Source organism: Streptomyces sp. O3 (assembly GCF_054788135.1).
This window is the reverse complement of record NZ_JBTVYK010000049.1, coordinates 1-51,638: the sequence shown is the minus strand read 5'-3', so window position 1 is coordinate 51,638 and position 51,638 is coordinate 1. Positions and strand designations below refer to the sequence as shown.

Genomic DNA, 51,638 nt, shown 5'->3' with positions numbered 1-51,638 from the left:
GAGCTGGGCTTCACGGAGATCGCGCTCCACTGGCCGATCCCCGACTCGGACTTCGCGGCCGACCAGACCGTCTTCGAACGGATCGCTACGGAAGCGGTCACACAGCTCGGCTGAACGCTCACGATCGACTGGCTGCTCGGGACGCCGATCACCACCCTCATTAGGGCTTGCCCCCTCCCTCCTCTCGTGAAAGCCTGCAAGGCTTTGCTCGTCGAAAAGTGTTGGGGGAGAACATGATGATGCCGTCGGCAAACCCCGGGCAGGGCGGTAGGGACGAGAAGGTAGCCAGGCTGGCGGCAGGTTCCGCCAACTTCGGCCACCTCCTTGGCCATGAGCCGCTACTCGTGACACTCGGTTGTTCCGCGGAGTCCTACGTCCACGCGGACCCGCACGCCGCCATGTTCAAGTGCCGACTCTTCGGCGAGGTCATGGCGCGGCACCTGCTCGGGCTGGTCAACGTCACGGTGTCCAGCAACAAGCAGGTCCACCGAATCAGGGCTCTCGCCGATAACGGCGTACTCGTGCCACAGGTGCACGCGTGGTTCGAGGCGATCCGGACGACGGGCAACCGCGCGGTCCACGAGTACTACGCGAACGTCCGTGCCGCGCTGCAGGCCGTAGAGGCGTGTTTCCGGCTTGGCGACTGGCTGCACCGCTCTCTCACGCCGTCTGACACCACGCACCGGGTGTTCCTGGCTCCGGCCCGGCCCTCTGCCGCTCCCGTCCCCACCACAACCGCCGACCAGCAGGAGCTGGAGCAGCTCCGCGACGAGCTTGAGGCGTACCGTCGGCGGCTGGAGGAGGCGCGGCTTCGTTACGACGGTAAGCAGGACAGGCTAGAGCGGGAGCAGACCGCCCGAGCCCAGGCCGAAACCGAACTGGCGCAAGCCGAGGCGGAGCGCGCAACGCTCCATGACCTAGTCGCCGAACTCAGCGAACAGATCGACGAACTCACCGCGACAGCTCTGGAATCCCGCACAACGGCCCAGCCGCTGGACGGGGCGTCGAAGCGGGATGAGTTCATCTCGCATGCGCAGAAGGCCGCCCGGCCGCCGATGAACGAAGCGCAGGTACGCAAGGAGCTCGACAGGACCCTTGAGTTGGCGGGCTGGACCGTCCAGGAGGACAACTCGAAGAATCTCTTCGCCGGGCGGGGGGTCGCCGTGGCGGAGGTGTCCACGGCAGTCGGCCGCGCTGACTATCTTCTGTACGTCGACCAGCGTCTCGTGGGCGTCATAGAGGCCAAGAGGGAGGGCGCCGACCTGGAGGCGGCAATGCAGCAGGCGGCCCGCTATGCCACCGGTCTCACCCGCAGCCAGCAGCTCAGCGCTTGGCGTGCAAGCCTGGCCTTCCGCTATGTGTCGGACGGCAACACCGTTCGCTTCCACAATGCCCTCGACCCGTCCCCGCGTACCCGTGAGATCTTCGCCGTGCATCGTCCGGAGACGATCGCCCGCTGGATCGACGAGGCTGAGGCGGATCCGGCCGCGCCGACCCTGCGGGCACGTCTTCGTCGACTTCCGCAGACCTTCCTCGACCCTGACCCGCTCCGCCCCGCCCAGGTGACGGCGATCACCGGGCTGGAACGCTCACTGGCCAAGGACGACCCCCGCGCACTGATCCAGATGGCTACCGGAGCCGGCAAGACGTACACGGTGGTCAGCGAGAGCTACCGGCTTCTCAAGCACGCGGGTGCCAAGCGGGTGCTGTTCCTCGTGGACCGAAACAATCTGGGCACCCAGGCAGCGACAGAGTACGAGAATTACGACACCCCGGATGACGGTCGCAAGTTCACCGAGCTGTACGTCGCGCAACGGCTCGCCGGTGACACCGTCCTCGGTTCGGCAAACGTCGTAGTCTCCACGGTGCAGCGGCTGTGGCTGGCGCTGACCGGCCGACCGGTTCCCAGCGCGGACGATAACGACGAGGAGCTCGACGGCTACGACCTCGTGAAGGAACCGGTGGAGGTCGCCTACAACCCGGATCTTCCCCCGGAGACCTTCGACCTGATTGTGGTCGACGAGTGCCACCGCTCCATCTACGGCAAGTGGCGTGCGGTGCTGGAGTACTTCGACGCGCATCTGGTCGGTCTGACGGCCACGCCGGTCGCCCAGACTTTCGGCTTCTTCTTCCAGAATCTGGTCAGCGAGTACCCCTACGAGCAGGCGGTCGCCGACAGGGTCAACGTGGACTTCGACGTCTTCCGTATCCGCACCGAGCTCGCTGAGAACGGTGGCACGATCCCCGCGGAGACGGTCGTGCCGATGCGCGAGCGCAAGACCCGCCGGGAGCGATACCAGGAACTGGAGGACGATCTTGAGTGGAAGGCGTCCCAGCTGGGCCGCCAGGTGATCAGCAAGGGGCAGCTTAAGCTCGCGCTGGAGACGTTCCGTGACCGCCTGTTCACGGACATCTTCCCGCCGGTCGGTGACGGGGACATGCAGCGGTCACGTACCCACGTTCCCAAAACACTCATCTTCGCGGTGGATGACAACCATGCCGACGAGATCGTGCAGATGGTCCGGATGATCTTCGGGGAGGACGGCACCGACGACTTCTGCCGGAAGATCACGCACGCTGCGAAGCGGCCCGCCGAACTGATCAAGGCGTTCCGCAACAGCCCTGAAATGCGTATCGCGGTGACCGTCGACATGATCGCCACCGGGACGGACATCCCGCCGCTGGAGTGCGTCTTCTTCCTCCGTGACGTGAAAAGCTGGGCCTACTTCGAGCAGATGAAGGGCCGAGGTTCCCGGACCATCGACCCGGCGGAGTTCCAGGCAGTGACTCCAGATGCCAGGGTCAAGGAGCGGTTCGTGATCGTGGACGCGGTCGGCGTCACGGACTCTCCTCGCGTGGACGCTCGCCCGCTCAACCGGTCCACGGAGCGCAAGCTCCCACTGGAACGGCTGATGGCTAAGACCGCCGGACTCGCCATGACGGAGGACGAGATCGCCACCCTGGCCGGCCGCCTGGCCCGGTTGGACCACCAGCTGACTTCCGACGAGCAGACCGAGATCGAGGAACTCGCTGGCCAGCCCCTTCAGGAGATCGTCGGCGGCCTGGTGCGCGCCGTCGACCCCGACCAGCAGGAGCGCGCCCGCCGCATCGGCGGTCAGGAGCAGATCCGGCAGGACATGATCGAAGCGCTGAAGCCGATCGCTTCCAACAGCGAGCTGCGCACTCGACTGATGTCGATGCGCCGCGCTCACGACATCGTCATCGACGAGGTGAACGCGGACACCCTGACGGAAGCGAGGGGCGTCACGGCAGAAGAACTGGCCATGCGCCGCGTCACCTCGTGGCAGCAGTACCTCAAGGACCACCAGGACGAGATCGCCGCGTTCAACATCGCGTTCAGCGAGCGACGCGACCCGAAGGAGGTCTACCGCCGCCTACGCGACCTCGCGCGGCGCATCGAGCGTCCCCCGTTCCAGTGGACCCCGACGGGTCTGTATGAGGCGTACGTACAACTCGGCAAGGCGAGCGAGCGCCCTAGGGGCAAGGCCAGTGTGGTCGACCTCATCGGGCTGATCCGGTACGAGCTGGGCGTCGACCAGGAGGTTCGTCCCTATCGGACACTGGTGGAGGAACGCTATGCGGCCTGGCGAGCCCGGCAGGAGCAGTCGGGCGCGTCCTTCACCCCGGACCAGGTGTGGTGGCTCGACCGAATCGTGGACGTGATCGCGACAGACGCCGCGATCGAGCCGGACCAGCTCCGCGACGTACCCTTCATCGAGCGCGGTGGCGTGGACGGCTTCCTGAGGGACTTCGGAGCCGAGCGCGGGGCCGAGATACTGGATGAGATGGGACAGGAGCTGGGTGCGTGAGCGAAGGCGATCTTCCTTCGGAACTGCCGGAGGGATGGGCACGCGCCCGACTGGACGAAGTCGCCGAGGTGCAAGGCGGTATCCAAAAGCAGCAAAAGCGTCACCCGATCGAAAATAAATATCCGTTCCTTCGCGTTGCAAACGTCGCCAGCGGTCGGCTCGACCTCCGAGAAGTACACGAGGTCGAACTCTTTGATGGAGAGCTGGACAGGTTTGCCCTGGCCCCCGGTGATCTACTTGTCGTCGAGGGGAACGGAAGCGTTTCGCAGCTCGGTAGAGCGGCTCGCTGGAAGGGCGAGATCAAGGACTGCGTCCACCAGAATCACTTGATTCGAGTGAGACCAGGTCCCGCGATCTTGGCTGAGTTTCTCGAACTCCTTTGGAACTCTCCCGTAATCTCCGAGCAAATCCGCCAGGTCGCGGCGTCAACTAGCGGATTGCATACGCTGAGCACGGCGAAATTGAAAAAGGTGAAGATTCCGCTACCCTCAGTGGCAGAGCAGCGGCGCATCGTCTCCACGCTCGAGGAGCAGCTTTCCCGCCTAGGCGCCGCTCTGAATATGGTTGCCAAGGCTAAGGTCGATGCCACGATGCTTCTGCAGTCTATCTGGGATGATGCTGCAAGCGGGCGGATCGCTAACGGTTGGTCGAGCGCTTCAAAGTCAATGACGGAAGATTCCCTTGCGAACGGATGGCAATGGCGCGCGCCTGCAGATTTGACTGACGGCCTAAGGGGAAGCATCGTCATCGGCCCCTTTGGGAGTAACCTCAAGGTGTCGGATTACGAAGAAGCGGGCGTACCTCTGGTTTTTGTGCGTAATATTCGGTCAGCTGACTTCACGTCGACGCGATACGTATCTGAAAAGAAGGCTAAGGAATTGGAGGCGCATTCTGTTGAGTGCGGCGATCTCCTTATTACTAAAATGGGAGAACCGCCAGGGGATGCCGCTGCCTATAAAGAGAAACAAGACGCTATCGTCACGGCTGACTGCATCCGGTTGCGCCCCGCTCGACACTGGAACCTGGACTACCTTGTGGTAGCGGTCAATTCGACATTGGTACGTAGGCAGATTGAATGCGCTACCAGGGGGGTAGCTCAGCGCAAAGTGAGTCTGGGGCGATTCCGCAGCGAGGTCAGGATTCCCACTCCACCTGTTCTGCTGCAGGACGCGGTCATGGAGGTGGTAAACGAACGGGTCTACAAGGTTCGCCGCTTGCAGGAAGCACTGGTGCGTGCCGAAAAGCGGGCGGAAGCGCTCCGCCGATCCCTCCTCACCGAAGCCTTTGCTGGCAGCCTTGTTTCCCAGGACCCCTTTGAGGAACCAGCCGACGCACTTCTCACTCGTATGCGTGCCGATCGCGCGGCTGCCGGGGCGGCCAAGCCGCAGAGGCGGAGCCCCCGCCGGGCCGCTGCTCAGCGCAAGCGGGACACCGTCGCGTTGGCGGGCGCACCACCCCCAGCCACTGGCCCTTCCGCCTCCACCTCTGCCACTCAGCCCACCCTCGACCTGGAGTTCCCCTCGTGACCACGACCGAGGCCCGTCGGCTCGTCGACAAGCTCTGGAGCTACTGCCACGTCCTTCGGGACGATGGCGTCTCCACCATCGACTACGTCGAGCAGCTGACGCTCCTCGTGTTCCTCAAAATGGCGCACGAGGCGCAGTCCCGGCCGCCGACCTTCCGGGAGCAGATCATGCCCGAGGGGTCGGTCTGGGAGAATCGGGGCTGGCCCGAGCTGCTGAACAACGACGGGGCCGCCCTCGAAGCCGCGTACACCGAACTTCTTGAGGATCTCGGCAACCAGCGGAAGGACACCACCTTCCACCTGATCTTCAACGGGGCCCGGAACCGCATCCACGACCCCGCCAAGCTCAAGCGCCTCGTCAAGGACCTGATCGACAAGGAGAACTGGTCAGGCCAGAAGACCGACATCAAGGGCGACGCGTACGAGGAACTGCTGGCCCGAGGTGCCGAGGACGTCAAGTCGGGTGCTGGCCAGTACTTCACCCCGCGCCCGCTGATCCAGGCCATCATCGACTGCGTCCGCCCGACGCCGGACGACACGATCACCGACCCTGCCTGTGGAACGGGCGGCTTCCTCCTCGCGGCAGCCGAGTACATCCTGCACGAGTACGGCAGTCGTCTCACCCCCGAGCAGCGCAAGCACCTAAGCAGCGGCGGATTCTGGGGCACCGAACTGGTAAGGAACACCGCGCGGCTCGCTGCGATGAACCTCTTCCTACATGGCATCGGCCAGCCCACCGGGCCTGCCCTCGTCCGCTCCCGCGACGCCCTCGCCGCGCCGCCCGACAAGCGAGCGAGCTTGGTCCTCGCCAACCCGCCGTTCGGCAAGAAGTCATCCATCACCGTCTACGGCGATGACGGGTCCGCCGCCCGCGAGGCCATCGCCTACGAGCGGCGCGATTTCTGGGTGACGACGACGAACAAGCAGCTCAACTTCGTCCAGCACATCGCCTCGCTGCTGGAGATCCACGGCCGAGCGGCCGTCGTCATCCCCGACAACGTGCTCTTCGAGGGGGGCGCCGGCGAGACCATCCGCCGACGGCTGCTGAACGAGTACGACGTCCACACCCTGTTGCGCCTGCCCACCGGCATCTTCTACGCGGGCGGCGTCAAGGCCAACGTGTTGTTCTTCGACCGCAAGCCGGCCCGCCCCAACCAGCCCTGGACGGAAAAGCTCTGGGTCTACGACTTCCGCACAGCCCAGCACTTCACGCTGAAGCAGACACCGCTTACCCGGTCTCACCTTGAAGACTTCGTGCAGTGCTACAAGCCCGAGGAGGACCGGGCCAAGAGGGTGGAGAGCGAGCGCTTCAAGCCCTTCACCTACGACGAGCTTATCGCCCGCGACAAGGCGAACCTCGACATCACCTGGCTTCGTGCCCCGAGCCTCGACGACGCAGACAACCTTCCTGCCCCTGAGGTGCTGGCCGCCGAGATCGTCGAGGATCTTGAGGCCGCGCTCTCGGAGTTCGCCGCCATTGCCGAGACGCTGGAGCAGGCCAAGGCTGGTCGCCAGCCGTCTGACGCAGCCGGGTTGGAGAACGAGGTGAACGGATAGCCTGAGATGAGTCGTGCTCGGCAGGATGGTGGCTGATGTGTACGAGGATCGCCAACTGTGTCCCACCATCCGGCCGTTGTCAGTGCTTCGGTTTAGCCTTCGGCCATGCGACCACCTCTTGAGAACGTTCTGCGCAATGCGCTCGTACAGAACCTGGAGCTGATTGAGCCGGGACTCCGACCGGTTCAGTTCGAGGAGTACCCGCTACCTAACGCACATGGCACCAGGGGCAGCATCGACATCCTGGCCCGTGACCGCCATCAGATGTGGGTGGTCATCGAGCTGAAGCGATCCCGGTCCAGCGCGCGGCAAGCCCTGCACGAGGTCAACAAGTACACCGAGCTTCTCTGCCGAGAGAAGAACCTCGCGCCGGACCGCATCCGTGCAGTGATCGTTGCCATGCCGGATGACTGGGAGGAACTCCTGATCGCTGTCAGTCACGCCGCGCGCGACTGGAGTCATGATCTTCGCGGATACCAACTGCTCCTGGACAGCAACGGCGCTCCCATCGGGACCGAGCGGGTGGAGCTTCTGCCCCGAGCGTTCGAACCCCGCGTCACCCCCATCCACAACCTGTTCTTCTTCACCACGGAGGAACAGCGCGAGCAGGGCTGGAGGGTCATCAGCAAGGTCGCGGACGAGCTGGGGGCGCTCGACCTGCTGGCTGCGGATCTGGACCGGGTAGCGGAGAAGCACTACATCCCTGCGCCTTTCGGCCTGTACCTGGCGGTCGGCCGGGTGAACGCGGAACTCGCCGCAGCGGATCTCCTGGGTGGTTACGACGGGCCTGAGCCGTTCGCTGACGAGCACCAGGCGGAGTACCTGGCCCTCTGCGAGATCTGCAACCGTCTTGCGCGTAGCAAGCTGCGCGGAATGAACATGGAGTCGGCACGACCAGGGCTGTTGAAGAATCTCCGTGATGATCCCAACTGGGCCATCCAAGGCTTCCGAGGCACCGGCGCCTACGACGACACAGCTGCCTTCGAGCAGCAGGACCTGTTCCGCTTTCTTACCGGGGACGAACGAGGAGACAGCCAAATCCTCTACACGGGCACCGCCAGCCCGCAGGTAGCCAGCCGTTGGAGGGCATTCCGACAGGAGACTCGGCAAAGCCTGGCCGGCAACCACGAGTGGGAGGCCCTCGTGGACGGCTGGCTCGACGAAGTGGGCCCGAAGGTCGGTGAGGGAGACGTCGGATTGCACATCTACAACCCCTGTGACCTCCTGCAAGCAATCATCCATGGGTGGCCGAACCGCATGGAGAATCTCCTGCCCATGATCTTGGGCGAAGCAGTACCCCGCCAAGGGCTACGGCACTCGGTACGTGGCGCCCTGTGCTGGAACGGCCGGGGCATGTCGTTGCCCGATGCGGTACGGCTCGTGTACCGAGACCCGCTGTTCCTGGTGAGCAACATGTACGCGGGGACCGTGTGGGAACGTGACCGAGAACTCTTGGATCTCCTGGGGCTGCACTACGTGCTCCTGGAGAAGATCGGCCCCGTTGGGGCCGAGGCTACTGTGGCCGACGAGCACCGCATCTGGGTGCATCAAGATCAGGACGCTCGCGTCTACTCCTCGGACACGGACCCCCGCGGGTACGCACAGGCGTACGGAGGCATTGCGGCTGACGGCGAGATCGTCTCGATCGGGCAGTACCTCAACAGGCATTCTCACGAGGTGGAGCTGGTGGCCCAGGAGTACCGCGCTCTCGTCCATGTCGTTTAGTCCTCGCTGGATTGGGCGTGGCTGGCCCCAGCACCGCGAAAGAGCAGGTCAGGCTGCGCGCCCAACGCCGGAGGCTTTCCATCGTCTCGTCCAGCGCTGCCCGGTACTCGACGTCGCCCTGCCTCATCCGGAGCTCCCACGTCCTCGCTGGACTTCCACGGTAACGGCCGACGTCGGGCTCACCACAGCTGTCGTCACTTCCAGTCCACTGCCAGACTGCGGTGAGCGCGGCGACCGGGGCGGCGCCGGCGCATGCCGAGGGCCACCATGCGCCCTCATACCGGAGTGGGGCAACAGTGGCACCGTTGCCGCCTGGTGCCACCCTGAGGGCCGCTAGCGTGGCCCCATGGACGGGTTGGATACGGCCGAGCTTGAGGCCATGATCGAAGAGGCGACCGTCGACGCCTACACCGAGGACGAGCAGCGGACCGGTCTGTTCACTCTGCTTGAGGAGCACCTCACCCTGCCCTTCACCACCGCGGTTCTCGGCGTCGAGGTAACCGTCCGCGATATCGACCTGACGCCGGATGGCAGGGTCGTCGCCCTGTGCACTCGCGGCCGCGTTCGGCAGTCGATCGGAATCCTGGAACTGCCGTTGCCCAGCCCGGCACCCGAGGGCGCGAAGTGGATCGAGGCATACCGTCACTGGGCCGGTTGAGGCCGAGCACCTCACACCTCACACCTCACGCGGAACCGGCTTGTGCGGAAGGAACTGAACGTGGCTGACGTCGTACAGGGCAGGCATCAGGGCGACGACGGACCGTCGCTGGCCGACCTCATCGAGCGCAGTGCCGAGTTGAAAGGACAGCTGGTCGCCTTCGGGCAGAGCGCCCGCTTCGACCGGTGGTTGACGCCTCTCCTGTTGGAAGCCGCAGGGCCTGAGAGCCAGTTGGATGAGGGCGAGGCGATCCGGACCATCGACCACTTCATCCTGCGGTACCGCCTGCCGGACGGTTCGACCGTGGTGGACCGGTTCGTCACCCGGCAGAAGGACTTGACCGCGGTCGACCGGGAGATGCTGCTCGGCTGGCGTGACCCGATCGAGGGCATCTTCGAGATCCAGCGCAAGGAAGGGGATGCCATCGTCCTGCTGAACCTGGTCGACGACCTGGAGTACCGCACGTACTCGAATGTCGGGCGGGCGGCGTTCCGCGGAGTATCCAGGGGGTGCTTCCTCCACACCTGCCTGGTACCGGTCCACTCGGCCGACGGGGCATGGCTGGTGTCCGGGGCGATGTCGAGCTACCCCAGATCCAGCGCCGCCGAGATCGCCCAGGCCGCTGTCCGCCTGGCGACCAGCCGACCCGAATTGGTCTTCCGCAACCCCGCGAAGATCGAGCAGGGCTGGCAGCGGATGCAGGAAGACCGGGCCGCTTTCGTCCAGTTCTGCGGCAGCGACGAACTGGTCCTTCCGCCTGCCGAAGCCGAGGACCTCCTCAACTCCTACTACCGCCACCGTCAGGAGGCCGCCGTCGCCGGACAGCCCGACCGTGGCCGGGGCAGGCGGCGCCCCGGCCCGGAATTTCCCTTGTTCGAGCTGCCGACAGAACTGGCCGACTCGGACACCATCGGTGTCATCTACGACCAGGTCGACGGACTCAACTTCTACGCGGACTACGGGATGCTGCGGGACCTCTTCGCTGATCCGGCCCTCGCGGGCCGCAGACAGCACCAGGATCTGCTGCGCACGTACCTGCGCGATGAGTCGATCACGCCGCTGCCGATCCGCCGACTGGTCGCCGCTCACCCGGAGACAGCGGACGCCGTGTTCCGGAAGCTGCTGCGAAAGCCCGGATTCACCTGGAGTGAACACGGCGAGGCGCTACTGCGCCGACGCAAGCCCTGGTACTACGCGAAAGAGCCCCGTCCAGGTGTCTCTGTGATCGGCGAACGCCTCAGCGCCCTTGCCGCCGGGCACTGACAGTCACGTCCATTGTCAGTGCGGTGCGCTTCACTGTCCGCCATGGAGCTCACGCAAGCGACCGTCAACGACCTGCTGGCCCAACTCGGTACGGAGGACGGCTACATGTACCTGCCCAGCGACCTGGACCCCCAGGAACTGACCGACCTGCTCGGCAACAGGTACGGCGCCCCGCGCACCCTCGTCCTCGACGGCTTCACCGATCCGACGGCCGACGAGTCCAGGGGCGCTGCTCTCCTCGTCCCCTTCGAGGACCGGGCCGTGACGATACGGGCGTGGGCGTACGGGGACCAGTGGGTCGGCACGGGTACGGTGCAGGACGCAGAAGGGACCGAGCGGCCTGTGCTGGTGGTCGCTCACAGGGAGGTACCCGAACCCTTGGCGGTCGCCCCGGACGAGGACGAGGACGTCGACTGGGTGGAGCGCCTCATACGGATCACCGGCTGGACACAGCCCGCCCAGCGGCCGGACGTGGACTGGGCGGAGGTGGAGTCGCGCCTGGACACCGCACTGCCGAGCGACTACAAGCGCATGGTCGAGACGTTCGGCGAGGGCGCCTTCGACGGTTTCCTGGACCTGCACACGGAACCGTGGACGGATCTCAGGAAGGACGGCCTGCTCATTTGGGCGAGCACGGAGCACGAGGAACTGTACTGCTGGAGGGCCGACAGCGACGATCCCGACCGTTGGCCCGTCGTGGTCCGTTCCTTCGACGGCGAAGACGTCCCCTTCGACTGCCAGACCGCGGAGTTCGTCTCCCGCATCCTCGTCGACCCGCACCACCCGTTCACGATGGCCCGCTATTTCGACACCCACTGGTTCATGAACTACCGGGAAAGCGACTGAACCCCGCCGCCAACGGCATCCGCAGCCTGGTCGGCGGTACCGGGCCAGCGGTCGGCGAGCCTACACATATGGGGATTCCGGCACGCAACCGAGACGGATTTTCGGCAGGTCAGCCTGCGATAGGCGAAAAAGGCTTGACTGAGGTCACGAGCGTGCCCAGGCGCAGCCGCTCGGTGGCGGCCGCCGCGGCGGTCAGGGTGGGCAGCGCGCCGAACCACGGCCCGTCGCGGAAGGTGCGCCAGGACAGGTGGTCATACGTGTACGCGGTGTGGAAACCGAGCTCCTCGGCGCGCTGCCACTGGGCGCGGCCCCCGCCGTCGTGCCAGCGGCGTACGGGCAGGATCACGGTGCTCAGACGCAGGCTCATGTCCCCGAGCTTACGGCGACGCTCGCGGGGCACGGCTGGCGCGGGGCACGGCTGGGGCGGGCGCGTCAGCCGATGTGCCCTTCCGCCCGCCGGGTGGCGTGCCGTCGCCATATCGCGAGCAGGACTGGCGAGCCCGTCGGCGCCGGGCGGCCTGGGCACACGTCGAAGTGGCTGATCCGGCAGGTGTCGGACGGCGCGGCCCGGCCGAGGTTGACCGCGGTGCCGTCGCCCGCGATACGCCAGCGCTTTCCGGCCGGGACGGCGTCGATGCGTACGTCGCCGGGCTCGATCAGCGTCCAGCGGCCGCGCGGGGTCCGATGCCAGGCGGCCTCGCCGCCGCACTCTCCGCACGTGGTCACGCCCGGCCGTCGCGCGTCCGACGCCGCCGTGGGCGTGCGCGCCGCGCGCAGGATGGTGTCGGCGGTGAGCGCCGCGACGACGTCGCCGACCAGGACCGGATCGCGGCCGGGGTGTCCGTACCCCGGTTCCCCGTAGTCCAGCTGATGACGTAACACCATGATCCCCACCCACAAGATCCGAACCGGCGGCCTACGGGGGAGATCCTTCCACCCACCTCTGACATCCATGTACGGCCAGCGATCACGGGCTGCCCGGCTCAGCGGACCTTGCTGCTCAGCCAGGGGGTGAGGCCGACGCGGTGGGTCATCTCCCGGTACGTTCGGTCGCCGGGCAGCGGCACCACGAGGCGCCAGCCGGGTGGGAAGAACCGGCCCTTGACGTAGGCGAGGCCGCCGTACACCGAGTGCAGGAACGGGGGTACGTCGTCGAGCGGGAGGTCGTGGAACTCCACGTTCTCGACGGTGATCTTGGCGTCGCCTTCGGGGAAGATCCGTACCTCGACCGCCGGGGAGCCGTCGAGTTCCAGGTGGGCCTCGTGCGGCAGTGAGCCGTCCGGGTCGGTGGTGGCGGTGAAACCGGCGGCGGTGCGGCGTGAGGTCTGGTCGGCGCCGATGTCATGGGTGGCGTGGCATGCGCGGCCGTACTGATCGGCGATCTCGCGTACGGCCCGGACGGCGGCTTCGGTACTCCCCAGGTGTTCCATGGCCACCATCCTGCCGTGCGCCGGGAGGCGACCTCGCGCCAGGCATGATCCACAGGCAACACCGGTTATCCACAGGCGAGTTAGTAAGCTTGTGGATAAGTGCCCGCAGAGTTAATGGCTTTCGCCAATATTCAGGTGATCCAAGTGCTTTGACGCAAAGGCGTCCAATGTCCTGGATTGGACCTCTCGTTCCGCTGCCACCGCGATGAACTCCGCGGTGTTCTCCTGTCCAACGAGGCTGTGTACGGCCTGAACCGTGCGGGCCGGAAGGGGCACCGACACCTCACCGCGCGGCTCGGGCGCGGGTTGCGCGGCCCCGAGGTGATGCTGGAGATGACGGGTGGCGAAGGTCCGCATGGCGCGGGCGAGTTCGGCGTCCACCGACTGTTGCGCGAGCGGCCGCAGCCGACGCACCAGTACGGCCGCCTCGGCCGCGTCCGCGTCGGTCGGCGGAGTGTGGCCCAGATAGCGGGCGAAGACATGCTCGGTGGTGAACTCCAGGAAGCGGGAGGCGATGTGCTCGACCTGGCCGCGCAACTCCCGTAGATGCGTGGCGATCGCGGCCAGCGGGACGCCCGCGGCATGCAACTCGACCGCTACCGAGAGCTCTTGGGGGCTCGGCACCAGGAACTCGTCGTCTCTGCCGGGGATCCGCTCCAGTACCCCCAGCTCGATGGCCTCCTCCACCGCCGCGTCGTCCGACCGGCCGCCGAACCGGGAGTCCAGCTCGGCACGGGTGACCCGGTCGGCCTCCTCGTCGGTCCAGGGGCCGTCGACCTCGGCGACCAGGCCGAGCACTCCGCCGAGGCCGCGGCCCGAGTCCCAGGCCTCCAGCAGCTCCTTGATGGAGGCCAGGGTGTAGCCACGGTCGAGCAGGTCGGCGATCTGCCGCAACCGGGCCAGATGCGCGCCCCCGTAGACGTTCGACCTGCCGCGCCGCTCGGGACGGGGGAGCAGGCCACGGTCCTGGTAGGCCCGGATCGTCCGGACCGTGGCACCGCTGTGGTGCGCCAGATCCTCGATCCGGTACTCCACCCGGTGCCCGGCCGCGGCCCTGTGCTCGGCGGCGGTGGACTGCTCGGCCACGGCCCCACCCCTCTCCCCTCGCGTCATCGTGCTGGCAGTATCACAGGGGCGGCTTCAACCGGGCGATCGCGCGCAGCGCCCTGGGCGTGAAGCGGGACATCAGATAGGCGCCGCGCGACTCGGGGGTGACCGGAACCACGGCCTGGTCGCGCACCACCGCGTCGAGCACCGCGTCGGCGACCTTCTCCGGCGGGTAGTTGCGCAGGCCGTACAGCCGCGACGACTTCCGCTGGCGGCGCTTCTCCTCCGTCGCGTCGACCCCGGCGAACCGGGCGGTGGCGGTGATGTTGGTGTTCACCAGACCGGGGCAGATCGCGGAGACCCCGATGTCCTGGCCCGCCAGCTCGGCACGCAGACACTCGCTGAGCATCAGCACCGCCGCCTTCGACGTGGAGTACGCGGGCAGCGCGCGGGAGGGCTGATAGGCCGCGGCCGACGCGGTGTTGACGATATGGCCGCCCTGGCCGCGGTCCGCCATCAGCCTGCCGAATATCCGGCAGCCGTGGATGACGCCCCACAGGTTGACGTCCAGGACCTTCTTCCAGTCCTCGGCCGTGGTGTCGAAGAAGGAGCCGGAGAGACCGATTCCGGCGTTGTTCACCAGGACGTCCGGCACGCCGTACTCTGTGGCGACCTTCTCGGCGAGCTTCTCCATGGCCTGCTCGTCGCTGACGTCCACGGTCTCGGCCCAGGCGTCGGGAGAGCCGATCAGCCGGGACAGCTCCGCCGTGCGGGCCGCGCCGTCGGCGTCCCGGTCGACGGCCACCACCCTGGCCCCGGCGTCGGCGAAGGCGAAGGCGGTGGCCCGCCCGATGCCGCTGGCCGCCCCGGTGACCAGCACCAGCTGGCCGCCGAACCGGTCCGCGTGCCGCCCGGTGGCCAGGGTGTTCCGCGCCGACACGGCGGCCCCCTTCGCCGAGGTCAGTCCGAGGTCTTCGTGCGTCCGGACGAAGTCCGTGATCCAGGCGGCCAGCTGGTCGGGCCGGGTACGCGGCACCCAGTGCCTGGCGGGCAGGGTCCTGCGGGTCAGCTGGGGCGCCCACAGCTCCAGCTCCTCGTACAGCACCGGGGACAGGAACAGGTCGCCGGTCGGCGTGATCAGCTGTACGGGCGCGTGCGCGTACGCGTCGGACCGCGGCCTGCGCAGCCGGGCCCGGACGTTGTCCCGGTAGAGCCAGGCGCCGTGTGCGGCGTCCGACGGCAGCGACGGCGTCGGGTAGTCCCCGGCCGGGACCTTCTCCACGCGACGCAGGATCTTCGGCCAGCGGCTGCCGAGCGGGCCGCGCCAGGCCAGCTCCGGCAGCACCGGGGTGTGCAGCAGGTACACGTACCAGGACTTGGCGCCCTGGCCGAGCAGCTGGCCGACCCGGCGCGGGGTCGGCCGCGCCATCCGCTTCCTGATCCAGTGCCCGAAGTGGTCGAGGGACGGGCCCGACATCGAGGTGAAGGACGCGATCCTGCCCTCGGTGCGACGGACCGTGACGAACTCCCAGGACTGCACCGAGCCCCAGTCGTGCCCCACCAGATGCACCGGCCGGTCCGGGCTCACCGCGTCCGCGACCGCGAGGAAGTCGTCGGTCAGCTTCTCCAGGGTGAACCCGCCCCGCAGCGGTGCCGGAGCCGTCGACCTACCGTGGCCGCGGACGTCGTACAGCACCACATGGAAGTGCTCGGCCAGCCGCTGGGCGACCTCGGCCCAGACCTCCTTGGAGTCCGGATAGCCGTGCACGAGCAGCACGGTCGGCTGTGCGGCGTCCCCCAGCTCGGCGACGCACAGCTCCACCCCGCCGGTACGAACCCAGCGCTCCCGCGCCCCAGCCAAAGCCTGCCCGCTCATGCCGCGTCCTCCGCCCAACGCCGCACATGCGGCAGATCGTCGTCCAGCCAGAACGCGCTCTCCTCAGGATCACGCGAGTCGGTGACCACCAGCAGCTCCTCGAACTTCGCGCCCGTGCCCCGGAACCCGAGATGCGGCTCGACCGCCCACAGGCCCGGCTGGGGCGGATGGTCGGAGAACCGGTACGGGCTCCACAGCGGCGACCAGCCGTCGCGGTGCCCGTGGATCGCGTCCCCCGCCAGGCCCTTGAGTGCCTGGGCGCCGAACCCGAACACGGTCGGCGACCAGCGGCGCTCCCTGATCCGGTCGACCTTGTGCGCGATCACCCCGAAGGGATAGGCGCGATGCCGGTTGGCGTAGCCCTGGCGGACCATCAGCCGGTCCACGTCCTCGTAGATCTCCCGCAGCGACCGCCGCTCGCGGACCTCGCGCAGGATCAGCTCGCGGTGCGCCCGCAGATCCGCGAGGAGTCTGTCGTGCACGGGATTCAGACCCAGACACCCCGAGTACCCGATATCGGAGGTGTACCCCCGGTAGACCGGGGCCATATCGAGGATGAAAGGCATCCCCGGCTCCAGCTTCCGGTTGGTCGGGAAGAACTGCAGCGGCACCTTGAACCCGACGAAGGCCGTACGGTCCCCGAACCAGGCGAACGGCAGATGGAACCAGTCCCGCACCCCGCGCTCCCGCAGCCACTCGCGCTGCATCCGCGCCGCCTCGCGCTCGGTCACCCCCGGCTTGAGCTGCGCCGCGACCGCCTCCGCGCACTCGTACGCCAGGGTCTGGACTTCCCTGAACCCCCGCAGCTCCGCGCTGAGTTCAGACATCACTGCTGAGGCCATGCACTGCCACCCGTCCCGTGTGCGGTACGTGCTCGTAACTTGACACTGATGAATGTGACAATGCCCGGCGGCTGCGTCAAGAGGCCCGCGGCACACCTGTGGAAAACTCCCGGCCCCTATGCCTCCGGGGATGACCCCTACGGGCGCGTACGCCCGAAGTCGGAGACCGAAGCAGCCTCCAGGGCTGACGCCGGGCGGGCCCCGCGTCACTACCGTCGAAAACGTGACTGTGATCGCGACCGAAAGCCTGAGCAAGCGGTTCCCTCGGGTGACCGCCCTTGACCGGCTCTCCATGGACATCGGGCCCGGTGTGACCGGACTCGTCGGCGCCAACGGAGCTGGCAAGTCCACCCTGATCAAGATCCTTCTTGGTCTGTCCCCGGCGACCGAGGGCCGTGCCCGTGTGCTGGGCCTCGACGTCGCCACCCACGGCGGTGACATCCGCGAGCGGGTCGGCTACATGCCGGAGCACGACTGTCTGCCGCCCGATGTCTCGGCCACCGAGTTCGTGGTCCACATGGCCCGGATGTCCGGCCTGCCGCCGACCGCGGCGCGCGAGCGGACCGCCGACACCCTGCGCCACGTCGGGCTCTACGAGGAGCGATACCGCCCCATCGGCGGCTACTCGACCGGCATGAAGCAGCGGGTCAAGCTGGCCCAGGCGCTGGTCCACGACCCCGAGCTGGTGTTCCTGGACGAGCCCACCAACGGCCTCGACCCGGTCGGCCGGGACGACATGCTCGACCTGATCCGCCGCGTGCACACCGACTTCGGGATCTCCGTCCTGGTCACCTCGCACCTGCTCGGCGAACTGGAGCGCACCTGCGACCATGTGGTCGTCATCGACGGCGGCTCCCTGCTGCGGTCCAGCTCCACCAGCGACTTCACCCAGACCATGGGAACCCTCGCGGTCGAGGTCACCGACAGCGACACCCACCCGGACGGCAGCGCCGCGCTGCGCGAAGCCCTCACCACCGCGGGCGTCACGCTCCACGGGACTCCCGAAGGCGTTGCGGACGGCCTGCCCGGCGCGGGGCACATCCTGCTGATCGAGGCCACCGGCGAACAGACGTACGACATCGTCCGCGACACCGTCGCGGACCTCGGCCTCGGCCTCGTCCGCATGGAACAGCGCCGCCACCACATCTCGGAGGTCTTCCACACGAGGCCGGACGAGGCGGAGGCGCCGGCGCAGACCCCGGACCCGCAGGCCCCGGCCGCACAGGCACCGGAGGTACAGCCCCGATGAGCACCGAGACCACCCAGATCCACAACATCGGCTATCGCGAGTACGACGGCCCGCGCCTGGGCCGCGCGTACGCCCGCAGGTCCCTGTACGCACAGTCCCTGCGCGGCGCCTACGGTCTCGGCCGCAGCGCCAAGTCCAAGGTGCTGCCGATGCTGCTGCTCGCGGTGATGTGCCTGCCCGCGTTGATCATCGTCGCGGTCGCCGTCGCCACCGAGCTGAACGACCTGCCGCTGGACTACACGCGCTACGCGATCGTCACCCAGGCCGTCATCGCGCTCTTCCTCGCCGCCCAGGCGCCCCAGTCGGTCTCCCGCGACCTGCGCTTCAAGACCGTACCGCTGTACTTCTCACGCCCGATCGAACGGATCGACTACGTAGTCGCCAAGTACGCGGCGATGGCCTCGGCCCTCTTCGCCCTGACCGCCGCCCCCGTCGTCATCCTCTACGTCGGATCCCTGCTCGCCAAGATGGACTTCGCGGACCAGACCAAGGGCTTCGCACAGGGCCTGATCTCCGTCGCGCTGCTCTCGCTGCTCTTCGCCGGTATCGGCCTGGTGCTCGCCGCGCTGACCCCGCGCCGAGGCTTCGGCGTGGCCGCCGTGATCGCCGTACTGACCGTCTCGTACGGCGCGGTGTCCACCGTCCAGGCCATCGCCTGGGAACAGGGCTCCACGGGCGCGGTCGCCTGGCTCGGGCTGTTCTCGCCCATCACGCTGATCGACGGCGTACAGACCGCCTTCCTCGGCGCGTCCTCCGCCTTCCCCGGAGGGGAAGGACCGAGCACCGCGACCGGCGTCGTCTACCTGCTGGTCGTCCTCGCGCTCATCGCGGGCTCGTACGGAGCCCTGATGCGCCGCTACCGAAAGGCCGGACTGTGACCACGCTCACCATCGACCACGCCTCCCGCTGGTTCGGCAACGTCGTAGCCGTAAACGACATCACGATGACGATCGGCCCCGGAGTCACCGGTCTGCTCGGCCCCAACGGCGCGGGCAAGTCCACCCTGATCAACATGCTGGGCGGCTTCCTGGCGCCCTCCACCGGCACGGTGACCCTCGACGGCGAGACGATCTGGCGCAACGAGCGGGTCTACCGCGAGATCGGCATCGTCCCCGAGCGCGAGGCGATGTACGACTTCCTCACCGGCAAGGAGTTCGTCGTCGCCAACGCCGAACTGCACGGCCTGGACGAGCAGGCCGCCAGGCGGGCGCTCGCCACGGTCGAGATGGAGTACGCCGAGGACCGCAAGATCGCCACGTACAGCAAGGGCATGCGGCAGCGCGTGAAGATGGCGTCCGCGCTGGTCCACGACCCGTCCGTGCTGCTGCTCGACGAGCCGTTCAACGGCATGGACCCGCGTCAGCGCATGCACCTGATGGACCTGCTGCGCCGGATGGGCGCCGACGGCCGCACCGTGCTGTTCTCCTCGCACATCCTGGAGGAGGTCGAGCAACTCGCCGCGCACATCGAGGTGATCGTGGCCGGACGGCACGCGGCCAGCGGTGACTTCCGCCGTATCCGCCGCCTGATGACCGACCGCCCGCACCGCTATCTGGTGCGCTCCAGCGACGACCGCGCGCTGGCCGCCGCGCTGATCGCGGACCCGTCGACGGCGGGCATCGAGGTGGACCTGGCCGAAGGCGCGCTGCGGGTACAGGCCGTGGACTTCGGCCGGTTCACCGAACTGCTGCCGAGGGTCGCCCGCGAGCACCGCATCAGACTGCTCACGGTCTCGCCGTCCGACGAGTCCCTCGAGTCGGTCTTCTCCTACCTCGTCGCGGCCTGAAGGGAGCTTGACGAAGATGTACGACCCCACAGTCGCCCGGCTCACCTACCGGGCCCTGCTCGGCCGCCGCCGGGCCATGATCCTGTTCCTCCTGCCCGCGCTGCTGCTGGTGATCGCCGGGGCGGTGCGCGCCTTCAGCGGCGCCGACGACCAGATCGCCGCCGACGTACTCGGCGGGTTCGCGCTCGCCACGATGGTGCCGCTGATCGGTGTGATCGCGGGCACCGGCGCGATCGGGCCGGAGATCGACGACGGCTCGGTGGTGTATCTGCTGGCCAAGCCGATCAAGCGGCCGACGATCATCCTCACCAAGCTGACCGTGGCGATCGCCGTGACCATGGCGTTCTCGGCGATTCCCACCTTCATCGCCGGGATGATCCTGAACGGCAACGGACAGCAGATCGCCGTCGCGTACACCATCGCCGCGCTGGTCGCGTCGATCGCGTACGCCGCGCTGTTTCTGCTCCTGGGCACGGTCAGCCGCCACGCGATGGTCATCGGCCTGGTCTACGCCCTGGTCTGGGAGGCGCTGTTCGGCTCGCTGATCGAGGGCGCCAAGACGCTCAGCGTTCAGCAGTGGGCCCTCGCGCTCGCGGAGAACGTCGCGGGCGGGGAGCTGGTCAGTTCCGCGGTCGCGCTTCCGACCGGCGCGGTGCTGTTGGCCGTGGTCACGGTCGCGGCGACCTGGTACGCGGGCCAGAAGCTGCGCACGCTGACGCTAGCGGGCGAGGAGTAGCCCGCGCCCCCCTGGTTACACGGGGTGCCCCCGTGTCCCCCTCAGCGGGGAGGGTGTCGCCCTGCGGCCCAAGCGAGACCGGTCACCGGGGTCGGGTGGGTTGTGCCCACCCGTTCCGCCCTGCGGAACGTATGCCCACAACGGGTAGACGGGACGTACGCCCACCCCACCCCCTCACGACGGTGGGACGACCGACGAGCCGTGCTGGGGCTAGAGCCAGCGTTCCAGGGTCAGGGCGATGCCGTCGGTCTCGTTGGAGGCGGTCAGCTCGTCCGCGACCGCCTTCAGTTCGGGGTGAGCGTTGGCCATGGCTACGCCATGGGCCGCCCAGGCGAACATCGGGATGTCGTTGGGCATGTCGCCGAACGCGATCGTGTCCGCCGCCTTGACGCCCAGGCGGCGCGCCGCCAGCGAGAGCCCGGTGGCCTTGGTCAGCCCCAGCGGCAGCAGCTCGACGACGCCGGGCCCCGCCATCACCACGCCCACCAGATCCCCGGCGACCTGCCGCGCGACCGCGGCCAGTTCGTCGTCGGTGAGGCCGGGGTGCTGGAGGTAGATCTTGTTCAGCGGGGCCGACCACAGCTCGGCGGTGTCCGCGCACTCCACCACCGGCAGTGGCCCGTCCTGCACCCGGTAGCCGGGGCCGACCAGCACCTCGCCCTCGACGCCGTCCCGGCTCGCGGCCAGGGCCAGCGGCCCGACCTCGGCCTCGATCTTCGACACGGCGAGACCGGCCAGCTGGCGGTCCAGGGTCACCGAGGTGAGCAGCCGGTGCTCCCCCGCGTGGTAGACCTGCGCGCCCTGGCCGCACACCGCGAGCCCCTCGTATCCGAGGTCGTCGAGGATGTGCCGGGTCCAGGGCGCCGACCGCCCGGTGACGACGATATGCACCGCGCCCGCCGCGCAGGCGGCCTTCAGCGCGTCACGCGTCCGGGACGAGATCGTCTCGTCGGAGCGCAGCAGCGTCCCGTCCAGATCGGTCGCGATCAGCCGGTACGGGAACGGGGACGCGGACGGAAGCGGGGACACGGACGCGGACGGAAGCGGGGACGCGGACGCCCCACCGACCTCGGCGGCGCCCGTCATCGGGCGACCGGCTCAAGCAGCTCACGCCCGCCCAGGTAAGGCCGGAGCACCTCGGGCACCCGCACCGACCCGTCGGCCAGCTGGTGGTTCTCCAGGATCGCCACGATCGTGCGCGGTACGGCGCACAGCGTGCCGTTCAGCGTGGCGAGCGGCTGGACCTTCTTGCCGTCGCGCATCCGCACCGACAGGCGGCGGGCCTGGAACCCGTCGCAGTTGGACGCCGAGGTCAGCTCGCGGTACTTGCCCTGGGTCGGAATCCACGCCTCGCAGTCGAACTTCCGCGACGCGGACGCCCCCAGGTCGCCGGTGGCCACGTCGATCACCTGGAAGGGCAGCTCAAGCCCGGTGAGCCACTGCTTCTCCCACTCCAGCAGACGCCGGTGTTCGTTCTCGGCGTCCTCCGGAGCGACGTACGAGAACATCTCGACCTTGTCGAACTGATGGACCCGGAAGATGCCGCGGGTGTCCTTGCCGTACGTCCCGGCCTCGCGGCGGAAGCACGGCGAGAAGCCCGCGTACCGCAGCGGCAGCTTGTCCGCGTCGAGGATCTCGTCCATGTGGTACGCGGCGAGCGGGACCTCGGAGGTGCCGACCAGGTAGAGGTCGTCCTTCTCCAGCTGGTAGACGTTCTCCGCGGCCTGGCCGAGGAAGCCGGTGCCCTCCATGGCGCGCGGCCGTACCAGCGCGGGGGTGAGCATCGGCGTGAACCCGGCCTCGGTGGCCTGCGCGATCGCGGCGTTCACCAGGGCGAGCTCCAGCAGCGCGCCGACGCCCGTCAGGTAGTAGAAGCGCGAGCCCGACACCTTGGCGCCGCGCTCGACGTCGATGGCGCCCAGCGCCTCGCCGAGCTCCAGGTGGTCCTTGGGCGCGAAGCCCTCGGCGCCGAAGTCGCGGATGGTGCCGTGCGTCTCCAGGACCGTGAAGTCCTCTTCGCCGCCGACCGGGACGTCCGGATGGACGAGGTTGCCGAGCTGGCTCAGCAGCCGCTTGGTCTCTTCCTCCGCCTCGTCCTGCGCGGCGCTCGCGGCCTTGACGGCGGCGGAGAGCTCGCCCGCCTTCTTCAGAAGCTCGGTCTTCTCGTCCCCGGTGGCCTTGGGGATGAGCTTGCCGAGCGCCTTCTGCTCGGCGCGGAGCTCGTCGAAGCTGACGCCGGACGACCTGCGCCGCTCGTCGGCTGAGAGCAGGGCGTCGACCAGGCCGACGTCCTCTCCACGGGCGCGCTGCGATGCGCGGACACGGTCGGGGTCCTCACGGAGCTGGCGAAGGTCAATCACCCCTCAAGGCTACCGGTGTGGGCTTCCGGCCTACGACTCGATATCCCCCTGTGCTCAATTTTGTCCCAATTGGGACGATTTATGAGAGGGTGGATCGCCGTGCCGCCGGTGATCGATTGTCCTTGCCCGTGGCGGAAGTTGGCGACGCTTGTCCACAGAAGCGCACAGCCCGCGCGAGTTATCCACAGGCTGTGCTCAAGGTCTGTGGACTCCCGGTTCTCATTCTGACCAGACGGAATGCGGGTTGCGGCGTTCCCGTTTCAAACCCGATTCATGCCTGCTTTCGAGTGGAAATCACCCACCCCAAAGAGTTGATCAAAGGAATTGGGGTGACGAACGATGACCCGCCCCTCTGTGGGCGCACTCGCGGTCTCTAGGGCGATTTGTCGACTGCGCCCCAGTCGGCTGTCGACTTATCCCCAGGCGGGGAGGCGGGCCTGTGGATAACTCAGAAACGACCGTCCTGGCAGCGCGTCAGCCAGTCCGACGCCGCCAGGAACTCCTGGTCCGACGTGCCGGGCCGCAGCGGCCGTACGTCCCCGCGCGTGACCCCGGCCCGCGGATACGACCCCAGGAACCGCACCTGGGGACAGATCCGCTTCAGCCCCATCAGCGCCTCGCCGACCCGGCGGTCCGTGATGTGCCCCTCGGCGTCCACCGAGAAGCAGTACGTACCGATGCCCTCACCCGTCGGCCGCGACTCCAGCCGCACCAGGTTGACCCCGCGCACCGCGAACTCCTGCAACAGCTCAAGCAGCGCACCGGGGTGGTCGTCGCCGAGCCAGATCACCACCGACGTACGGTCCGCGCCGGTCGGCGCGGCGGGCCGCGCGGGGCGGCCGACCAGCACGAAGCGGGTCGCGGCCTTCTGCGCGTCGTGGATGTCGGAGACCAGCGCCTGAAGGCCGTACGTCGCCGCCGCGAACTCACCCGCGAAGGCGGCGTCGAACTTCCCCTCCTGGACCAGCCGCGCCCCGTCCGCGTTGGAGGCGGAGGACTCCCACAGCGCGTCCGGCAGGTGCTTCGCGAGCCAGTTGCGCACCTGCGGCTGGGCGACCGGGTGGCCGGTGACCGTCTTGATGTCGGACAGCGCGGTACCGGGGCGCACCAGCAGCGCGAAGGCGATCGGCAGCACCACCTCGCGGTAGATCATCAACGGCTCGCCGGTGGCGAGCTGGTCGAGGGTCGTCGTGACGCCGCCCTCCACCGAGTTCTCGATGGGGACCAGGGCGGCCGCGGCCTCGCCGCCGCGCACCGCGTCCAGGGCGGCGGGCACGGACACCATCGGGACGAGCTCGCGGGTGGCCGCCTCCGGGAGGGTACGGAGCGCGGCTTCGGTGAAGGTGCCCTCAGGGCCGAGGTAGGTGTAGCGCGTAGCCGACATACGGTCACCCTAATGGGCCCGCCGCACTCCCGACCCGCTCAGCCAGTCCGCCCAGCCCAGCCCCCGGCCGGTCAGCCCAGCCCCAGCCAGTCCAGCCCCAGCCAGCCAGTGCAGCCCCGGCCGGTCAGGACTCAAGGAGCGGCTGCCCCACATACGCGCCCTTGCCCGCCCCGCCCGGTACCGCGAACAGGCCGCTCGACTCGTGCCGGATGAACGCCGACAGCGCGTCACCCCGGTCGAGCTTGCGCTGCACGGGTACGAAGCCGCGCAGCGGATCGGCCTGCCAGCAGATGAACAGCAGCCCCGCGTCCGGCTTCCCGTCCGCGTCGAAACCGTCGTGAAAAGAGAACGGGCGGCGGAGCATGGCCGCGCCGCCGTTCTGGTCGGGCCGCGAGATCCGGGCGTGGGCGTTCGCCGCGACCAGCACCTTGCCGTCGTCGCCGGTCTTGTCCAGCTCCATCTCGGTGGTCTCGGTGCCCTCCGGACCCGCCGAAAGCGGAGCGCCGTCCTTCTTCCGGCGGCCGATGACCGTCTCCTGGTCGGCTGGCGAGAGCCCGTCCCAGTCGTCGAGGAGCATCCGGATCCGCCGTACGACGGCATACGAGCCGCCCGCCATCCAGGCCGGATCGCCCCCGTTCGGGACGAAGATCCGCTGCGCGAAGTCGTCGTCGGACTCCTTCGGGTTGTTGGTGCCGTCGACCTGCCCCATCAGGTTGCGGGACGTCATCGGCCGCGCGGTCGCGCCGGGCGAGCGGTTGAAGCCGTTCATCTGCCAGCGCACTCGGGCCGCCGACCCGGCCTCCCGCTGGATCGCGCGCAGCGCGTCGAACGCGACCAGCGCGTCGTTCGCGCCGATCTGCACCCACAGGTCGCCGTCGCTGCGGGCCCGGTCGAGCCGGTCGGACGAGAAGTCGGGAAGAGGGTCGAGCGCGCTGGGGCGCTGCTTCTCCAGGCCCGTACGGGAGAAGAAGCTGTGCCCGAACCCGAAGGTCACGGTCAGCGACGAGGGCCCCGCGTCCAGCGCGATCCCGCTGTCACCCGACCCAGTCCCGGACCCGGAGCCCGAACCGGACCCGGACTCAGACCCGGCCCCGAGGCCCGCCTCGCCGTCCATCAGCCGCCGTGCCGTCGCCGACCAGCGGCGCAGCAGGGCCGCCGCCTCCTTGCGGCCCGCTCCGGGCGTCAGGTCGAAGGCGACCAGATGGCCGCAGGACTGCGACGCCGTGGTGATGCCCGGCTGGCGCTCGCCCTCGAAGGCGACGCCGGTCGAGCCGACGGAGGTGAGCGGCGCGGCGGCCTCCGCCGCGGGTTCGGCGGCGGCGCGCCCGGCCGCGTATCCGGCCCCCGCGCCCACGACGCCCAGGGCGGCACCGGTGACGCCCGCGGTGCCGAGCAGCCGACGGCGGGAGATCCCGCCCGGAGCAGGGGCGCCGCCCGGAGCGGAAGGGGTGTCCGGAGTGGAAGAGGTGCCCGGAGCGGGGGAGCCGTCTGGAGTGGAAGAGGTGTTCGCCATGCCTGATTCAGCCGATCTTCGCGTTCTTGTCCACGGTCACCTGGTCGATGTCGGAGGTCCGTACGGTCGCCTTGACCTGCCAGTCCCCCGCCATCGGGATCTGCACCCCGCTCCTGCTCCAGTGTCCGGTGGTGACGCGGTCCGGCGTGACCGGCAGCGGACCGATGTTCTCGGACGTGAGCGTGAAGGAGATCCTGATCTCCGCCAGGTCGAACGGCTGGCTCCGCGGATCGAGGGCGTACACATGCACCTCGTTGACGCCGACCCGTCCGGGCGCCAGCTCGACCCGCACCGTTCCCTTGCCGTTCTCGCCGCCCGTGTCGAAGGGCAGCGTCAGTTCTATCGGCCCCGTCGGCCGGGCGGCGCCCGCCGCGGCTCCCTGGGCCGCCGCCGTTTCCTCGGTGCGGCCCGGTTCGGTGCCGGTCAGCTGTGTGGTCACGATCAGGATGACCACCGCGACCGCGGCCTCGGCCAGCACCGAGCGGCGCAGGCCCGAGCGCTCCTGGTCGGCGTCGCGGTCCCGCTTGGCGCGGGCGACGGCCATGGCGTCCCGCTGGCGGGCCAACTGGGCGGCGCGCCGGGGATCGCCGTCAGCAGAGGCCCCCACAGAGGCCCCCACAGAGGCCCCAGCGGCCGTCCCGGACCTGGCCGCGCCCTTCGCCTTGGCCGCGGCCCGCGCCTTCGCCTTGGCCTTCGGCGGCATGACCGTCCGCTGCTCGCCGATAGAGATGTCCGCCGCGGTCGCGGCCTTCACCTCGACCAGCCGCGCCGTCCAGCGCCGCGAGATGCCCGCGACCCCGACCATCACCACCACCAGGCCGATCTTGATGATCAGCAGCTGCCCGTACGACGTACCGGTCAGCGCCGACCAGGACCCGACCTGACGCCACGACTGATACACGCCGGTCGCGACCAGCGCCGCCACCGACCAGAAGGCGACCCGCGAGAAGCGCCGCACCGCCGTCCGCTCGACCGCCGGGGTGCGGTACAGCGAGACGAGCAGCGCGGCGAGCCCGCCCAGCCAGGTCGCGACCGCCAGCATGTGCAGCACGTCGAGCGGCATCGCCAGCCGCGTCTGGATGCCGGTGGACGCGTGCTCGGACAGCGCCCAGGTCGCGGCGAGACCGGCCGCGACGACGCCGCCCCCGACGCCGAGCCCGAAGGCGAGGTCCTTCCTGTCCGAGCCACCGCCCGAGCCACCGCCCGAGCCACCGCCCGAGCCACCGCCCGAGCCACCGCCCTGGCCGCCCCCTTCAGCGTCCTCGCGCCGCGCGTACGCCCCGAACAGCACCGCGACGAACAGCGCGGCCACCGCGAGGAGCAGCAGCCGGGAGATCAGCGCCGCCCCCGTCTTGGTGTTCAGCACCTCCCCGATGCCGCCCAGGTCGAGCGCGTCCGCGAGTTCCCCCGACCCCGTGTACGGGCCGCGCAGCAGCAGCATCGCCAGGGTCGCCGCGGTCAGCGTCAGCCAGCCCCGTACGACCAGGCGCTGCACCGGCCGCTGCCCGGCCGCCCGCGGACTGCACACCAGGACGAAGGCCGCCCCGCCGACCAGGACGAGGAAGCCGCCGTACGAGGCGTAGCGCGCGACCCCGTAGAGGGTCCCGACGACGCCACCGCCGCCCGTCTGGTCCGCCAGCTCGACCGTGGTGGCGGACGGCGCGCCGATGGAGAAGGTGAAGGCGCCCGAGATCGGATGGCTGTCCGCGGACACCGCCTGCCAGGCCACCGTGAAGGTGCCGTCCGGCTGGCCCGCGCGCAACCGCACACCGTGCCGGACGACGCCGTCACCGCTCAGGTCCTCGATCTTCCCCGCGTCGGCCCGTTCGCCGGTCGGGTCGAGTACCCGGATCGCGTCGTCGGAGAGCGCGACCTTCTCCGAGAAGGTCAGCGTCACCTCGGACGGGGCCTGTTCGACGACGGATCCCCGCACCGGGTCGCTCGCGGTCAGCACGGCGTGCGCGGACGCGGGCGCCGCGCCGACCAGCAGCGTGCCGAGCGCGGCGCACAGCAGGAGCAGCAGCCGCAGCGACTGCCCTGCGGTACGCGCGGCGGTACGCGCGGCGGTGGCCTTCATCAACGGTCAGTCCCTTACTGGGTCTTCGGGTTGTGGTTGGCCGCCTTGACGTCGAGCTCGGCCTTGACGGTGCCGGTCTCGGCGAAGTGCAGTTCCACCGCGACCTTCTCGCCGAGCTTCGGCTGGTGCTTCAGCTTCTGGAGCATCAGGTGGTTGCCGCCGCGCTCCAGCGCCAGCTCGCCGTTCGCCGGTACGTCGAAGGACCGCACCATTTTCATGGCCTGGTTCTCGGTGGCGTGCATGGTGATCTCGCCGATGTCACTGGTGACCGAGGTCAGCCGGTCCGCGCTCGCGCCGCTGTTGGTGACGGTGAGGAAGCCCGCCGCCATGTCGGCGGACGCGGGCTCGGGCACGAAGCCCCCGCTGACCTTCAGTTCGGGCGCGGCCGACGCGTCGGAGTCCTCGCCTCCGCACCCCGCGAGCGCCAGGCCCGCGGCCAGGGATATGGCGGCGATCAGGGCGCCGCGGCGGCGGGCCGGGGTGTGCGCGGCGGTCACCACGTCAGCGGCGGTCACGGCTTCTCTCCCTTGATGAGCTTCGGCAGGTCGGCGGCGAGCTCGGTGTCGGTGACGGTGTCGGCGTTGTAGAGGACGTACCCCGCGTCGGTCTTCGGCGAGAACGCGATGACCTGCTTGCTGTGCATCGAGGTGACCGTGCCGTCCTTCTCCTTGACCGGCGCCTCGATGGTGATGCCCAGGGAGCGGGCGCTCGCCTGGATGGTCGGGAAGTCGCCGGTCAGGCCGATGAAGGACGGGTCCTGGCCCTTGAGCCAGGTGCCGAGCTGCTCCGATGTGTCCCGCTCCGGGTCGGTGGTGACCATGATGACCTGGAGCTTCTCCCGCTCCGCCGCCGACAGGGACTTCTTGGCGATGGCGATGTTGCTCATGACCAGCGGGCAGGCGTCGGGGCAGTTGGTGTAGCCGAAGTAGAGCAGCGTCGGCTTGCCCTTGGTCCGCTCGCGCAGGTCGAACTTCTCGCCCTTGGCGTCCTGGAGCACCATGTCCGGCTTGATGAAGGGCCGGTCCAGGACGGTCGCGGCCTTGGTGTCCTGCTCGGTGGAGACCTCGGCCAGCGGCTTCTCGGCGTTGCCGTCGTCGCTGCCGCCGCAGGCCGAGAGGGTCAGGGCGGCCGCCGTGAGCACCGCGGCGGTCAGGAGGGTTTTCTTGCGCATGAGAGATGTTCCCAAGTAGGAGGCGTCGTGGTCCCGGCGCACGCCGGTCCGCGGGGAGCGGCCTTCGGCGTGCGCCGGGGTTCCGGGAGTTCGGGGCGGGTCAGTCGGTGGTACGGCGACGCCCGGCCAGCACGCCGAAGGCGACGCCGGCGGCGCCGACGAGGATGCCCGCGATGCCCAGACCACGGGCGAGGCCGTCGCTGCTGTCGGCCGACGCGGTCTGCTCGGCGGCGTCGGAGTCGGAGTCGGCGTCGGAGTCGGCGTCGGACTCGGACCCGGCCTTGGCGTCGCCCGCGCCCTTGTCGGACTGGTCCGACTCATCGGACGCGGTGTCGGCGGCCGCGCCGTGGCCGTGGCCGTCCTCGCCCTCGCTCAGCGCGAGGACGGGCGCGGGCGAGTCGGGCTCGTCGCCGCCCTCCTTCGGCTCCTCGATCCAGCGCACGACCTCGTCGTTCGAGTACGTCTGGAGGGCCTTGAACACCAGCTGGTCGGCGTCCTCCGGCAGCCGCCCCATGGAGAGCGGGAACTGCTGGAAGGTGCCGGGCTGGATGCCCGCGTCCTCGCCCTTGCCGGTGGCGGTCCAGGTGACCTTGGAGACGGCCTCGTCGATCTTCTTGCCGTGCAGATCCAGCGGCTTGTCCAGCTTGGAGACGGTGACCTTCGCCTCCCAGCCGGGCACCGGCTGCGGCATCACGGAGGCGAGCGGGTGGTCGGTCGGGAAGGAGACTTCGAGCTTCACGGTCGAGGCGTTGTCGCGCTCGTTCGGCACCTTGAAGTTGACGGTGGCGTACGAGCCCTTGCCGGCCTCGCCCTGCGGCTGCACGGTGACGTGCGCGGCGGCCGGTCCGGCCAGCAGGACGACGGCGCCGACGGCGGCGGTGGCGACGGCGGCGAGCCGCGGGGCGGTACGGGAGCGGGGGGCCGTACGGGAGCGGGAGTCGGACGTCGGAAGAGACAGAGCCATGGCGGAAACACTCCACAGTGGGTGGTTTGGGGGTGATGTCGGATACGCGGCTGTGGGGCACGCGCGAGCGCGACGCGTCACCCGTCCGAACCCTGTCCGGGGGAGTGCCGCGTCAGGCGGCGAGAACGAGCCCGGCGGGCGGCGGCCCGCGCCGGGTCACCGTGTGCTGGAGCGCGGCCACGGGCGGCCGTGGTTGCGCGAAGCGCCCGGTGCGCGGCGGCCGCGGGCCGGTCTCGGGGGCCCCGAGCAGCCCGCCCGTCAGCGCCCGTACGAGCGACAGGGCGGCGCGCAGCGACCGTACGAGCGCGAGTTCGGCGACCCCGTACAGCGGAAGCTCGGACAGCCGCAGCAGGGCCAGATCGCCCCGGCGCAGCAGCCAGCCCGCGGTGAGCGCGGCGAGCAGGTGGCCGAGCAGCATGGGCAGGTTGGGCAGCAGCCCCGCACAGTGGCTCAGCGAGTCGAGCGCCGATTGGCCCGCGTACCCGCCCGACGCCGCGGCGGTGTCGGCGGCGTCGGCGGAAGCGAGCGGTGCGCCGCCCGGTTCGAGCCGGGCGTTCACCAGGATCTGGTAGGCCTGGGTGGGGCTGAGCGCCGCTGTCGACGCTCCGCAGACCAGGCGCGCGGCGCGCTCGATCAGCGCGGCGTCCGTGAGTGAGGCGTCCGTCAGCGCGGCGTCCGCGGCCATCCGCGCGGCGTGCTGCTGTCCGGCCCCGAAGACCGTGTGCAGCCAGAGCTGCCCGACCGCGAGCGCGGCGGCGATCCCCGGCAGGGTACGGTCCCGCCCCGCGAGCGGCGCCGCCACCGCGAACACGGTGGCGAAGCCCACGCCGAGCGTCCACAGCGGGACGGTGGCGCTGGAGGCGAGGGTGTGCCCGCCCGCGGACAGCGCGACGCAGACCGCGGCGAACACCGCGGCCCGCAGCAGCCGGAGGCCGGGTCCGGTACGCATGACGCGCGCGTAGGGGGCAGGCATGACGGGGTCATCATCGCACTGGCCTTACCCGGTACATACGGCAGGTCCGCAAGGTCGGGAAGGTCGTGTTCCGCCCCGCGGCGGCTTCTCGCGGTGCTCGATACACCGGTACGGCCGGTCGGCGCGTCCGCCATATGGGCGGTATCACGTTCGCCCGGCGCTTACTCGTCGTCTCGCGGGGCAATACGTATCGGTATGTCGAGCTACGGCCGGGAGGCTGCCGCATGAGCATCTGGTGGTCACTCCACTTGCGGTGCGAGTCCGCGAGCGTCCCGCTGGCCCGCCGTCTGCTGCTCGGCACGATGGAGAGCGCGGGCGTCGACCCCGATGTCTCGTACGATCTCTCGCTCGCGCTCAGCGAGGCCTGTGCGAACGCCGTGGAGCACGGCTGCGGCGGGCGCGCGCCGGGCGGCCGCGCCGACGCGTACCGGGTGACCGCGTTCCTCGACGACCAGCGGTGTCATATCGAGGTCACCGACTCGGGCCCCGGCTTCCCCGTCGCCCAGGCTCCCCGTTCCGAGCGGCCCGGTCCCGACGCGGCGGACGAGCACGGGCGGGGCCTGTTCCTGATCGAGGAGCTGGCCGACCGCGTCTCCTTCGGCAGCGATCCCGGCCGGGGTGGCGCGGTGGTCAGCTTCGAGAAGATCCTCAAGTGGCGCGAAGGGGCCCCGCTCGCCGCGGTGTGAAGGAGAGGCGGCCGGTAACGAAAGGGCGGCCGGGTGCCTCCAAGCACCCGACCGCCCCAACGTCACGGAAACGCCGTCCCGGAGTCGCTCAGCCCTTGAGCCGCGCCATCCACGCCTCGACCTCGTCCGCCCGCCGCGGCAGCGCGTCCGACAGATTGCGGTTGCCGTCCTCGGTCACCAGGATGTCGTCCTCGATCCGGACGCCGATCCCCCGGTACTCCTCGGGCACGGTCAGGTCGTCCGCCTGGAAGTACAGCCCCGGCTCGACGGTCAGGCACATGCCCGGCTCAAGCGTGCCGTCCACGTACGCCTCGGTGCGCGCGGCCGCGCAGTCGTGGACGTCCATGCCGAGCATGTGGCCGGTGCCGTGCAGGGTCCAGCGGCGCTGCAGCCCCAGCTCCAGTACGCGCTCCACCGGGCCCTCGACCAGGCCCCACTCGACCAGCCTGGCGGCGAGCACCTGCTGCGCGGCGTCGTGGAAGTCGCGGTACTTGCCGCCCGGCTTGACCGCCGCGATACCGGCCTCCTGGGCCTCGTACACGGCGTCGTAGATCTTGCGCTGGAGGTCGCTGAAGCGGCCGTTGACCGGCAGCGTACGGGTGACGTCCGCGGTGTAGAGGGAGTGCGTCTCCACGCCCGCGTCCAGGAGCAGCAGGTCGCCGGAGCGGACCGGGCCGTCGTTGCGCACCCAGTGCAGCGTGGTGGCGTGCGGGCCGGCGGCGCAGATCGAGCCGTACCCGACGTCGTTGCCCTCCACGCGCGCGCGGAGGAAGAAGGTGCCCTCGATGTAGCGCTCGCTGGTGGCCTCGGCCTTGTCGAGGACGCGTACCACGTCCTCGAAGCCGCGGACCGTGGAGTCGACGGCCTTCTGCAGCTCGCCGACCTCGAAGTCGTCCTTGATGACACGGGCCTCGGACAGGAAGACCCGCAGCTCCTCGTCGGTCTCCGCGGTGACCTTGTCGGCCAGGGCGCTCTGGATCCCGGCGTCGTAGCCGCGGACGACCCGGACCGGTCCGGTGGCCTCGGCCAGCCGCTCCGGGAGCTCGCGTACGTCGGCGGTGGGGATGCCGAGCAGGCGCTCGGCCTCGGAGAGGGAGTTGCGGCGGCCGACCCACAGCTCGCCGTCGCCCTTCAGCCAGAACTCGCCGTTCTCGCGGTTGGAGCGGGGCAGCCGGTAGACCGTGGCCCGGTGGCCGTCGGCGGCCGGTTCGAGCACCAGCACGCTGTCCTCGGTCTGGTCGCCGGTGAGGTACGTGTACTCGACCGACGAACGGAAGGGGTACTCGGTGTCGTTGGAGCGGGTCTTCAGGTTGCCCGCGGGGATCACCAGGCGCTCGCCGGGGAAGCGCGCCGAGAGCGCGGCGCGGCGGCGCGCGGTGTGCTCGGCCTGCTCGATCGGCTCCAGGTCGCGGAGCTCGGTGTCGGCCCAGCCGGACCGCATGTTCTCGGTGAGCTCGTCGGACACCCCCGGATACAGGCCGTTCTTCCGCTGCTTGATCGGCTGCTCGGCAGAGCCTTCCGGGGTCTCCGGGGCTTCTGGGGTGAGCTCATCCGACACGACTGCCTCCTCGATACGACACTGGACCGTCTTCCATCGTAAATCCGCAGGCAAGACGGTCCCGTGGCGTGTGAGGAATCAGTCAAAACGGGCGGCGAGCAGAACCACGTCCTCCCGTCCTTCGGCCGCGTCCAGGTCGTCCGGGAGCACGGTCCGCAGGACGTGGTCCGCGATCGCGCCGGGGTCGTCCCGGAGCGACCTGGGCACGCTCGCGGCCGCCGAGTGCAGCCGGGCGAAGGCCCGGTCCATGGCGTCGCCGGTACGGTGCAGCAGCCCGTCCGTATACAGCAGCACCGTTTCTCCGGGCTCGGGCGAGAACTCCACGCTGGGCGCCTCCCAGCAGGCGAGCATCCCCAGCGGCGCCGAGAGCGAGGTCTCCGCGAACTCGGTGCGCCGCTCGCCGACGATCAGCGGCGGCGCGTGGCCCGCACCGGCCAGCACGATCTTGCGCGGCCCCGGCTCGCAGTACGCGAAGAGGGCGGTCGCGCTGCGCGCGGGCTCGGTCAGCCGCAGCAGCAGCTCCAGGTCGGACAGGACGGCCACCGGGTCCTCGCCCTCTATCACGGCGTACGCCCGCAGGGACGCCCGCAGCCGTCCCATCGCGGCGACCGCGCTGGGCCCGGCGCCGGTGACCGAGCCGACCGCGAGGCCCAGCGCGCCCTCCGGCAGCGGCAGCGCGTCGTACCAGTCGCCGCCGCCGCGCGGTCCCGTGCGGTGCCGGGCGGCGAGCCGCACTCCGGCCACTCGGGGCAGACGGCTGGGCAGCAGCTCGTCGGCGAGCGTGGCGACCTGGGTGCGGGCCCGCTCCAGTTCGAGCAGCCGGGCCAGGTGCTCGGTCGCGTACCGCGTGTAGAGGCCGATCAGGTGGCGCTGGCGCTCGCCGGGCTCGGCGGGTTCGTCGTACAGCCACACCGCCGCGCCGAGCCGTCCCGCCGCTTCGCCCGCCAGGGGTACGGCGTAGCTCGCGGCGTAGCCGAGGCGGGCGGCGACCTCGCGGTGGCGCGGGTCGAGGCCGTCGTCGGCGAGCAGGTCGGGGCTGGCGATCTCGCTGTCGGCGTCCGGCAGTCCGTCCAGGATGCGGCCGTACGAGGTGACGCTGCGCGGGATGGTCTCGATGTGCCCGAGGTCGGCGTGCGCGAGGCCGAGGCCGACCGTGCTGTCGGGGCCCAGCCCGTCGGCGGGTTCCAGGACGACCAGTCCGCGGCGGGCGCCGACCAGGGCGGCTCCGGCGCGCACGATCTCCCGGAGCGCGTCGTCCAGGTCCGCGGTGCGGGCGAGCCGCTCGGTCAGTTCGTGCAGGGTGGTGAGGTCGGAGACCCAGCCCGCGAGCCGGTCCTGGAGGACGGCGACCGGGGGAGCGAGCGGGATGGCCGGGGCCGCTGGGTCCAGTGGATCGGCCGGGTCGGGTGGGTCGAGTGGGGTGACTGCTTCCGGCGACGACGATTCGGCGGCCGACGCCACAGTGTGTGCGGGGGGTGGAACCGTGGAATCGATTCCAGCCACTTTCGGAAGGTGCGGGGCGTTCATGATGACCGGCTTTCCGACCGGCGCGTTTTGCTCGTACTGCCCAAAAGCATCGCAAACCCCCAAGTCTTCTGCGCCGCTGGCAATGGCTCCACATCTACACGGACTGGAGAGGGGATGTCCAGCATTGTCCTGCGGGGATTCCTGGTGTCAAGAGCGCTGAAAGAGATGCGAGTGACCCCTGGGCAAGAAACAGAATCTGGCGGAAAATGGTCCACGATGACTACGCGTTGCGGTCGACTGGCACCGTTCGACAGCGCGTCACGGCGGCCGTGCGGGGTACGTACTGGTGGAAGGCCAGGGGCAGTTGACGCTGGCTCTGAACCAGATGGCGAGCCCGAACGTCCTAACAGACGACGGCCGTGTTCCAGCCGCCACGGCGGGATTTCGCAAGCGGGCGGCAAGCGCCATGCGTGCGCCACCCACCGCCATGCCGCAAGAGGTACCAGGCCAAAGCTCGTACCGTCCAAGCTCGACTCGACAGTGCTCTACTCGGCAGTGCTCGACTCGGCAGTGCTCAACGGTGGGAGTGTGATCCGCTGACTTGTACGCACAGTGATACGCACGGTGAACTCATGCACACAGGGTGTGTTGTGGCCCTCGGCGTTCAACGGAAAGGAACGAGCGCTCATGCGCGAGATCCCCGGAAGGCGACGCAGGCTCCTGTCGAAGCGAGGACGCGGGAGGCCTGATCTCATCGGCGCGGCCCTGACCTTCGCCACCGCGTGGCAGTGGCCCGTGCTCCCCGGCGTGGGCCAGCTCCCCGGCGCGGGGAGGCGGAGCTCCTCCCGCTCCTGCGGCTGTGCCTGCCCGGACGCGCGGTGCGCGGTACCCGGCGGTCACCCCTTCGACCCCGGCCTCCTCGCCGCGACCACCGACGCGCGCATGGTGCGCTGGTGGTGGACCAACCGCCCCACCGCCCCGATCGTCCTGGCGACCGGCCGCCCCGGCCCGTGCGCGATCAGCCTGCCCGCCGTCGCGGCCGCCGCCGCGCTGGCCGAACTGCGCGGCGCGGGCGTCCGGCTCGGCCCGGTCGTCGCCACGCCGGACCGCTGGTTCCTGCTGGTGGCGCCGTACTCCATGGAGCAGCTCGGCGAGCTGCTGTACGACAAGGACTGGGTGCCGAGCTCGCTGCGCTTCCACAGCGAGGGCGGCTATGTGGCGCTGCCGCCGTCGGAGATCGGACAGGGCCAGGTCCGCTGGGCGCTCGCGCCGCTGCCCGGCTCCGCGACGCCCTGGCTGCCCGATGTGGAGGCCGTGGTGGACGTCCTCGTCGAGACCCTCACTCGTACGGGTGTGAGCGCGCCCGAGTTCTAGGGGCCGCGGGCGCGCGCCGCGCCCCGGCTCCGTCATCCGCCGCTAGGGTCTGTCCGGCGGGCAGGGCCTAGGCCGACAGGACCTGGGCGAATGCGTGCGAGCGGGACGAACGGGTGCGAGCGGGTGGGTGCGATGAAGCGAGTTCGGGTGGCGATGCTGACGGCCGTCGTGGCGCTCGCCGTGCTGCTTCCGCTGGCCGGGGCGTTCGCGGGCCAGACGGCGGAGGACGGGGCACCCGCGCCGGTGCGGGCCGAGGCCGCCACCGGGAGCGCTGACGCCGCTGAGCGTGGTGCCGGGGCCGGAGAGGGCGACGGGCCCGAGTCCGGTCGTCGCGTCGCGGGCGCCGAGCGGTGCGGGCCCGAACTCGCCTCGCCCGACGGGATCGAGGCGCAGACCTGTGTCCTGTTCCAGGACGAGCGGACCTGGGCGCGCACGTACTATCGCAACGCGACGGGCGAGCGGCTGCGTGCCGCGCTGTCGCTGCTGGGCCCCGGCGGGCGCAGCGTGCAGACGCACTGCGCGGTGGCGGCCGGAGACGGACCCGGAGCCTGTGACACGCCCAGGGAGCGGACCGCGGGCGGCCGGTCGGCCTATACGGCGGTGGCGGAGTTCGCCTCACCCGAGCGGCAGCCGGGGCTTCTGCTGCGCGTGGGGAGCAACCCCGCCTGAGTGAACGGGCGTTGAGGATCACCAGCGCCCTCGGGGCCGCGGGAGAAAAACAAGGGCCCGGTCGCTGGCGACGGGGGATGCACCAGCGACCGGGCTATCTGAACCGTAACAAGAGATCGGTGGTTCGCAAATTCGAGGTCGGCTATTCGGACACGGATTCACCTGTGGACACGGGGAGTTGTGACAGGGGTCATACGTCCCGCCGTGTCTGTCCTGTGCCCCCTGCCGGGCTTCGCCCGCTCCTGCCGGTCCTGTCCGGCTTCCCGGAACAGGACCGGCAGGGGGCGTCAGCTGAGGGTGACCTGGCGGTTGGTGAGTCCGCCACGGGCCCGTCGCTCCTCGGCGGTGAGCGGCGCGTCGCTGGCGAGCGCCACCGCGAGGCGCTCGGCGAAGGCGGCGGCCGGCTGCTCGACGTCGGCGGCGCGCACCTCGCTCGGCAGATCCCAGACCGGGACCATCAGGCCGTGCGCCCGGAACGAGCCGACCAGCCGGGTGCCGTCGCCGAGGCTCGACTCGCCCGCAGCGTGCAGCCGGGCCAGCGCGTCGAGCAGCTGCTCCTCGGGGTGTGGCATGACCCAGCGCAGGTGGTTCTTCTCCGGGGTCTCGCACCAGTACGCGGCGTCGACGCCGGTGAGCCTGACGGTCGGGATGGCGGCGGCGTTCGCCCGCTCCAAAGAGGCCGAAACCTCAGGGGTGCTGTGCTCCGAGTCGGGCACCCAGAACTCGAAGCCCTCGTGAACGACCGGCTCGAAATCGCCCTTCGGGTCGAGCAGGTCCTGCAGCCGCGGCCCGTCGGCCGGTGCGCGGCGGGCCGCGACCGGGTTGCCGGGCTCGGCCTCCAGGGCGCGCCGCAGGGTGTCGGCCAGGTCGCGGCTCAGGTCGCCGGACGCGGTGTCGTTCTGCAGGCCGATCAGCACCGAGCCGTCGTCGCGGCGCAGGGCGGGCCAGGCCATCGGCAGCACCGTGGCGAGGGTGACGGAGGGGACGCCGTCCGGCAGCGCGTCCTTCAGCGGGAGCTCGACCGTGGCGGCCGGTACCAGTTCGCGCAGCGCGACCCAGTCGCACTCGCCGGGCAGCCCCTCGAAGGGGCGGTGCACCAGCTCGGTCACGGCGTGCGAGGCGGTGCGGCCGTGGCAGGCCTTGTACCGGCGGCCGGAGCCGCAGGGGCAGGGTTCGCGGGCGCCGACGACCGGGATCTCGCCGTCAGTGATCTGCGGCGTGCTCTGCGGCTTGCCCTTGCCCTTGGTCTGGGGGCGCTTCTTGGCCATGGTGGCTGTCTCCCGGTCTCCGCTCACTGCGTACGGCGGCGAGCCTATCCGCTCGTACCCGATGAGCAGGCATGCCGGGGGCCGGGGCCGGGGGCCGGGGCAACAGGCCCTGGCGTCAGCCGAGGTCGTCGAACGGGTCGGCGAACTGCAGCTCCGCGGCGGCGATGGCCGACGGGCTCGCGACGCGCGTAGCGAAATCGTCGTGCCGGTGCCCGCTCGCGATGACCACCCACACGGTGACTTCTCCGGGCGCGTCGTCACGGACGCCCCACTCCTCGGCCAGCGCGGTGATGATGTGGAGCCCACGGCCGCCGCGCGCGGTGACCGAGGGCGTGGCCGGAACCGGGCGGGTCGGACCACCGCCGTCCGTCACTTCCACCGTCAGCCGACCCGCCGCGTCGACCCGCCAGGCGGCCCGTACGTCGCCGCCGTCGGCCGCCGAGCCGTTGCTCAGCGGTCTGCCGTGCCGACAGGCGTTGCTGAGCAGTTCGGAAAGGATGAGAACGGCATCGTCGATGACCGAATCCGACACCCCGGTGACCCGCAGCTCGTCACGCATCCGGTGTCTCGCCTGCCCGACGCCCGCAGGGCCATGGAGTACGGCCATGCTCGAAGACGCGGGCACCTCCTGTGCCACCACCAACGCCACCCCCGAGACCTCCTTCGCCCCACGCCACGGTGTGAATGCCCCATGAGGCCGGGCCGGAAACCGCCCCACACACGCCTGGTGACGCACTTGTCACGATCGAACACGCACCGAACGCGCCGGGGCACTCTGCGTGAGTGGCGGGAGTTCGTTCTGTGACAGCGGTCACATGCTCAGGAGTCGCCGGGTGGCCTACCGGCCGAGTTGGCGCAGCACCTCACGTGGCCGGTTGGTGATGACCGCGTCGATGCCGAGCCGGGCGCACAGCTCCACGTCTTCGGGTTCGTTCACGGTCCACACGTGGACCTGGTTCCCGGCGCGCTGGAGCTTCTCGATGTAGCCGGGGTGGTTGCGGACGATCCGCATGCCGGGGCCCGCGATGCCGACCCCTTCGGGCAGGCGGCCGTCGCGCAGCCGCGGTGTGACGAACTGCATCAGGTAGACGGTCGGGAGGGCGGGGGCCGCGGCCCGGACCCGGTGCAGCGACCGCGCGGAGAAGCTCATGATCCGTACCGGCGAATCGGCGGCCGCCTCCGGGGCGTCCAGGCCGAACCGCTTGAGCAGGTGCAGCAGCCGCTCCTCGACCCGTCCCGCCCAGCGCGTGGGGTGCTTGGTCTCGATGGCCAGTTCGACCCGGCGGCCCGCGTCGGCGACGAGTTCGAGCAGCCGCTCCAGGGTGAGGACGGAGGTGTCCTCCCATTCCGGACCGTCCTCGCGGTTCTTCCAGGAGCCGAAGTCCAGGGCGGCGAGCTCGGCGAGCTCCAGGGCCGAGACGGCGCCGCGGCCGTTCGACGTACGGTTGACGCGGCGGTCGTGCACGCACACCAGGTGGCCGTCGGCGGTCAGCCGTACATCGCATTCGAGCGCGTCGGCGCCGTACTCGATGGCCTTCTTGTACGCGTCGAGCGTGTGCTCGGGCGCGTCGTCGGACGCGCCTCGGTGGGCGACGACGCGGGGCGGGTGCGGGTGCGGGTGCGGCTGCGGAACCGGGCCGTCGGCCGGGGTCTGTGGAGCGGAAGTCACGGCGTCATGGTGTCACCCTTGAGGGTGTGCGGTGGTACAGGTGGTAAGCCAGGCGGCGGACGCACAGGTGCCGCTTATGGTGCTCTGACGCCCGGTGGGAAAAGCTGATGGCATACCCGCGCAGGCCGCATCGTGGACCGAGGAGAGAGCTGTGAGCACCGAGAACGAGGACAAGGACAACGCGGTACCGCCCGCCCCGTCCACCCCTCCCGTGCCTCCCGCGGCCACTCCCGACGGGCCCCCGCCGCCGCCGTCGTCGTCATCGGCCGCCGAGCCAACGGCGGGACCGTCCCCCAAGCTGGGACCGTCCCCTGAGCCGGGCCCCTCGCCCGAATCGGGCCCGCCCCCCGAGCCGGGGTCAGCCCCCGTACCCGTACCCGGACCAGTCCCGGAAACCGTTCCGGACCCCGGCCCGGTAGCGGCCCCGAGCCCCAGTCCCGGAGTGGGCGCGGGCCCCGGCACGGGAACGGAACCCACGGCCACCTGGCCCCCCGTCCCGCCAGCCGTCCCCGCGTACACGAACGCCGCTGGCGTCGGCGGCGGCGGTGGCGGGCACGGCTGGGGCGCCTCCTACCAGCCGCCCCAGCCGCCAGGACCCGGCCAGGGCAGGGGCAGAGGCGGCCTGGTCGCCGCGGTGCTGGCCGCCGCACTGCTCGCGGGCGGCGTCGGCGGCGGCGTCGGCTACTGGGCGGCCGAGCGCAACGACGTGGACACCCCGACCTCCACCACCGTCTCGGCCTCGCAGACCCCGGCCGACCTCAAGCGTGAAGAGGGCTCGATCGCGGACATCGCGGCGAAGGCGCTGCCGAGCGTCGTCACCATCGACGCGGAGGGCGGCCGCGGCGGTGGCGGCACGGGCACCGGCTTCGTGTACGACAAGGAAGGCCACATCCTCACCAACAACCACGTGGTGGCGTCGGCGGCCGACAGCGGCAAGGTCTCCGCGACCTTCGCCAGCGGCAAGAAGTACGACGCCGAGGTGATCGGCCGGGCTCAGGGCTACGACGTCGCCGTGCTGAAGCTGAAGAACGCCGAGGGCCTGACCCCGCTGCCGCTCGGCGACTCCGACAAGGTGGCCGTCGGCGACTCGTCGATCGCGATCGGCGCGCCCTTCGGGCTCTCCAACACCGTCACCACGGGCATCGTCAGCGCCAAGAACCGCCCGGTGTCCTCCAGCGACGGCAGCGGTACGAGCAAGAACTCCTATATGAGCGCCCTGCAGACCGACGCCTCCATCAATCCGGGCAACTCCGGCGGCCCGCTCCTCGATGCCCGCGGCGCGGTGATCGGCGTCAACTCCGCCATCCAGTCCACCAGCGGCGGCATCGGCGGCCAGGCCGGGTCGATCGGCCTGGGCTTCGCGATCCCGATCAACCAGGCGAAGAACGTCGCCGAGCAGCTGATCAAGACGGGCAAGGCCGTCTACCCGATGATCGGCGCCTCGGTCATCACCCTGGAGAACGCCCGCGACGGCGCCCGCATCCCGGAAGAGGGCGCGGACAACACGGACCCGATCCTCAAGGGCGGCCCCGCGGACAAGGCGGGCCTCAGGCCGGGCGACGTCATCATCAAGCTGGGCGACCGCGCGATCGACAGCGGCCCCACCCTGATCAGCGAGATCTGGACCTACCAGCCGAACGACAAGGTCGAACTCACCTACCTGCGCGACGGCAAGGAACACACGGTCGAACTGGTCCTGGAAAGCAAGGACGAGAGCTGAGCCGGTAGGCTGTGCTCGCTCCGGCGCGGACGGCCGGGGCGGGGTGGGTTGCCCGAGCGGCCTAAGGGAACGGTCTTGAAAACCGTCGAGGCGCGAGCCTCCGTGGGTTCAAATCCCACACCCACCGCAGCGGGTCAGCGTATGCGCTGGTCATCAGGGGTGCCTCGATCGCGGGGCACCCCTTCGTCTTGACCGGGCGGGTGGGTGCCGGGCGGGTGGGCGCGTGCGGACCGCGGGCCGTGTCAGGCCGTGGCCGTACGGGCGGTGGTCCGGGCGGTGGCCGCCAGGTCCGTCGCTCGCCGGACCGAGTCGGCGGACGCGGCCAGCAGCGGGAGCCGGACGGCCGGGCTGGGGATGCGGCCCTGGGCGTGCAGCACCCCCTTGATCACGGTCGGGTTCGGCTCGGCGAAGAGCGCGGCGGACAGCCGGGCCAGCTCGGCGCCCAGCCTGCGGGCCGGTCCGGCGGCGTCGCGCCGCCACAGCGAGATCAGCTCGGAGAAGTCGGCCGTGCGGACATTGGCCGACGCCAGGATGCCTCCGTGCGCGCCCGCCGCGAGCAGCGGCGAGATGACGGCGTCGTCGCCGCCGAGCACCGCGAAGCCCGGCGCGGACGAGCCGAGCAGTTCCATCGCGGCCGCGTCGATCACGCCGGTCGCGTACTTGACCCCGACGACCTCCGGCAGGTGCCCGAGCGCGTTCAGCGCGCCGGTGCTGAGGGGCTGGCCGGTGCGGTACGGGATGTCGTAGACGACCAGCGGCAGGCCCCCGCCTTCGGCGAGCGCCGTGAAGTGCGCCAGCGCGCCCGCCTCACCGGGCCGGGTGTAGGGCGGCGCGGGAACCAGCGCCGCGGCGACGTCACCGCTCTGCGCGAGCTCCCGCAGGGTCGTGATCGCGGCGGCGGTGTCGTTGGTGCCGACGCCGACGATCAGCGGGGCGCCGTGCGCGCGGCAGGCCGCCGAGCAGACGCGGATCACGGCCCGCTTCTCCTCGGCGGTCAGCGTGGCCGCCTCCGCGGTAGTGCCCAGGGCGACGAGTCCGCGAGCGCCACCGGTCGACAGCGCCTCGTCGGCGAGGCGGGCGAGCGCGTCCGGGTCGAGGCGAAGGTCGTCGGTGAACGGCGTCACCAGAGGAACGAACAGGCCGGTGAGGTTCGCTTCGGTCGTCATGTGCCCCAGCCTGGCCGACACCAACCCAGTAGATCCAGTTCATGTTTCTTTGTTTATGCGTAAGCTCACCTTATGCTCGATGTTCGACGACTCCACCTGCTGCGCGAACTGGACCGCCGCGGCACCATCGCGGCCGTGGCGGAGGCGCTGACCTTCACCGCGTCGGCCGTCTCCCAGCAGCTGGGCGTGCTGGAGCGCGAGGCGGGCGTGCCCCTGCTGGAGCGCAGCGGCAGACGGGTGGTGCTCACGCCCGCGGGCCGTACCCTCGTCGGCCACGCCGACGCCGTTCTCGAACGCCTCGAACTGGCGGTATCCGAGCTGGCCGGCGCGCGCGAGGGCGTCGGCGGGCCGCTGCGGATCGGGACGTTCCCCTCGGGCGGCCCCGCGATCGTGCCCGCCACGCTGGCCGAACTGGCCCTGCGGCATCCCGCGCTGGAGCCGATGGTGCAGGAGATCGACTCGGCGCGGGTCTCCGACGGCCTGCGCGCCAGCGAGCTCGATGTGGCCCTCGTCCACGACTACGACTTCGTTCCCGCGTCACCGGACACCACGGTGGACCAGGTGCCTCTGCTGGACGAGCCGATGTACCTGGCTACGGGCGACGCCGCCGACCGTGCTCCCGCCGCCGGTCCCGCTGTCCGTCCCGCCGCTGGTCCCGCCGTGCGCGGCGGCACGTTGGCGGAGCTGCTCGGACCGTGGGCCGCGGCGCCGTGGATCACGGCCCGCGACGGTACGACCGGCCACGCGATGGCCGTACGCGCCTGCCAGGCGGCCGGTTTCCAGCCGCGTATCCGCCACCAGGTGAACGACTTCCGTACGGTCCTGGCGCTGGCCGCGATCGGGCAGGGCGCCGGCTTCGTACCGGAGATGGCCACCGCACACGCCCCGGACGGCGTGGTCCTGACCCGGCTGCCCCTCTTCCGCCGCTCGAAGGTCGCCTTCCGCGCGGGCGGCGGCACGCACCCGGCGATCGCGGCGTTCGTGGCGGCGGCGCGCAGGGCGGTCGGGGCGGCGGCGGGAGTGGCGACGGGAGTGGCGACGGGGGCGTCCAGGGAGATTGGCTGAAAATGTGCCGAAACGCTTCATCCGTTGCGGGGCGGGGGTGAGCGGACCGGGGAGCGGCCCTGGGGGCGGTCTGGGGAGCGGGAAAGGGAGAGTTAGGGGTTTATCGACTCATCGTCACGCTTGCGAGCGAAAGGTGCGGCAAGGGGTGGTTCGCCGGGGATTCGGTGGGCAACTCTGATCTCGCGACGTCGTGAACATCGCCAAGGCAGTCGGCCAACTCCCTTGGCACAAGCCGCACTTACCGGCTCCCGCCGGTTCTGGAGGAAAAGACATGGCAAGCATCCGTACCGCTCGCGTGATCGCCGCCGCTGCCGCACTCCCGCTGACAATGGCGCTGTTCTCCGGTGTCGCCGCAGCCGACAACGGCGGCTTCGCGAACGACGGATCGAACGTCAGCGTGGCGTCCATCATCGGCAGCGGCGTCGGCGGCGACAACAGCGGCAACTCCGCGACCAACCAGCAGGTGGCCACGGGCTCCGGCGCGACGAACCAGAACAACAACGCCCAGGTGAACGGTTCCGCCTTCACGGCGATCGACCAGTCGAACGAGATCACCACCATCAACTTCACCAACCTCTGGTGAGGCGGGGCGGCCTCCGGGTGGGCCCCGGAGGCCGGGCAACCGGGGTGGTGTGAGGGTCTGCGCGGCGGCACGAACTGTGCCGCCGCGCAGTCGCGTTCACCTTGACACCCACCGACATCTGACGGACAGTCAGATATCTGTCGGCGGTGATGGCTGGCTCAGGGTCCGGGGTTCGACGGCTGGCTCGGGGGCCGGGGTGGGGAGGGCGCGGCGGTGAGCGGTTCGGGTGGGTGCGACGAGCTGTTGTACCAGCGGCTGCGGGCGTACGAGGGAAAGCCCGCGGTCGAGGCCGGGCGCGGCAAGGATCCGGTCAACGAGCCGATGATCAGGCACTGGTGTGAGGCGATGGGCGACGCGCACCCCGCCTACACGGGCCCGGACGCGGTCGCGCCGCCGGCCATGCTGCAGGCCTGGACGATGGGCGGCCTCTCCGGGCACACCAAGGGCGCCGGGGACGGCGCCGGTCGGTCGGCCGCGTACGACGAGCTGACCGCGCTGCTGCACGGCGCCGGGTACACCTCGGTGGTCGCGACCGACTGCGAGCAGGAGTATCCGCGGCCGCTGCGGGTCGGGGACGAGATCACCTTCGACGCGGTGATCGAGGCGGTGTCGGAGCGGAAGACCACCAAGCTCGGGACGGGACACTTCGTCACGACCCGGATGGACGTCCGGGCGAACGGCCGACTGGCGGGGACCCATCGCTTCCGGATCCTCAAGTACGCGCCCGCGCCGCCGTCCAAGCGGCCCGCCGCGCGGGGCGAGCGGCCTTCGCGGGGCGAGCGGCCCGCGCAGAGCGAGCGGCCCGCGCGGACCCAGCGGCCGCGTCCCGTCGTCAACCGGGACAACGAGGGGTTCTGGGAGGGCGTCCGTCAGCACCGGCTGCTGATCCAGCGGTGCACCGCGTGCGGGCGGCCGCGGTTTCCCTGGCTGCCCGGCTGTAACGCGTGCGGCTCGGACGCGTGGGACACGGTCGAGGCGAGCGGCGACGGCACGGTCTACTCGTACGTGGTGATGCACCATCCGCCCTTCCCCGCCTTCGACCCTCCGTACGCGGTCGGGCTGATCGAGCTCGCCGAGGGTGTGCGGATGGTCGGCAACGTGGTCGGGGCGCCGCATGACGAGGTGCGGATCGGGATGCCCGTACGGCTCGCGTTCCAGCGGGTGGACGACGACGTGGAGATCCCGGTGTTCGGACCGCGGGGAGACCGTACGGACGGCGGTGGCGGCGGTGGCGGCAGTGGCGGTCACGATCGCGGGCGCGGGCGCGGGCGCGGTCGCGGTGTCGTGCCGGTGCGCGTCGGGGACGAGCTGCCGCCGCTCACGGTTCCGGTGACCCGCCTGCTGATCGTCTCGGGGGCCATCGCCTCGCGCGACTACCAGGATGTGCACCACGACGCCGTGGCGGCCGCCGAGAAGGGTTCGCCGGACATCTTCATGAACATCCTCACCACCAACGGCCTGGTCGGCCGGTACGTCACCGACCACTTCGGCCCCGGTGCCGTACTCCGCAAGATGGCTATCCGGCTGGGAGCGCCGAACTACCCAGGAGACACGATGGTGTTGACCGGCACGGTCGTTCGGGTCGACGGGGGCGCGGCCCAGGTGAAGGTCACCGGGGCCAACGGCATCGGGCAGCACGTCACCGGCACGGTCACGGTCACGGTCGATACAGGCGAGGGGATGGCGGCGGGGGCATGAGCGTGCGCGGACGGGACTCGCTGGGCGGGAAGGCCGCCGTCGTCGGCGTCGGCGCCACCGAGTTCTCCAAGGACTCGGGGCGCAGCGAGCTGAAACTGGCCGTCGAGGCGGTGCGGGCCGCGCTGGACGACGCGGGGCTCACCCCGGCCGACGTGGACGGCATGGTGACCTTCACGATGGACACCAGCCCGGAGATCACCGTCGCCCAGGCGGCAGGGATCGGCGAGCTCTCCTTCTTCTCGCGCGTCCACTACGGCGGCGGCGCGGCCTGCGCCACCGTCCAGCAGGCGGCCCTCGCTGTCGCCGCCGGGGTCGCCGACGTCGTGGTCTGCTACCGGGCGTTCAACGAACGCTCCGGCCGCCGCTTCGGCTCCGGCGTACAGCGCCGCGAGCCGTCGGCGGAGGGCGCCGCGCTCGGCTGGGTGCTGCCGTTCGGGCTGCTCACCCCGGCGTCCTGGGCGGCCATGGCGGCGCAGCGCTATCTGCACACGTACGGGCTGACGCCTGAGGCGTTCGGGCAGGTCGCCGTCCAGGGCCGGAGCTACGCGGCGACCAATCCGGCGGCGTACTTCCACGGCAGGCCGATCACCCTCGCCGACCACGCGGCGTCCCGCTGGATAGCCGAGCCGCTGCGGCTGCTCGACTGCTGCCAGGAGACGGATGGCGGGCAGGCCCTGGTGGTCACCTCGCTGGAGCGGGCCCGCGACCTGCCGCACCGGCCCGCCGTGATCACCGCGGCCGCGCAGGGCGCGGGCCGCGCCCAGGAGCAGATGACCAGCTTCTACCGGGACGACCTCAGCGGGCTGCCGGAGACGGGCGTGGTCGCGCGGCAGCTGTGGCGGGCATCGGGGCTCACGCCCGGCGAGATCGACGTCGGCATCCTCTACGACCACTTCACCCCGTTCGTGCTCATGCAACTGGAGGAGTACGGATTCTGCGGCCGCGGCGAGGCGGCGGACTTCGTCGCCGACGCGGGGCTGCCGCTCAACACCCACGGGGGGCAGTTGGGCGAGGCGTATCTGCACGGGATGAACGGCGTCGCGGAAGCCGTGCGCCAGCTGCGCGGGAGCGCGGTGAACCAGATCGCGGACGCGTCCAGGGTGCTGGTCACCGCGGGTGCCGGGGTCCCCACGTCGGGACTCATTCTGGGGGCGGACGACTGACCCTGTCAGGCCACGCCCCCGCGCTGTCAGGTAACACCCCTGGGGGGTGCGCCCCGGCTCCTCCACCCTCAGGAGGTGGAGCCGCCCCCCGTCCTACAACCTGAGGCGGACCCCGCTTCGGGACCTGCGGGCGATCCGCCGTGGCAGGGGGCGCTTCTAGCGTGGAGCCATGACCACGCTTGTCTGCGCCAGCGCATCGAAGGCCGCGTCGGGGGCCGCGTCGAAGGCCGTGAACTCCCCCGCCTATCCCTCCTTCGCCTCGTATATGCGGGCCCGCCAGCCCGTGCTGCTGCGTGCCGCCCGTTCGCTGACCGCCAACCCCAGCGACGCCGAGGACCTGCTGCAGACGGCGCTCACCAAGACCTATGTCGCCTGGGAGCGGATCGAGGACCACCGGGCCCTCGACGGCTATGTGCGCCGCGCCCTGCTCAACACGCGCACCTCGCAGTGGCGCAAGCGCAAGGTCGACGAGTTCACCTGTGACGAGCTGCCGGAGCCGGACCCGGAGCCGGTGGCCGACCCGGCCGAGCAGCAGGCGCTCAGGGACGCCATGTGGCGCGCGGTGATGAAGCTGCCCGCCCGGCAGCGGGCGATGGTCGTCCTGCGGTACTACGAGGACCTGAGCGAGGCGCAGACCGCCGAGGTGCTCGGGGTCTCCGTCGGCACGGTGAAAAGCGCGGTCTCGCGGGCGCTCGGCAAGCTGCGCGACGCCCCGGAGCTGCGGCCCGTTCGCTGAGGCTCCACGAGACCCGGCGAGGCTCTACGAGACCCGGCGAGGTACCGCGAGACCCGGCGAGGCTCCGCGAGCTCGTGAGGTTTCGCCGCGTTCGTCCCGGTTTCCCGGCTGTGACGGGCCGTCCGGAGTCGGCTGATCTGGTTCTCGGTGGCTCCTACTAGTGACATACCACCTGGTATGCGGTGAGAATCAGCCGCAACCCTACTGCTCCGTAGCGCCCACCGGGAGGACGCCGTGCTGAGCACGATGCAGGACGTACCGCTGACCGTGACCCGCCTGCTCAGGCACGGGTCGACCATCCACGGCACGTCGCAGGTCACGACGTGGACCGGCGAGAGCGAGCCGCACCGCCGCAGCTATGCCGAGGTCGGCGTCCGCGCCGCCCAGCTGGCGCACGCCCTGCGCGAGGACCTCGGAGTCGAGGGCGACCAGCGGGTCGCGACCCTCATGTGGAACAACGCCGAGCACCTTGAGGCGTACTTCGCCATCCCCGCCATGGGCGCCGTGCTGCACACCCTCAACCTCCGGCTGCCCCCTGAGCAACTGGCCTGGGTCGTCAACCACGCCGCCGACCGCGTGGTCATCGTCAACGGTTCGCTGCTGCCGCTGCTCGCGCCGCTGCTGCCGCACCTGGCCCCCGTCGAGCATGTGATCGTCAGCGGCCCCGGCGACCGCTCCGTCCTGGACGGCGCCAGCGTCCAGGTGCACGAGTACGAGGAGCTGCTCGCCGGAAAGCCGGAGACCTACGACTGGCCCGAGCTGGACGAACGCCAGGCCGCCGCCATGTGCTACACCTCCGGCACCACCGGCGACCCCAAGGGAGTCGTCTACTCGCACCGCTCCATCTATCTGCACGCCATGCAGGTCAACATGGCGCAGTCGATGGGCCTCACTGACCACGACACCAGCCTGGTGGTCGTCCCGCAGTTTCATGTGAACGCCTGGGGACTGCCCCACGCGGTCTTCATGACCGGCGTGAACCTGCTGATGCCGGACCGCTTTCTGCAGCCCGCCCCGCTCGCCGAGATGATCGAGAGCGAGCGCCCCTCGCACGCCGCAGCCGTCCCCACCATCTGGCAGGGCCTGCTCGCCGAGCTCACCGCCAAGCCGCGGGACGTCAGCTGCATGAAGCAGGTCACCATCGGCGGCTCGGCCTGCCCGCCCGCGCTGATGGAGGCGTACGACAAGCTCGGCGTCCAGGTCTGCCACGCCTGGGGCATGACGGAGACCTCGCCGCTCGGCACGGTCGCCCGCGTCCCGGCTGGGGCGGGCGCGGACGAGGAGATGGCCTACCGCCTCACCCAGGGCCGCTTCCCCGCCGGTGTCGAGGCGCGGCTGGTCGGCCCCGGCGGCGAACACCTGCCCTGGGACGGCGAGTCGGCCGGTGAGCTGGAGGTGCGCGGCCCCTGGATCGCGGGCGCCTACTACGGCGGCGCGGACGGCGAGGACTTCCGCCCCGCCGACAAGTTCAGCGAGGACGGCTGGCTGAAGACCGGCGATGTCGGCGTGATCACCGCCGACGGCTATCTCACGCTCACCGACCGCGCCAAGGACGTCATCAAGTCCGGCGGCGAGTGGATCTCGTCCGTCGAGCTGGAGAACGCGCTGATGTCCCACCCCGAGGTCGCCGAGGCCGCGGTGGTCGCCGTGCCCGACGACAAGTGGGGCGAGCGCCCGCTGGCCACCGTGGTGCTGCGGGAGGACGCGAGCGCGGACTACGCCGCGCTGCGGACCTTCCTGGGCGAGAAGATCGCCAAGTGGCAGCTGCCGGAGCGCTGGGCGATCATCCCGGCCGTGCCGAAGACGAGCGTCGGCAAGTTCGACAAGAAGGTGATCCGCCGGCAGTACGCGGACGGCGAGCTGGACGTGACCACGCTCGGCGACCAGAAGTGACCCGCTTCAGCGGTCCAGCCAGCGGCGCAGCAGCCTGCTGACGGTCGGCATGGCCGCATAGGTCATCAGGGTGCTGAACAGCGCGGCGAACACCGCCGTCCGCAGCACCAGCGGCAGAGTCGTGAGGTGCGGCCCGAGCACCGCGTTGCCGAGCAGCGAGATCGGGAAGATGGCCAGTCCGGAGCTGATGGCCATCTTCCAGCGCGGCGGCGCGGGCCGGGCCGACCCCGGCTTGGCGAACCAGGTCTCCATGCCGGTCAGCTCACGCCGGGCTATCTCGGTGTGGAAGTGCCCCTCGCAGTTGGCGAACCACTCGGCCCGCTCCGGGGACTCCTGCCACCGCCGCAGCGCGTCCGCGTCCCGGAACCGGTGCACCAGGAAGTACGGCGCGCCCTCGGCCGACGGCCGGAAGAAGCCGTGCCCGAGGTGCCCGGCGATGGCCGTGGCGGCGTCCAGGATGCCACGGGCCCACTTCTCGAAGGACTCCTCGTAGCCCGGCTCGACCCGACGGGCGATCAGCAGCGTGACCTCGCCGTTGTCGGCGGGCACGGTCGGGTGCTCAAGGGGGCCGTCGGGCTCGGTGCTCATGGTCGGGACACTCCTTGCTCACGCACTCCGGTTTGTTCGCACACTCCTGTTTCACGTGAAACAGCGCCCGTGGGCGTCAGTTGGTGCCGATCTTCGCCAGCAGGTCGACGATGCGGCCCTGCACCTCGGCGCTCGTGGAGCGTTCCGCGAGGAACAGCACGGTTTCCCCCGAAGCGAGCTTCGGCAGATCCGACTGGTCGACGGCGGCGGTGTAGACGACCAGAGGGGTGCGGTTCAGCTGCCCGTTGGCCCGCAGCCAGTCGACGATCCCGGCGCGTCGGCGGCGTACCTGCATCAGGTCCATCACCACCAGGTTCGGCCGTGTCTCGGTCGCCAGCGTCACCGCGTCCGTGTCGGCTCCGGCCCGTGCGACCTGCATACCGCGCCGTTCCAGGGCCGCCGTCAGCGCGAGCGCGATCTCCTCGTGCTCCTCGATCAGCAGGACGCGGGACGGGTGCTGCTCACTGTCGCGCGGCGCGAGCGCCTTCAGCAGTACGGCGGGGTCGGCGCCGTACGCCGCTTCGCGGGTGGCCTGGCCGAGACCGGCCGTCACCAGTACGGGGACCTCGGCGGCGACGGCCGCCTGGCGCAGCGACTGGAGCGCCGTGCGGGTGATGGGCCCGGTCAGCGGGTCCACGAACAGGGCGGCCGGGAACGCGGCGATCTGCGCGTCCACCTCGTCGCGGGAGTTCACGGTCACCGGCCGGTAACCGCGGTCGCAGAGCGCCTGCTGGGTCGAGGTGTCGGGCGCGGGCCAGACCAGCAGGCGGCGCGGGTTGTCCAGCGGCTCGGGGGGCAGCTCGTCGTCCATCGGCTGCGGCTGGGGGCGGTTGGCCACCTCGACGGCGCCGTTCGGGCCGTCCAGGGGCTCGGGGCCCTCGGCGCCCTCGTCGGGCGCGCCGATGGCGTAGGCGCGGCCCGCGGGGCGCGGCTGGGGTGCGGGCTGGGGACCCGGCAGCGGGAGCGCGGCGGCGGGCTTGGGCTCCTGCGCCCGCTCGGCCGTCTGGGGCTGGGGGTGAGCCTGGGGCTGGGCTGGGCCCTGCGTCTGCGCCTGTGTCGCGGGGGGCTCGGGGGGCGTCTCGGGGCGTGCGGATTCCGCGCGGCTGGCGTCGGGCTCGGGCGGTGTGCCCAGCTTGCGGCGGCGGCCCGAGCCGACGGGGGGCTGGCCCCCGGCACGGTCGTCGGCCACGCCGTGCGGCGGGGTGTGCTGCTGGTCCGCGAGCTGCTGAGTGAACGGGGCGCCCTGCCCCAGGGTGCGCACGCTGATCGACCTGCCGTGCGTGGAATCGCTGGCGTCATCGGCCGGGGCCTCGGCGGGCAACGGCTGCGCGAGACGCCGCTGCGTACCGGTGGTGCCCGCGGCGGGTGTCGGCCAGGTGGGAGCGGCGGCCGGGGCTTCGCCCGAGGCGTCGGCCGCGCCGTCCGGTGCCTGCGGCGCGGGGGCGGTCTCTTATACACAAATCCGAGCCCCCGAGACGCTACAGGTCATCGCGGTTGCCGTCTTGTGCGTGTAAAGGGGGGGG

Annotated in this window: 43 protein-coding genes, 1 tRNA gene and 3 pseudogenes; 24 read left to right on the top strand and 23 right to left on the bottom strand. The window is 70.5% G+C overall.

The features are described from left to right. The 8 genes and pseudogenes from ACX6XY_RS23110 to ACX6XY_RS23075 form a co-directional block, all read left to right on the top strand. Positions 1-114 (top strand): annotated as a pseudogene (locus ACX6XY_RS23110) (LLM class flavin-dependent oxidoreductase); the annotation flags it as partial. A gap of 53 nt (positions 115-167) precedes the next feature. Then, positions 168-3,830: a DEAD/DEAH box helicase family protein gene (locus ACX6XY_RS23105; RefSeq protein ID WP_460333973.1), complete on the top strand. Its 3,663-nt coding sequence runs from the start codon at positions 168-170 to the stop codon at positions 3,828-3,830. Beyond that, entirely contained in the window at positions 3,827-5,356 is a 1,530-nt protein-coding gene (locus ACX6XY_RS23100; protein WP_460333971.1) for a restriction endonuclease subunit S, read from the top strand. The genes ACX6XY_RS23105 and ACX6XY_RS23100 overlap by 4 nt, the downstream gene beginning before the upstream one ends. Beyond that, complete coding sequence (locus ACX6XY_RS23095; protein ID WP_460333969.1) at positions 5,353-6,912, top strand: class I SAM-dependent DNA methyltransferase; 1,560 nt, start codon at positions 5,353-5,355, stop codon at positions 6,910-6,912. Before ACX6XY_RS23100 ends, ACX6XY_RS23095 begins: the two co-directional genes overlap by 4 nt. A 105-nt stretch (positions 6,913-7,017) precedes the next feature. Continuing rightward, the gene (locus ACX6XY_RS23090) at positions 7,018-8,637 is read left to right on the top strand and encodes an endonuclease NucS domain-containing protein (protein WP_460333966.1); all 1,620 of its coding nucleotides are present in this window, start codon (positions 7,018-7,020) and stop codon (positions 8,635-8,637) included. Positions 8,638-8,983: 346 nt separating this feature from the next. Next, positions 8,984-9,295: a hypothetical protein gene (locus ACX6XY_RS23085; protein ID WP_460333963.1), complete on the top strand. Its 312-nt coding sequence runs from the start codon at positions 8,984-8,986 to the stop codon at positions 9,293-9,295. A 60-nt stretch (positions 9,296-9,355) separates the two neighbouring features. After that, positions 9,356-10,558, top strand: coding sequence for a hypothetical protein (locus tag ACX6XY_RS23080; protein WP_460333960.1), 1,203 nt, complete (start codon positions 9,356-9,358; stop codon positions 10,556-10,558). Between the two features lie 42 nt (positions 10,559-10,600). Beyond that, complete coding sequence (locus tag ACX6XY_RS23075; RefSeq protein WP_460333957.1) at positions 10,601-11,404, top strand: SMI1/KNR4 family protein; 804 nt, start codon at positions 10,601-10,603, stop codon at positions 11,402-11,404. A 109-nt stretch (positions 11,405-11,513) separates the two neighbouring features. Here ACX6XY_RS23075 and ACX6XY_RS23070 read toward each other — a convergent pair whose 3' ends face one another. From ACX6XY_RS23070 to ACX6XY_RS23045, 6 genes are all read right to left on the bottom strand, one after another. Further along, positions 11,514-11,771 carry an LLM class flavin-dependent oxidoreductase gene (locus tag ACX6XY_RS23070; protein WP_460333954.1) on the bottom strand — a complete coding sequence of 86 codons (258 nt, stop codon included), beginning with the start codon at positions 11,769-11,771 and terminating at the stop codon, positions 11,514-11,516. A gap of 65 nt (positions 11,772-11,836) precedes the next feature. Beyond that, entirely contained in the window at positions 11,837-12,289 is a 453-nt protein-coding gene (locus tag ACX6XY_RS23065) for a DUF6083 domain-containing protein (RefSeq protein WP_460333951.1), read from the bottom strand. 98 nt (positions 12,290-12,387) lie between these two features. Next, positions 12,388-12,834, bottom strand: coding sequence for a hypothetical protein (locus ACX6XY_RS23060; protein WP_460333948.1), 447 nt, complete (start codon positions 12,832-12,834; stop codon positions 12,388-12,390). Positions 12,835-12,945: 111 nt separating this feature from the next. Beyond that, on the bottom strand, positions 12,946-13,947 hold the full coding sequence (locus ACX6XY_RS23055) for a MerR family transcriptional regulator (RefSeq protein ID WP_460333943.1): 1,002 nt from the start codon (positions 13,945-13,947) through the stop codon (positions 12,946-12,948). 13 nt (positions 13,948-13,960) lie between these two features. Continuing rightward, on the bottom strand, positions 13,961-15,757 hold the full coding sequence (locus tag ACX6XY_RS23050; protein WP_460333940.1) for an SDR family oxidoreductase: 1,797 nt from the start codon (positions 15,755-15,757) through the stop codon (positions 13,961-13,963). Beyond that, the gene (locus ACX6XY_RS23045; protein ID WP_460333937.1) at positions 15,754-16,599 is read right to left on the bottom strand and encodes a M24 family metallopeptidase; all 846 of its coding nucleotides are present in this window, start codon (positions 16,597-16,599) and stop codon (positions 15,754-15,756) included. The genes ACX6XY_RS23050 and ACX6XY_RS23045 overlap by 4 nt, the downstream gene beginning before the upstream one ends. A 229-nt stretch (positions 16,600-16,828) precedes the next feature. On the opposite strand from ACX6XY_RS23045, the gene ACX6XY_RS23040 reads away from it, so the two are divergent. Genes ACX6XY_RS23040 through ACX6XY_RS23025 form a run of 4 tightly spaced genes read left to right on the top strand, consistent with a single transcriptional unit; the run spans position 16,829 to position 20,370 of the window. Then, positions 16,829-17,848 carry an ABC transporter ATP-binding protein gene (locus ACX6XY_RS23040; protein WP_460333979.1) on the top strand — a complete coding sequence of 340 codons (1,020 nt, stop codon included), beginning with the start codon at positions 16,829-16,831 and terminating at the stop codon, positions 17,846-17,848. After that, positions 17,845-18,726, top strand: a complete 882-nt coding sequence (locus ACX6XY_RS23035; RefSeq protein ID WP_460333934.1) for an ABC transporter permease — start codon at positions 17,845-17,847, stop codon at positions 18,724-18,726. Before ACX6XY_RS23040 ends, ACX6XY_RS23035 begins: the two co-directional genes overlap by 4 nt. Further along, positions 18,723-19,634: an ABC transporter ATP-binding protein gene (locus tag ACX6XY_RS23030; protein WP_460333931.1), complete on the top strand. Its 912-nt coding sequence runs from the start codon at positions 18,723-18,725 to the stop codon at positions 19,632-19,634. Before ACX6XY_RS23035 ends, ACX6XY_RS23030 begins: the two co-directional genes overlap by 4 nt. A gap of 16 nt (positions 19,635-19,650) precedes the next feature. Then, the gene (locus ACX6XY_RS23025) at positions 19,651-20,370 is read left to right on the top strand and encodes an ABC transporter permease subunit (RefSeq protein WP_460333928.1); all 720 of its coding nucleotides are present in this window, start codon (positions 19,651-19,653) and stop codon (positions 20,368-20,370) included. Positions 20,371-20,580: 210 nt separating this feature from the next. On the opposite strand, the gene ACX6XY_RS23020 is transcribed toward ACX6XY_RS23025, so the two are convergent. The 9 genes from ACX6XY_RS23020 to ACX6XY_RS22980 all read right to left on the bottom strand — a co-directional run bounded on the left by ACX6XY_RS23020 (position 20,581) and on the right by ACX6XY_RS22980 (position 30,812). Next, positions 20,581-21,456, bottom strand: coding sequence for an HAD family hydrolase (locus tag ACX6XY_RS23020; RefSeq protein WP_460333925.1), 876 nt, complete (start codon positions 21,454-21,456; stop codon positions 20,581-20,583). Then, complete coding sequence (gene serS, locus ACX6XY_RS23015; RefSeq protein ID WP_460333922.1) at positions 21,453-22,730, bottom strand: serine--tRNA ligase; 1,278 nt, start codon at positions 22,728-22,730, stop codon at positions 21,453-21,455. Before serS ends, ACX6XY_RS23020 begins: the two co-directional genes overlap by 4 nt. Before the next feature lie 448 nt (positions 22,731-23,178). Then, on the bottom strand, positions 23,179-24,114 hold the full coding sequence (gene pheA, locus ACX6XY_RS23010) for a prephenate dehydratase (protein WP_460333919.1): 936 nt from the start codon (positions 24,112-24,114) through the stop codon (positions 23,179-23,181). Between the two features lie 124 nt (positions 24,115-24,238). Beyond that, complete coding sequence (efeB, locus tag ACX6XY_RS23005) at positions 24,239-25,627, bottom strand: iron uptake transporter deferrochelatase/peroxidase subunit (RefSeq protein ID WP_460333916.1); 1,389 nt, start codon at positions 25,625-25,627, stop codon at positions 24,239-24,241. A 7-nt stretch (positions 25,628-25,634) separates the two neighbouring features. Next, the gene (locus ACX6XY_RS23000; RefSeq protein ID WP_460333913.1) at positions 25,635-27,704 is read right to left on the bottom strand and encodes a copper resistance CopC/CopD family protein; all 2,070 of its coding nucleotides are present in this window, start codon (positions 27,702-27,704) and stop codon (positions 25,635-25,637) included. A gap of 14 nt (positions 27,705-27,718) precedes the next feature. Beyond that, positions 27,719-28,219, bottom strand: a complete 501-nt coding sequence (locus ACX6XY_RS22995; protein WP_460333910.1) for a copper chaperone PCu(A)C — start codon at positions 28,217-28,219, stop codon at positions 27,719-27,721. Then, positions 28,216-28,875, bottom strand: a complete 660-nt coding sequence (locus tag ACX6XY_RS22990) for an SCO family protein (RefSeq protein WP_460333907.1) — start codon at positions 28,873-28,875, stop codon at positions 28,216-28,218. The genes ACX6XY_RS22995 and ACX6XY_RS22990 overlap by 4 nt, the downstream gene beginning before the upstream one ends. A gap of 100 nt (positions 28,876-28,975) precedes the next feature. Continuing rightward, complete coding sequence (locus tag ACX6XY_RS22985; RefSeq protein WP_460333904.1) at positions 28,976-29,839, bottom strand: YcnI family copper-binding membrane protein; 864 nt, start codon at positions 29,837-29,839, stop codon at positions 28,976-28,978. Positions 29,840-29,951: 112 nt separating this feature from the next. Then, on the bottom strand, positions 29,952-30,812 hold the full coding sequence (locus tag ACX6XY_RS22980; RefSeq protein WP_460333901.1) for a hypothetical protein: 861 nt from the start codon (positions 30,810-30,812) through the stop codon (positions 29,952-29,954). Positions 30,813-31,036: 224 nt separating this feature from the next. On the opposite strand from ACX6XY_RS22980, the gene ACX6XY_RS22975 reads away from it, so the two are divergent. Beyond that, the gene (locus ACX6XY_RS22975) at positions 31,037-31,498 is read left to right on the top strand and encodes an ATP-binding protein (RefSeq protein WP_460333898.1); all 462 of its coding nucleotides are present in this window, start codon (positions 31,037-31,039) and stop codon (positions 31,496-31,498) included. An 88-nt stretch (positions 31,499-31,586) separates the two neighbouring features. Here the strand turns inward: ACX6XY_RS22975 and ACX6XY_RS22970 are convergent, their stop codons facing one another. Both ACX6XY_RS22970 and ACX6XY_RS22965 read right to left on the bottom strand, forming a co-directional pair. Beyond that, positions 31,587-33,056 carry an aminopeptidase P family protein gene (locus ACX6XY_RS22970; RefSeq protein ID WP_460333895.1) on the bottom strand — a complete coding sequence of 490 codons (1,470 nt, stop codon included), beginning with the start codon at positions 33,054-33,056 and terminating at the stop codon, positions 31,587-31,589. A gap of 78 nt (positions 33,057-33,134) precedes the next feature. Then, on the bottom strand, positions 33,135-34,583 hold the full coding sequence (locus ACX6XY_RS22965) for a PP2C family protein-serine/threonine phosphatase (RefSeq protein ID WP_460333892.1): 1,449 nt from the start codon (positions 34,581-34,583) through the stop codon (positions 33,135-33,137). 627 nt (positions 34,584-35,210) lie between these two features. On the opposite strand from ACX6XY_RS22965, the gene ACX6XY_RS22960 reads away from it, so the two are divergent. Together ACX6XY_RS22960 and ACX6XY_RS22955 are read left to right on the top strand one after the other, a co-directional pair. Next, positions 35,211-35,897 (top strand): bifunctional DNA primase/polymerase, encoded by a 687-nt coding sequence (locus ACX6XY_RS22960; protein ID WP_460333889.1) that lies wholly within the window; start codon positions 35,211-35,213, stop codon positions 35,895-35,897. Between the two features lie 132 nt (positions 35,898-36,029). Next, a complete protein-coding gene (locus ACX6XY_RS22955; RefSeq protein ID WP_460333885.1) occupies positions 36,030-36,566 on the top strand; it encodes a hypothetical protein in 537 nt (178 codons plus the stop codon). Between the two features lie 287 nt (positions 36,567-36,853). Here the strand turns inward: ACX6XY_RS22955 and ACX6XY_RS22950 are convergent, their stop codons facing one another. The 3 genes from ACX6XY_RS22950 to ACX6XY_RS22940 form a co-directional block, all read right to left on the bottom strand. Next, positions 36,854-37,834 carry a DUF5926 family protein gene (locus tag ACX6XY_RS22950; RefSeq protein ID WP_460333882.1) on the bottom strand — a complete coding sequence of 327 codons (981 nt, stop codon included), beginning with the start codon at positions 37,832-37,834 and terminating at the stop codon, positions 36,854-36,856. 115 nt (positions 37,835-37,949) lie between these two features. Next, on the bottom strand, positions 37,950-38,570 hold the full coding sequence (locus ACX6XY_RS22945; protein ID WP_460333880.1) for an ATP-binding protein: 621 nt from the start codon (positions 38,568-38,570) through the stop codon (positions 37,950-37,952). A gap of 102 nt (positions 38,571-38,672) precedes the next feature. Beyond that, positions 38,673-39,503, bottom strand: coding sequence for a glycerophosphodiester phosphodiesterase (locus ACX6XY_RS22940; RefSeq protein ID WP_460333877.1), 831 nt, complete (start codon positions 39,501-39,503; stop codon positions 38,673-38,675). Positions 39,504-39,654: 151 nt separating this feature from the next. Between ACX6XY_RS22940 and ACX6XY_RS22935 the strand changes: the two genes are divergently transcribed. Further along, positions 39,655-41,223, top strand: coding sequence for a S1C family serine protease (locus ACX6XY_RS22935; protein WP_460333874.1), 1,569 nt, complete (start codon positions 39,655-39,657; stop codon positions 41,221-41,223). A 42-nt stretch (positions 41,224-41,265) separates the two neighbouring features. Further along, positions 41,266-41,350 (top strand) — tRNA-Ser (locus tag ACX6XY_RS22930). A 115-nt stretch (positions 41,351-41,465) separates the two neighbouring features. On the opposite strand, the gene ACX6XY_RS22925 is transcribed toward ACX6XY_RS22930, so the two are convergent. After that, a complete protein-coding gene (locus tag ACX6XY_RS22925; RefSeq protein ID WP_460333871.1) occupies positions 41,466-42,389 on the bottom strand; it encodes a dihydrodipicolinate synthase family protein in 924 nt (307 codons plus the stop codon). A 72-nt stretch (positions 42,390-42,461) separates the two neighbouring features. On the opposite strand from ACX6XY_RS22925, the gene ACX6XY_RS22920 reads away from it, so the two are divergent. From ACX6XY_RS22920 to ACX6XY_RS22890, 7 genes and pseudogenes are all read left to right on the top strand, one after another. Next, positions 42,462-43,454: a LysR family transcriptional regulator gene (locus ACX6XY_RS22920; RefSeq protein WP_460333868.1), complete on the top strand. Its 993-nt coding sequence runs from the start codon at positions 42,462-42,464 to the stop codon at positions 43,452-43,454. 271 nt (positions 43,455-43,725) lie between these two features. Next, positions 43,726-44,037, top strand: coding sequence for a hypothetical protein (locus ACX6XY_RS22915; RefSeq protein ID WP_460333865.1), 312 nt, complete (start codon positions 43,726-43,728; stop codon positions 44,035-44,037). Positions 44,038-44,250: 213 nt separating this feature from the next. Next, positions 44,251-45,228: pseudogene (locus tag ACX6XY_RS22910) on the top strand (bifunctional MaoC family dehydratase N-terminal/OB-fold nucleic acid binding domain-containing protein); the annotation flags it as partial. Continuing rightward, the gene (locus ACX6XY_RS22905) at positions 45,211-45,735 is read left to right on the top strand and encodes a MaoC/PaaZ C-terminal domain-containing protein (RefSeq protein ID WP_460333976.1); all 525 of its coding nucleotides are present in this window, start codon (positions 45,211-45,213) and stop codon (positions 45,733-45,735) included. The pseudogene ACX6XY_RS22910 and the gene ACX6XY_RS22905, both read left to right, overlap by 18 nt. Further along, positions 45,732-46,898: a lipid-transfer protein gene (locus tag ACX6XY_RS22900; RefSeq protein WP_460333862.1), complete on the top strand. Its 1,167-nt coding sequence runs from the start codon at positions 45,732-45,734 to the stop codon at positions 46,896-46,898. The genes ACX6XY_RS22905 and ACX6XY_RS22900 overlap by 4 nt, the downstream gene beginning before the upstream one ends. A gap of 169 nt (positions 46,899-47,067) precedes the next feature. After that, positions 47,068-47,634 carry a SigE family RNA polymerase sigma factor gene (locus ACX6XY_RS22895; protein WP_460333859.1) on the top strand — a complete coding sequence of 189 codons (567 nt, stop codon included), beginning with the start codon at positions 47,068-47,070 and terminating at the stop codon, positions 47,632-47,634. Positions 47,635-47,868: 234 nt separating this feature from the next. After that, the gene (locus tag ACX6XY_RS22890; protein ID WP_460333856.1) at positions 47,869-49,527 is read left to right on the top strand and encodes a long-chain fatty acid--CoA ligase; all 1,659 of its coding nucleotides are present in this window, start codon (positions 47,869-47,871) and stop codon (positions 49,525-49,527) included. Positions 49,528-49,533: 6 nt separating this feature from the next. Here the strand turns inward: ACX6XY_RS22890 and ACX6XY_RS22885 are convergent, their stop codons facing one another. After that, entirely contained in the window at positions 49,534-50,115 is a 582-nt protein-coding gene (locus tag ACX6XY_RS22885) for an antibiotic biosynthesis monooxygenase (protein WP_460333851.1), read from the bottom strand. A 76-nt stretch (positions 50,116-50,191) separates the two neighbouring features. Continuing rightward, positions 50,192-51,559: pseudogene (locus tag ACX6XY_RS22880) on the bottom strand (response regulator transcription factor); the annotation flags it as partial. Positions 51,560-51,638: the final 79 nt, after the last annotated feature.

Bases quoted from the DNA above. Each gene is read 5' to 3' on its own strand.
- ACX6XY_RS23090 (WP_460333966.1), top strand. From the start codon at position 7,018: ATGCGACCACCTCTTGAGAACGTTCTGCGCAATGCGCTCGTACAGAAC.
- ACX6XY_RS23085 (WP_460333963.1), top strand. From the start codon at position 8,984: ATGGACGGGTTGGATACGGCCGAGCTTGAGGCCATGATCGAAGAGGCG.
- ACX6XY_RS23075 (WP_460333957.1), top strand. From the start codon at position 10,601: ATGGAGCTCACGCAAGCGACCGTCAACGACCTGCTGGCCCAACTCGGT.
- ACX6XY_RS23070 (WP_460333954.1), bottom strand. From the start codon at position 11,771: ATGAGCCTGCGTCTGAGCACCGTGATCCTGCCCGTACGCCGCTGGCAC.
- ACX6XY_RS23065 (WP_460333951.1), bottom strand. From the start codon at position 12,289: ATGGTGTTACGTCATCAGCTGGACTACGGGGAACCGGGGTACGGACAC.
- ACX6XY_RS23060 (WP_460333948.1), bottom strand. From the start codon at position 12,834: ATGGAACACCTGGGGAGTACCGAAGCCGCCGTCCGGGCCGTACGCGAG.
- ACX6XY_RS23055 (WP_460333943.1), bottom strand. From the start codon at position 13,947: ATGACGCGAGGGGAGAGGGGTGGGGCCGTGGCCGAGCAGTCCACCGCC.
- ACX6XY_RS23050 (WP_460333940.1), bottom strand. From the start codon at position 15,757: ATGAGCGGGCAGGCTTTGGCTGGGGCGCGGGAGCGCTGGGTTCGTACC.
- ACX6XY_RS23045 (WP_460333937.1), bottom strand. From the start codon at position 16,599: ATGGCCTCAGCAGTGATGTCTGAACTCAGCGCGGAGCTGCGGGGGTTC.
- ACX6XY_RS23035 (WP_460333934.1), top strand. From the start codon at position 17,845: ATGAGCACCGAGACCACCCAGATCCACAACATCGGCTATCGCGAGTAC.
- ACX6XY_RS23025 (WP_460333928.1), top strand. From the start codon at position 19,651: ATGTACGACCCCACAGTCGCCCGGCTCACCTACCGGGCCCTGCTCGGC.
- ACX6XY_RS23020 (WP_460333925.1), bottom strand. From the start codon at position 21,456: ATGACGGGCGCCGCCGAGGTCGGTGGGGCGTCCGCGTCCCCGCTTCCG.
- pheA (WP_460333919.1), bottom strand. From the start codon at position 24,114: ATGTCGGCTACGCGCTACACCTACCTCGGCCCTGAGGGCACCTTCACC.
- efeB (WP_460333916.1), bottom strand. From the start codon at position 25,627: ATGGCGAACACCTCTTCCACTCCAGACGGCTCCCCCGCTCCGGGCACC.
- ACX6XY_RS23000 (WP_460333913.1), bottom strand. From the start codon at position 27,704: ATGAAGGCCACCGCCGCGCGTACCGCCGCGCGTACCGCAGGGCAGTCG.
- ACX6XY_RS22990 (WP_460333907.1), bottom strand. From the start codon at position 28,875: ATGCGCAAGAAAACCCTCCTGACCGCCGCGGTGCTCACGGCGGCCGCC.
- ACX6XY_RS22985 (WP_460333904.1), bottom strand. From the start codon at position 29,839: ATGGCTCTGTCTCTTCCGACGTCCGACTCCCGCTCCCGTACGGCCCCC.
- ACX6XY_RS22980 (WP_460333901.1), bottom strand. From the start codon at position 30,812: ATGCCTGCCCCCTACGCGCGCGTCATGCGTACCGGACCCGGCCTCCGG.
- ACX6XY_RS22975 (WP_460333898.1), top strand. From the start codon at position 31,037: ATGAGCATCTGGTGGTCACTCCACTTGCGGTGCGAGTCCGCGAGCGTC.
- ACX6XY_RS22965 (WP_460333892.1), bottom strand. From the start codon at position 34,583: ATGAACGCCCCGCACCTTCCGAAAGTGGCTGGAATCGATTCCACGGTT.
- ACX6XY_RS22960 (WP_460333889.1), top strand. From the start codon at position 35,211: ATGCGCGAGATCCCCGGAAGGCGACGCAGGCTCCTGTCGAAGCGAGGA.
- ACX6XY_RS22955 (WP_460333885.1), top strand. From the start codon at position 36,030: ATGAAGCGAGTTCGGGTGGCGATGCTGACGGCCGTCGTGGCGCTCGCC.
- ACX6XY_RS22950 (WP_460333882.1), bottom strand. From the start codon at position 37,834: ATGGCCAAGAAGCGCCCCCAGACCAAGGGCAAGGGCAAGCCGCAGAGC.
- ACX6XY_RS22925 (WP_460333871.1), bottom strand. From the start codon at position 42,389: ATGACGACCGAAGCGAACCTCACCGGCCTGTTCGTTCCTCTGGTGACG.
- ACX6XY_RS22920 (WP_460333868.1), top strand. From the start codon at position 42,462: ATGCTCGATGTTCGACGACTCCACCTGCTGCGCGAACTGGACCGCCGC.
- ACX6XY_RS22915 (WP_460333865.1), top strand. From the start codon at position 43,726: ATGGCAAGCATCCGTACCGCTCGCGTGATCGCCGCCGCTGCCGCACTC.
- ACX6XY_RS22900 (WP_460333862.1), top strand. From the start codon at position 45,732: ATGAGCGTGCGCGGACGGGACTCGCTGGGCGGGAAGGCCGCCGTCGTC.
- ACX6XY_RS22895 (WP_460333859.1), top strand. From the start codon at position 47,068: ATGACCACGCTTGTCTGCGCCAGCGCATCGAAGGCCGCGTCGGGGGCC.
- ACX6XY_RS22885 (WP_460333851.1), bottom strand. From the start codon at position 50,115: ATGAGCACCGAGCCCGACGGCCCCCTTGAGCACCCGACCGTGCCCGCC.